At 71.6% G+C, this 56153-nt stretch carries 54 protein-coding genes and 2 riboswitches; of the genes, 37 read left to right on the top strand and 17 right to left on the bottom strand.

The features are described 5' to 3' along the window. Positions 1-54: 54 nt before the first annotated feature. Positions 55-273 carry a hypothetical protein gene (locus ACFWVV_RS29990; protein ID WP_384344803.1) on the bottom strand — a complete coding sequence of 73 codons (219 nt, stop codon included), beginning with the start codon at positions 271-273 and terminating at the stop codon, positions 55-57. 201 nt (positions 274-474) lie between these two features. Here ACFWVV_RS29990 and ACFWVV_RS29985 point away from each other — a divergent pair, with 201 nt between their 5' ends. After that, on the top strand, positions 475-1449 hold the full coding sequence (locus tag ACFWVV_RS29985) for a carbohydrate kinase family protein (protein ID WP_384344800.1): 975 nt from the start codon (positions 475-477) through the stop codon (positions 1447-1449). 80 nt (positions 1450-1529) lie between these two features. On the opposite strand, the gene ACFWVV_RS29980 is transcribed toward ACFWVV_RS29985, so the two are convergent. Then, positions 1530-2915: a cysteine desulfurase/sulfurtransferase TusA family protein gene (locus ACFWVV_RS29980; protein WP_384344797.1), complete on the bottom strand. Its 1386-nt coding sequence runs from the start codon at positions 2913-2915 to the stop codon at positions 1530-1532. Between the two features lie 289 nt (positions 2916-3204). On the opposite strand from ACFWVV_RS29980, the gene ACFWVV_RS29975 reads away from it, so the two are divergent. The 4 genes from ACFWVV_RS29975 to ACFWVV_RS29960 all read left to right on the top strand — a co-directional run bounded on the left by ACFWVV_RS29975 (position 3205) and on the right by ACFWVV_RS29960 (position 7745). After that, positions 3205-4203, top strand: a complete 999-nt coding sequence (locus ACFWVV_RS29975) for a cytochrome c oxidase subunit II (RefSeq protein WP_384344795.1) — start codon at positions 3205-3207, stop codon at positions 4201-4203. Beyond that, a complete protein-coding gene (gene ctaD / locus ACFWVV_RS29970; protein WP_384344792.1) occupies positions 4200-5942 on the top strand; it encodes a cytochrome c oxidase subunit I in 1743 nt (580 codons plus the stop codon). Before ACFWVV_RS29975 ends, ctaD begins: the two co-directional genes overlap by 4 nt. Continuing rightward, a complete protein-coding gene (locus ACFWVV_RS29965; protein WP_384344789.1) occupies positions 5939-6337 on the top strand; it encodes a cytochrome c oxidase subunit 4 in 399 nt (132 codons plus the stop codon). The genes ctaD and ACFWVV_RS29965 overlap by 4 nt, the downstream gene beginning before the upstream one ends. A gap of 154 nt (positions 6338-6491) precedes the next feature. Continuing rightward, on the top strand, positions 6492-7745 hold the full coding sequence (locus ACFWVV_RS29960; RefSeq protein WP_384344786.1) for an Ig-like domain-containing protein: 1254 nt from the start codon (positions 6492-6494) through the stop codon (positions 7743-7745). A 39-nt stretch (positions 7746-7784) separates the two neighbouring features. Here the strand turns inward: ACFWVV_RS29960 and ACFWVV_RS29955 are convergent, their stop codons facing one another. Then, positions 7785-8204: a hypothetical protein gene (locus ACFWVV_RS29955; RefSeq protein ID WP_384344783.1), complete on the bottom strand. Its 420-nt coding sequence runs from the start codon at positions 8202-8204 to the stop codon at positions 7785-7787. A 217-nt stretch (positions 8205-8421) separates the two neighbouring features. Between ACFWVV_RS29955 and ACFWVV_RS29950 the strand changes: the two genes are divergently transcribed. The 6 genes from ACFWVV_RS29950 to ACFWVV_RS29925 all read left to right on the top strand — a co-directional run bounded on the left by ACFWVV_RS29950 (position 8422) and on the right by ACFWVV_RS29925 (position 15659). Further along, positions 8422-9042, top strand: a complete 621-nt coding sequence (locus ACFWVV_RS29950; protein WP_384344781.1) for a heme-copper oxidase subunit III — start codon at positions 8422-8424, stop codon at positions 9040-9042. A gap of 77 nt (positions 9043-9119) precedes the next feature. Further along, on the top strand, positions 9120-9929 hold the full coding sequence (locus ACFWVV_RS29945; RefSeq protein ID WP_384344778.1) for a c-type cytochrome: 810 nt from the start codon (positions 9120-9122) through the stop codon (positions 9927-9929). Then, positions 9926-10978, top strand: coding sequence for a Rieske 2Fe-2S domain-containing protein (locus ACFWVV_RS29940; RefSeq protein WP_384344775.1), 1053 nt, complete (start codon positions 9926-9928; stop codon positions 10976-10978). The genes ACFWVV_RS29945 and ACFWVV_RS29940 overlap by 4 nt, the downstream gene beginning before the upstream one ends. Continuing rightward, positions 10975-12612, top strand: a complete 1638-nt coding sequence (locus tag ACFWVV_RS29935; protein WP_384344773.1) for a cytochrome bc complex cytochrome b subunit — start codon at positions 10975-10977, stop codon at positions 12610-12612. The genes ACFWVV_RS29940 and ACFWVV_RS29935 overlap by 4 nt, the downstream gene beginning before the upstream one ends. Positions 12613-12749: 137 nt before the next feature. After that, positions 12750-13814 (top strand): anthranilate phosphoribosyltransferase, encoded by a 1065-nt coding sequence (trpD, locus tag ACFWVV_RS29930; RefSeq protein ID WP_384344771.1) that lies wholly within the window; start codon positions 12750-12752, stop codon positions 13812-13814. A gap of 96 nt (positions 13815-13910) precedes the next feature. After that, positions 13911-14028: riboswitch (SAM riboswitch) on the top strand. Between the two features lie 236 nt (positions 14029-14264). Next, positions 14265-15659, top strand: a complete 1395-nt coding sequence (locus ACFWVV_RS29925; protein ID WP_384344768.1) for an aminotransferase class V-fold PLP-dependent enzyme — start codon at positions 14265-14267, stop codon at positions 15657-15659. A gap of 58 nt (positions 15660-15717) precedes the next feature. Here the strand turns inward: ACFWVV_RS29925 and ACFWVV_RS29920 are convergent, their stop codons facing one another. Together ACFWVV_RS29920 and ACFWVV_RS29915 are read right to left on the bottom strand one after the other, a co-directional pair. Next, positions 15718-15999, bottom strand: a complete 282-nt coding sequence (locus tag ACFWVV_RS29920) for an Lrp/AsnC family transcriptional regulator (RefSeq protein ID WP_384344765.1) — start codon at positions 15997-15999, stop codon at positions 15718-15720. Then, complete coding sequence (locus ACFWVV_RS29915; RefSeq protein ID WP_384344762.1) at positions 15996-16739, bottom strand: rhomboid family intramembrane serine protease; 744 nt, start codon at positions 16737-16739, stop codon at positions 15996-15998. The genes ACFWVV_RS29920 and ACFWVV_RS29915 overlap by 4 nt, the downstream gene beginning before the upstream one ends. A 192-nt stretch (positions 16740-16931) precedes the next feature. Here ACFWVV_RS29915 and ACFWVV_RS29910 point away from each other — a divergent pair, with 192 nt between their 5' ends. The 5 genes from ACFWVV_RS29910 (at position 16932) to ACFWVV_RS29890 (ending at position 22591) form a co-directional block, all read left to right on the top strand. Then, positions 16932-17177 carry a hypothetical protein gene (locus tag ACFWVV_RS29910; protein ID WP_362422100.1) on the top strand — a complete coding sequence of 82 codons (246 nt, stop codon included), beginning with the start codon at positions 16932-16934 and terminating at the stop codon, positions 17175-17177. Between the two features lie 75 nt (positions 17178-17252). Continuing rightward, a complete protein-coding gene (locus ACFWVV_RS29905; RefSeq protein ID WP_384344759.1) occupies positions 17253-18614 on the top strand; it encodes an NYN domain-containing protein in 1362 nt (453 codons plus the stop codon). A 279-nt stretch (positions 18615-18893) separates the two neighbouring features. Next, on the top strand, positions 18894-19928 hold the full coding sequence (locus tag ACFWVV_RS29900) for an NlpC/P60 family protein (RefSeq protein ID WP_384345107.1): 1035 nt from the start codon (positions 18894-18896) through the stop codon (positions 19926-19928). A gap of 301 nt (positions 19929-20229) precedes the next feature. Then, positions 20230-21258 (top strand): NlpC/P60 family protein, encoded by a 1029-nt coding sequence (locus tag ACFWVV_RS29895; protein ID WP_384344756.1) that lies wholly within the window; start codon positions 20230-20232, stop codon positions 21256-21258. Positions 21259-21346: 88 nt separating this feature from the next. Continuing rightward, positions 21347-22591, top strand: coding sequence for a hypothetical protein (locus ACFWVV_RS29890; protein WP_384344754.1), 1245 nt, complete (start codon positions 21347-21349; stop codon positions 22589-22591). Here the strand turns inward: ACFWVV_RS29890 and ACFWVV_RS29885 are convergent. Then, positions 22567-23940, bottom strand: a complete 1374-nt coding sequence (locus ACFWVV_RS29885) for a glycosyltransferase 87 family protein (protein WP_384422853.1) — start codon at positions 23938-23940, stop codon at positions 22567-22569. The genes ACFWVV_RS29890 and ACFWVV_RS29885 overlap by 25 nt on opposite strands. 301 nt (positions 23941-24241) lie before the next feature. Between ACFWVV_RS29885 and ACFWVV_RS29880 the strand changes: the two genes are divergently transcribed. Next, the gene (locus ACFWVV_RS29880; protein ID WP_384344749.1) at positions 24242-25384 is read left to right on the top strand and encodes a glycosyltransferase family 4 protein; all 1143 of its coding nucleotides are present in this window, start codon (positions 24242-24244) and stop codon (positions 25382-25384) included. Positions 25385-25445: 61 nt separating this feature from the next. Here the strand turns inward: ACFWVV_RS29880 and ACFWVV_RS29875 are convergent, their stop codons facing one another. Then, on the bottom strand, positions 25446-27242 hold the full coding sequence (locus ACFWVV_RS29875) for an AMP-dependent synthetase/ligase (protein ID WP_384344746.1): 1797 nt from the start codon (positions 27240-27242) through the stop codon (positions 25446-25448). A gap of 293 nt (positions 27243-27535) precedes the next feature. On the opposite strand from ACFWVV_RS29875, the gene ACFWVV_RS29870 reads away from it, so the two are divergent. The 6 genes from ACFWVV_RS29870 (at position 27536) to ACFWVV_RS29845 (ending at position 32658) form a co-directional block, all read left to right on the top strand. Further along, a complete protein-coding gene (locus tag ACFWVV_RS29870; protein WP_384345104.1) occupies positions 27536-28300 on the top strand; it encodes a metallophosphoesterase in 765 nt (254 codons plus the stop codon). 146 nt (positions 28301-28446) lie between these two features. Next, the gene (locus tag ACFWVV_RS29865; RefSeq protein ID WP_384344744.1) at positions 28447-28893 is read left to right on the top strand and encodes an SRPBCC family protein; all 447 of its coding nucleotides are present in this window, start codon (positions 28447-28449) and stop codon (positions 28891-28893) included. 32 nt (positions 28894-28925) lie between these two features. Continuing rightward, positions 28926-30173: an ArsA family ATPase gene (locus ACFWVV_RS29860; RefSeq protein WP_384345101.1), complete on the top strand. Its 1248-nt coding sequence runs from the start codon at positions 28926-28928 to the stop codon at positions 30171-30173. Between the two features lie 96 nt (positions 30174-30269). Then, complete coding sequence (locus tag ACFWVV_RS29855) at positions 30270-30788, top strand: DUF5304 domain-containing protein (protein ID WP_384344742.1); 519 nt, start codon at positions 30270-30272, stop codon at positions 30786-30788. Between the two features lie 77 nt (positions 30789-30865). Continuing rightward, entirely contained in the window at positions 30866-31807 is a 942-nt protein-coding gene (locus ACFWVV_RS29850; protein ID WP_384344739.1) for an ROK family glucokinase, read from the top strand. Positions 31808-31881: 74 nt separating this feature from the next. Next, on the top strand, positions 31882-32658 hold the full coding sequence (locus ACFWVV_RS29845; protein WP_384344736.1) for an endonuclease/exonuclease/phosphatase family protein: 777 nt from the start codon (positions 31882-31884) through the stop codon (positions 32656-32658). A gap of 353 nt (positions 32659-33011) precedes the next feature. Here ACFWVV_RS29845 and ACFWVV_RS29840 read toward each other — a convergent pair whose 3' ends face one another. Both ACFWVV_RS29840 and ACFWVV_RS29835 read right to left on the bottom strand, forming a co-directional pair. Continuing rightward, positions 33012-33680 (bottom strand): hypothetical protein, encoded by a 669-nt coding sequence (locus ACFWVV_RS29840; RefSeq protein WP_384344733.1) that lies wholly within the window; start codon positions 33678-33680, stop codon positions 33012-33014. Next, positions 33673-34452, bottom strand: a complete 780-nt coding sequence (locus ACFWVV_RS29835; RefSeq protein WP_384344730.1) for an alpha/beta hydrolase — start codon at positions 34450-34452, stop codon at positions 33673-33675. Before ACFWVV_RS29835 ends, ACFWVV_RS29840 begins: the two co-directional genes overlap by 8 nt. 252 nt (positions 34453-34704) lie before the next feature. Here ACFWVV_RS29835 and ACFWVV_RS29830 point away from each other — a divergent pair, with 252 nt between their 5' ends. The 5 genes from ACFWVV_RS29830 (at position 34705) to ACFWVV_RS29810 (ending at position 39891) form a co-directional block, all read left to right on the top strand. After that, positions 34705-35508, top strand: coding sequence for a lysophospholipid acyltransferase family protein (locus ACFWVV_RS29830; protein ID WP_384345098.1), 804 nt, complete (start codon positions 34705-34707; stop codon positions 35506-35508). A 70-nt stretch (positions 35509-35578) separates the two neighbouring features. Continuing rightward, on the top strand, positions 35579-36799 hold the full coding sequence (gene macS, locus ACFWVV_RS29825; RefSeq protein ID WP_384344728.1) for a MacS family sensor histidine kinase: 1221 nt from the start codon (positions 35579-35581) through the stop codon (positions 36797-36799). Positions 36800-36915: 116 nt separating this feature from the next. Beyond that, a complete protein-coding gene (locus tag ACFWVV_RS29820; RefSeq protein WP_384345095.1) occupies positions 36916-37596 on the top strand; it encodes a response regulator in 681 nt (226 codons plus the stop codon). Positions 37597-37720: 124 nt separating this feature from the next. Continuing rightward, positions 37721-38755 (top strand): 6-phosphofructokinase, encoded by a 1035-nt coding sequence (locus tag ACFWVV_RS29815; RefSeq protein ID WP_384344725.1) that lies wholly within the window; start codon positions 37721-37723, stop codon positions 38753-38755. A gap of 131 nt (positions 38756-38886) precedes the next feature. Next, complete coding sequence (locus ACFWVV_RS29810; RefSeq protein ID WP_384344722.1) at positions 38887-39891, top strand: 2-hydroxyacid dehydrogenase; 1005 nt, start codon at positions 38887-38889, stop codon at positions 39889-39891. A 91-nt stretch (positions 39892-39982) separates the two neighbouring features. Here ACFWVV_RS29810 and ACFWVV_RS29805 read toward each other — a convergent pair whose 3' ends face one another. Both ACFWVV_RS29805 and ACFWVV_RS29800 read right to left on the bottom strand, forming a co-directional pair. After that, positions 39983-41875, bottom strand: coding sequence for an anthranilate synthase family protein (locus tag ACFWVV_RS29805; RefSeq protein ID WP_384344719.1), 1893 nt, complete (start codon positions 41873-41875; stop codon positions 39983-39985). Between the two features lie 109 nt (positions 41876-41984). Beyond that, on the bottom strand, positions 41985-42053 hold the full coding sequence (locus tag ACFWVV_RS29800) for a trp operon leader peptide (protein WP_384345092.1): 69 nt from the start codon (positions 42051-42053) through the stop codon (positions 41985-41987). Between the two features lie 137 nt (positions 42054-42190). Here ACFWVV_RS29800 and ACFWVV_RS29795 point away from each other — a divergent pair, with 137 nt between their 5' ends. Beyond that, complete coding sequence (locus ACFWVV_RS29795; protein ID WP_384344716.1) at positions 42191-43543, top strand: class II 3-deoxy-7-phosphoheptulonate synthase; 1353 nt, start codon at positions 42191-42193, stop codon at positions 43541-43543. Positions 43544-43717: 174 nt separating this feature from the next. Beyond that, entirely contained in the window at positions 43718-43954 is a 237-nt protein-coding gene (locus tag ACFWVV_RS29790; protein WP_384344713.1) for a bacterioferritin-associated ferredoxin, read from the top strand. Positions 43955-43999: 45 nt separating this feature from the next. Here the strand turns inward: ACFWVV_RS29790 and bfr are convergent, their stop codons facing one another. Next, positions 44000-44482 (bottom strand): bacterioferritin, encoded by a 483-nt coding sequence (bfr, locus tag ACFWVV_RS29785; protein WP_384344710.1) that lies wholly within the window; start codon positions 44480-44482, stop codon positions 44000-44002. 154 nt (positions 44483-44636) lie between these two features. Here bfr and ACFWVV_RS29780 point away from each other — a divergent pair, with 154 nt between their 5' ends. Then, complete coding sequence (locus ACFWVV_RS29780) at positions 44637-45269, top strand: sulfite oxidase-like oxidoreductase (protein ID WP_384344707.1); 633 nt, start codon at positions 44637-44639, stop codon at positions 45267-45269. Between the two features lie 29 nt (positions 45270-45298). On the opposite strand, the gene ACFWVV_RS29775 is transcribed toward ACFWVV_RS29780, so the two are convergent. The 5 genes from ACFWVV_RS29775 to thiO all read right to left on the bottom strand — a co-directional run bounded on the left by ACFWVV_RS29775 (position 45299) and on the right by thiO (position 50761). After that, positions 45299-46216, bottom strand: coding sequence for a deoxyribonuclease IV (locus ACFWVV_RS29775; protein WP_384344705.1), 918 nt, complete (start codon positions 46214-46216; stop codon positions 45299-45301). A gap of 159 nt (positions 46217-46375) precedes the next feature. After that, a complete protein-coding gene (gene pknB / locus ACFWVV_RS29770) occupies positions 46376-48292 on the bottom strand; it encodes a Stk1 family PASTA domain-containing Ser/Thr kinase (RefSeq protein ID WP_384344701.1) in 1917 nt (638 codons plus the stop codon). A 241-nt stretch (positions 48293-48533) separates the two neighbouring features. Then, entirely contained in the window at positions 48534-49328 is a 795-nt protein-coding gene (locus ACFWVV_RS29765) for a thiazole synthase (RefSeq protein WP_384344698.1), read from the bottom strand. A 6-nt stretch (positions 49329-49334) separates the two neighbouring features. Continuing rightward, positions 49335-49553, bottom strand: a complete 219-nt coding sequence (gene thiS, locus ACFWVV_RS29760) for a sulfur carrier protein ThiS (RefSeq protein ID WP_384344695.1) — start codon at positions 49551-49553, stop codon at positions 49335-49337. Beyond that, positions 49550-50761 (bottom strand): glycine oxidase ThiO, encoded by a 1212-nt coding sequence (gene thiO / locus ACFWVV_RS29755; RefSeq protein ID WP_384344691.1) that lies wholly within the window; start codon positions 50759-50761, stop codon positions 49550-49552. The genes thiS and thiO overlap by 4 nt, the downstream gene beginning before the upstream one ends. Next, positions 50759-50871: riboswitch (TPP riboswitch) on the bottom strand. Its footprint overlaps the gene before it by 3 nt. 52 nt (positions 50872-50923) lie before the next feature. On the opposite strand from thiO, the gene ACFWVV_RS29750 reads away from it, so the two are divergent. From ACFWVV_RS29750 to ACFWVV_RS29725, 6 genes are all read left to right on the top strand, one after another. After that, complete coding sequence (locus ACFWVV_RS29750) at positions 50924-51328, top strand: hypothetical protein (RefSeq protein ID WP_384344688.1); 405 nt, start codon at positions 50924-50926, stop codon at positions 51326-51328. Between the two features lie 48 nt (positions 51329-51376). Further along, a complete protein-coding gene (locus ACFWVV_RS29745; protein ID WP_384345089.1) occupies positions 51377-52546 on the top strand; it encodes an NAD(P)/FAD-dependent oxidoreductase in 1170 nt (389 codons plus the stop codon). Positions 52547-52751: 205 nt separating this feature from the next. After that, positions 52752-53117 (top strand): Rv2175c family DNA-binding protein, encoded by a 366-nt coding sequence (locus ACFWVV_RS29740; RefSeq protein WP_384344686.1) that lies wholly within the window; start codon positions 52752-52754, stop codon positions 53115-53117. 371 nt (positions 53118-53488) lie between these two features. Further along, on the top strand, positions 53489-54175 hold the full coding sequence (thiE, locus tag ACFWVV_RS29735; RefSeq protein WP_384344683.1) for a thiamine phosphate synthase: 687 nt from the start codon (positions 53489-53491) through the stop codon (positions 54173-54175). 90 nt (positions 54176-54265) lie between these two features. Then, positions 54266-55201, top strand: a complete 936-nt coding sequence (metF, locus tag ACFWVV_RS29730) for a methylenetetrahydrofolate reductase [NAD(P)H] (RefSeq protein ID WP_384344680.1) — start codon at positions 54266-54268, stop codon at positions 55199-55201. A 66-nt stretch (positions 55202-55267) separates the two neighbouring features. Continuing rightward, positions 55268-56149, top strand: coding sequence for a hypothetical protein (locus ACFWVV_RS29725; protein ID WP_384344677.1), 882 nt, complete (start codon positions 55268-55270; stop codon positions 56147-56149). Positions 56150-56153 lie beyond the last annotated feature (4 nt).

Genomic DNA, 56153 nt, shown 5'->3' with positions numbered 1-56153 from the left:
CGGCGCCGGGCCCAGGATCCGCGGCCCCGGGCTCCGGCCCGTACGGCGCCGGGCTCAGGCCCCGTACTCGGGCATCGTGCCCACCAGCCGGGCCGAGGCGGACGGCACCACCACACCGTGGATCAGCGAGGCCGGTACGCGTTCGGCGACGGCTGCGGGCACCGCCCAGTGCGGGACCATGCGCGCGCAGTCCCCCTGCATCCGCGCCCAGTCGCCTTCGGCGTCGGATCCTGCGGAAGCGAGAGGTCCGATCGTGATGCTGTGCTTGGGCATACGTGGAGCTCCTGTGCTCAAGGGGCCGCTGACGACGCGAAACCCCGGTCTCCTCGCACCGTATGCACCTGCGACCTCACGGAAAAAGCCCTACTATCGGGTAGTTTTGCCGCTTCGGCCGTTCGAGCGGGACCCGGTAGCTTGAGCTGTCGCATTGTTCTCGTCAGTCTTCCCACCGTCCCCACAGGGAGCAGCCCCGCCGTGCGTATCGCAGTCACCGGCTCCATCGCCACCGACCACCTCATGACCTTCCCCGGCCGTTTCGCCGACCAGCTGGTCGCGGAACAGCTGCACACGGTCTCCCTCTCCTTCCTGGTCGACAACCTCGACGTACGCAGGGGAGGAGTCGGCGCGAACATCTGCTTCGGCATGGGGCAGCTCGGCACCCGCCCCATCCTGGTCGGCGCAGCCGGCTCCGACTTCGACGAGTACCGCGCCTGGCTCGACCGGCACGGCGTGGACACCGACTCGGTCCGCATCTCCGAGGTGCTGCACACCGCGCGCTTCGTGTGCACCACCGACTCCGACCACAACCAGATCGGCTCCTTCTACACGGGCGCGATGAGCGAGGCCCGTCAGATCGAGCTGAAGGCCGTCGCCGACCGCGTCGGCGGCCTGGACCTGGTCCTGATCGGTGCGGACGACCCGGAGGCGATGCTCCGTCACACGGAGGAGTGCCGCTCCCGCTCCATCCCCTTCGCGGCGGACTTCTCGCAGCAGATCGCCCGGATGTCCGGCGACGACATCCGCACGCTGCTCGAAGGCGCGACCTACCTCTTCTCCAACGAGTACGAGAAGGGCCTCATCGAGTCGAAGACCGGCTGGACGGACGCAGAGATCCTCGCCAAGGTCGGCCACCGCGTCACCACGCTCGGCTCGCGCGGCGTACGGATCGAGAAGGTCGGCCTGGAGCCGATCGAGGTCGGCTGCCCGGAGGAGGACGCCAAGGTCGACCCGACCGGTGTCGGTGACGCGTTCCGGGCCGGGTTCCTGTCCGGCCTGGCGTGGGGCGTCAACCACGAGCGGGCGGCGCAGATCGGCTGCATGCTGGCGACGCTGGTGATCGAGACGCTCGGTACCCAGGAGTACACGCTGAGCCGGGCCCGCTTCATGGACCGGTTCACCAAGGCGTACGGGCACGAGGCGGCGGCGGAGGTCAGGGCGCACCTGAGCTGAGGCCGTGGGGTGGGCGGGGGCGGAGGGTTTCGGCCCCGCCGCCCCCGGGAGCGGGGGTTTGCCGCCCAAGGGGGCGGGGGCTATTGCGTTCTGCGGACCGTGTAGGCGGTGCCGGAGGCGTGGGGCTTCTCGCCCACGTACTCCTGGCCCCGCATTTCGCACCAGGCCGGGATGTCCAGGCGGGCGGCGACGTCGTCGGCCAGCACGGTCACCGTGCCGCCGAGCGGGACGTCGCCGATGACCTTCGCGAGCTCGATGACCGGGATCGGGCACCGCTTGCCGAGCGCGTCGACAGTCAGCGACGCGGCCCCGCCAGGACTGCCGGGGCCGGCCGCGCGCGGCGCCCCCAGCCGCTCCCGTACCTCCGCGACCGTCGCCGGCAGGACCGCAAGGAAGCGCTCCACGTCCTCCTCCTGCGTCCCCGGCGGCAGCGACACCCGTACGTTCCCCTCCGAGAGCACCCCCATCGCCCGCAGCACATGGCTCGGCGTCAGGGTGCTGCTCGTGCACGAGGAACCCGAGGACACCGAGAACCCGGCCCCGTCCAGGGCGTGCAGCAGGCTCTCCCCGTCCACGTAGAGACAGGAGAAGGTCACCAGGTGCGGCAGCCGCCGTTCCGGGTCCCCGACCACCTCCACGTCCGGCACCTGGGCCGCCACCCGCACCCGGATCCGCTCCACCCACTCCCGCATCCGCACCGCCAGGCCGTCCGCCTCCGCCCGCACCGCCCGCAGCGACGCCGCCGCCGCGACCACCGCCGGGAGGTTCACGAAACCGGGGGCGCGCCCCGCCTCCCGCTCGTCCACGGGACCCCGCGGCGCGAACCGCACTCCCTTCCTGACGGCGAGCAGGCCGACCCCGGGCGGCCCGCCCCATTTGTGTGCGCTCGCGGTCAGCAGCGACCAGTCGCCCGCGACCGGCCCCCAGCCCAGCGACTGCGCCGCGTCCACCAGCAGGGGCACACCCACCTCCCGGCACTGCTGTGCGACTTCCGCCACCGGCTGGAGGGTGCCGACCTCGTGGTTGGCGGACTGCAGGCACGCCAGAGCGGTGTCCGCGCGCAGGGCCCCGGCGAAGTCCGGAACCCCGACCGCCCCGGTCCGCCCCACCGGCACCTCGGTCACCGACCCGCCCTCGGCCTCGTGGACGGCGGCCGAATGGAGTACCGAGGAGTGCTCGACGGCGGAAAGCACCAGGTGGCGGCCGACACGCCGACGCGCCGCGAGGGCCCCGGCAATTCCGGTGTGCACCGAATGCGTTCCCGAAGGGGTGAAAACCAGCTCGTCGGGGCGGCAGCCCACGGCCTCTGCGGCTGCCTCCCTCGCCGCGTCCAGGAGCATCCTGGCCCGCCGCCCCTCCCGGTGGAGCCTGGCAGGATCGGCCCACCCCTCGTCCAGCGAGGCAAGCAGCGCCTGGCGGGCCACGGGGTGCAGGGGGGCGGCGGAAGCGGCGTCGAAGTAGGGCACCGGGCCACGCTAGCCGCCCGGCCCGCCGCGCTCCGTACCGCCATCGGGGGAGGCATCGTCAGAAGCCGGGCGGAGCCAGGGGTTCCGCCCGCGGCCGGCGGGGACACCACCCCTTCGGGGAGCACTGCGGCGCGTTGGGCACCCTCCCCGCGCGACCCCAAATAGCGTCCAGTAGGGTTTGGTCCGCATAAACATCCAAACCCCTGCCCGCGTCAGGGCCGGCGACCGACCGAGTTAACACGGCCGCAGCCAACTACACGCGCGGGCGAGACTCTCGGGAAGGCGCTACGTGAGTCCCAACGGCTCCGACCGCTCGTCGCGGCGCCCGATGCGGCGGAAGCTGCTCCAGGTGCTGACCGCGGGCGTGGTCCTGGCGACCGCCTCTGGTTGCTCGTACACATGGGAGGACTTCCCGCGACTGGGAATGCCCACCCCGGTGACGGAAGAGGCGCCGCGAATCCTCTCCCTCTGGCAGGGCTCGTGGGCGGCAGCGCTCGTCACGGGCGTGCTGGTGTGGGGCCTGATCCTGTGGAGCGTCATCTTCCACCGGCGCAGCCGCACCAAGGTCGAGGTACCTCCGCAGACCCGGTACAACATGCCCATCGAGGCCCTGTACACGGTCGCCCCGCTCATCATCGTCTCGGTGCTGTTCTACTTCACCGCCCGTGACGAGTCGAAGCTCCTGCATCTGGACGAAAAGCCGAAGCACACGATCAACGTGGTCGGCTACCAGTGGAGCTGGGGCTACAACTACGTCGAGGACGTGGACGGCAACGCCGCCACCGGTCCGAAGACGGACCCCAAGACCGGGCTGAAGGCCGGGGTTCCCAAGGAACTCGGCGTGATTCCGGACAAGTTCACCAAGCAGTTCCCGGACGGCGCCGAAGGCGTCTACGACTACGGCATCCCCGGCACCCGGAACCCGGAGAACGGGAACCCCGGCCCCACGCTGGTGCTGCCGAAGGGCGAGAAGGTCCGGTTCGTGCTGACGTCGCGCGACGTCATCCACTCCTTCTGGGTGGTGCCGTTCCTGATGAAGCAGGACGTCCTCCCGCAGCACACCAACGCCTTCGAGGTGACCCCCACCAAGGAGGGCATCTTCATGGGCAAGTGCGCCGAGCTCTGCGGAGTCGACCACTCCCGGATGCTCTTCAACGTCAAGGTGGTGTCCCCGGAGGCGTACCAGCAGCACCTCAAGGACCTGGCGAAGAAGGGCCAGACCGGATACATCCCCGCCGGTATTGAGCTGACCGAGGCGTCCAGGAATGCGGAGACGAACAAACTGTGAGCATCCTCAACGAACCCAAGGGTGCCGCGGCAGCTGTCGACTCGTACGAGAACGAGCTGCCCGTGCGGCGCAAGGAGCCGGGAAACATTGTGATCAAGTGGCTCACCACCACTGACCACAAGACCATCGGCTCGATGTACCTCATCACGTCGTTCGTGTTCTTCATCATCGGCGGACTGATGGCGCTCTTCATGCGCGCCGAGCTCGCTCGTCCCGGCACGCAGATCATGTCGAACGAGCAGTTCAACCAGGCCTTCACGATGCACGGCACGATCATGCTGCTGATGTTCGCGACGCCGCTGTTCGCCGGATTCGCGAACTGGATCATGCCGCTGCAGATCGGTGCGCCCGACGTGGCGTTCCCGCGGCTGAACATGTTCGCGTACTGGCTGTACCTCTTCGGCTCGATCATCGCGGTGGCCGGCTTCCTCACCCCGCAGGGTGCGGCCGACTTCGGCTGGTTCGCCTACTCCCCGCTGTCGGACGCGGTCCGCTCGCCGGGTGTCGGCGCCGACATGTGGATCATGGGTCTGGCCTTCTCCGGCTTCGGCACGATCCTCGGCTCGGTCAACTTCATCACCACGATCATCTGCATGCGCGCGCCCGGCATGACGATGTTCCGCATGCCGATCTTCACCTGGAACGTGCTGCTGACCGGTGTGCTGGTCCTGCTCGCCTTCCCGGTGCTGGCGGCCGCGCTGTTCGCCCTGGAGGCGGACCGGAAGTTCGGTGCCCACATCTTCGACGCGGCCAACGGCGGCGCGCTGCTGTGGCAACACCTCTTCTGGTTCTTCGGCCATCCAGAGGTGTACATCATCGCGTTGCCGTTCTTCGGAATCATTTCCGAAGTGATCCCGGTCTTCAGCCGCAAGCCGATGTTCGGCTACATCGGTCTGATCGCCGCGACCATCGCGATCGCCGGCCTCTCGGTCACCGTCTGGGCCCACCACATGTACGTGACGGGCGGCGTGCTGTTGCCGTTCTTCTCGTTCATGACATTCCTCATCGCGGTGCCCACCGGTGTGAAGTTCTTCAACTGGATCGGCACGATGTGGAAGGGCTCACTGTCCTTCGAGACACCGATGCTCTGGGCCGTCGGCTTCCTGATCACCTTCACCTTCGGTGGTCTGACCGGCGTCATCCTGGCCTCGCCCCCGATGGACTTCCACGTCTCCGACTCGTACTTCGTCGTCGCGCACTTCCACTACGTCATCTTCGGCACCGTGGTCTTCGCGATGTTCTCCGGCTTCCACTTCTGGTGGCCGAAGTTCACCGGCAAGATGCTGGACGAGCGGCTCGGCAAGATCACCTTCTGGACGCTGTTCGTGGGCTTCCACGGCACGTTCCTGGTGCAGCACTGGCTCGGTGCCGAGGGCATGGCGCGTCGTTACGCGGACTACCTCGACGCCGACGGCTTCACCGCGCTGAACACGATCTCGACCATCAGCTCCTTCCTGCTGGGTCTGTCGATGCTCCCGTTCTTCTACAACGTGTGGAAGACCGCGAAGTACGGCAAGAAGATCGAGGTCGACGACCCGTGGGGCTACGGCCGCTCCCTGGAGTGGGCCACGTCCTGCCCGCCGCCGCGGCACAACTTCCTCACGCTGCCGCGCATCCGGTCCGAATCCCCGGCGTTCGACCTGCACCACCCGGAGATCTCGGCCATCGACCAGCTCGAGAACCACCGTGACAACGGCATCGAGCAGCTCGCCCTCAGCGCGAAGGAGACGGGCAAGTGAAGATCCAAGGCTGGCTGTTCATCTGGCTGAGCGTTTTCATCCTGATCATGGCCGGCGTCTACGGCGTCTGGTCCAAGGAGCCCGCGGGCACCACGGCGCTGGTCCTGGCCTTCGGACTGAGCCTGATGATCGGCTTCTACCTGGCCTTCACGGCCAAGCGGGTCGACTCGATGGCCCAGGACAACAAGCAGGCCGACGTCGCGGACGAGGCCGGCGAGCTGGGCTTCTTCGCCCCGCACAGCTGGCAGCCGCTCTCGCTGGCCATCGGCGGTGCCTTCGCCTTCCTCGCGGTCGCGATGGGCTGGTGGCTGCTGTTCTTCTCGCTGCCGCTGATCCTGGTCGGCCTGTTCGGCTGGGTCTTCGAGTTCTACCGCGGTGAGAACCGCACCCAGTAGGACCGCAGCACCCCCGGGAACCAGCCGTACGGCGGTAATCCGACGAGGGGCCCCCTCACCTGACGTCGCTCAGGTGGCGGGGCCCCTCATTCGTTTGCAGTCACTTGCCGGCGTCCAGCGCGCTCGAACTGACGATGCTTCATATCGTGTGATCATGAGCTACGCACCCCGAAGTTGGACGGTCCTGAGCTGCGCCCTGCTGGTCGCCTCCCTCGGGGCGGGGCTGACCGCCTGCGGCGGACCCGAGGGCAACCCGCTCTCCGCCAAGCCGTACGACGCGGCGCGGCAGATCACCTTCAACGGCCGGCCGGGCAGCACCGACGCCGACCCGGAGAAGCCCCTCGAAGTGCGGATCTCCGGCGAGGAGGCCCGGATCACCGACGTCATCGCCGCGGACGCCGCAGGGCGCCAGGTGGCGGGCGAACTCTCCGCCGACGGGTCCCGCTGGCACTCCACCGCTCCGCTGGCCGCAGGAGCCGACTACGCGGTCCGGGTCGCCACCGAGGACAGGGAGGGCGCCCCGGGAGTGCGCAGGCTCCACTTCCGCACCGCGGTCGGCAAGAAGAAGCTGAAGGTCACCTTCGGCCCCGGGGCGGGCACCTACGGCGTCGGCCAGCCCCTCACCGCCGAACTGAGCCAGAAGGTCAAGGACCCGCGCGCCAGGGCCGTCGTGGAGCGCGCACTCAAGGTCGAGTCCAAGCCCGCGGTGGAGGGCTCCTGGTACTGGGTGGACGACAACTTCCTGCACTTCAGGCCGCGCGAGTACTGGCCCGCACACGCCACGATCAAGGCCCACAGCACCCTGGAGGGCATCAAGGTCGCCAAGGACCTGTACGGGGCCGCATCGACGCCCCTGAAGCTGCGTACGGGCGACCGGGTCGAGGCCGTCACCGACGCCTCGTCGCACTACATGACGGTCAAGCGCAACGGAGAAGTGATCAACACCATTCCGGTGACCACGGGCAAGCCCGGCTACTCCACCCGCAACGGCGTCAAGGTCGTGCTGGGCAAGGAGTACTTCGTACGGATGCGCGGCACCAGCATCGGAATCCCGCGCGGCACCAGCGACTCGTACGACCTGCCCGTGTACTACGCGACCCGGGTCACCTGGAGCGGCGAGTACGTGCACGCGGCCCCCTGGTCCGTCGGCTCACAGGGGTACGCCAACGTCAGCCACGGCTGCACGGGCATGTCCACCGGCAACGCCAGCTGGTTCTTCGAGACCGTCCGCCAGGGCGACATCGTCAAGGTCGTCGGCAGCTGGGGGGACACCATGGACCCCTTCGGCAACGGCTTCGGCGACTGGAACATGCCCTGGGAGAAGTGGCGCAAGGGCAGCGCCCTGCTCGCCTCGACCGAGCAGCAGCGCGACCGCGTCCACACCCCCCGCCTGCGCCCCCAGGTCTGAGCGGCGGACGCGGGGGAGCGGGGGCGGCGGCGGGTGGCGTCAGGCCCGTACGGACGCGGAGCCGTCGCCGAGCCGGGCGCGCAGCAGCGCGGCCAGCGAGGCGGCGAACTCCACCGGGTCGACGGGCAGCGTCACCGCCGCCTCCGCGCGGCTCCAGGTGGCCAGCCAGGCGTCCTGCGGACGCCCCATCAGGAGCAGCACGGGCGGGCAGTCGAAGATCTCGTCCTTGATCTGCCGGCAGACGCCCATGCCGCCGGCCGGGACGCTCTCGCCGTCCAGCACGCACACGTCGATGCCGCCGGCGTCCAGCGCCTTCAGGACGGCGGGCAGGGTGGCGCACTCCAGGAACTCGACCGGCGGTACGTCGGCGGCCGGCCTGCGTCCGGAGGCCAGGCGCACCTGCTCACGCGTGTGGGCGTTGTCGCTGTAGACCAGCACCGTTGCGGTCGGCTGCTGCATTGTTCCTCCGTGACGTCCGGTTGCGCGGTGTTCTCGGGGTTCTCAGGGCTCTGCAGCGGGCTCCACTGGCTCGCTCCGATGCGCGGATGCTACTCCGTCCCACACCCCGTCAACACCGGTTCGCACGGTCCTTCGATGGGCTGTTCGGGCAGGACACACCCCCTTGACACTCCGAACGGCACCCCCCGGGGTGAGGGCGGGATAAGCGACCGACATAATGTCGGTCGTGGCGACAGCAACGACAGTAGATACCGGGCACGCGCACCCGTCGGTCAATCGGCCGAACCTCACCAGCGTCGGAACCATCATCTGGCTGAGTTCCGAGCTGATGTTCTTCGCGGCCCTCTTCGCGATGTACTTCACCCTGCGATCGGTGACGGGTCCCGAGTTCTGGGCGGAAAAGGCTTCGGCCTTGGACTTCCCGTTCTCGTTGACCAATACCTCGATCCTGGTGCTCTCCTCCCTCACCTGTCAGCTCGGCGTATTCGCCGCCGAGCGGGGCGATGTGAAGAAGCTCAGGACGTGGTTCATCATCACGTTCGTGATGGGTGCGATCTTCATCGGCGGTCAGGTGTACGAGTACACCGCACTGGTCAAGCACGAGGGCCTCTCGCTCTCGTCCGACCCGTACGGTTCGGTGTTCTACCTGACGACCGGCTTCCACGGACTGCATGTGACGGGCGGACTCATCGCCTTCCTGCTGGTCCTGGGCCGGACGTACGCCGCCAAGAGGTTCACCCACGAGCAGGCGACAGCCGCCATCGTCGTGTCCTATTACTGGCACTTCGTCGATGTCGTCTGGATCGGCCTGTTCGCCACGATCTACATGATCAAGTAATCCGGGCCCGCCAGAACAGGGCCCGAGCCCGCAACCGTCCCGCATCGACGCAGAAGATCCTGACACCGGGGTAATCCGTGAAAAAGCTCTCCGCACGACGACGCCATCCGCTGGCGGCGGTCGTCGTCCTACTCTTCGCGCTGGCGGCCACTGGGGGGCTGTACGCCGCGTTTGCGCCTGCGGGCAAGGCGCAGGCCGACGAGACCGCCCAGTCCCTCGCCATCGAGGAGGGCAAAAAGCTCTACGCCGTTGGCTGCGCAAGCTGCCACGGAACCGGCGGTCAGGGCACCACTGACGGCCCCTCCCTCGTGGGAGTGGGCTCCGCCGCAGTGGACTTCCAGGTCGGCACCGGCCGTATGCCGGCGCAGCAGCCCGGCGCCCAGGTGCCGAAGAAGAAGGTCATCTACACGCAGGCGCAGACCGATCAGCTCGCCGCGTACGTGGCCTCTCTCGGCGCCGGCCCGATCACGCCGACCGACAGCCAGACCAACCCCGAAGGCGCCGACATCGGCAAGGGTGGCGAACTGTTCCGCACCAACTGCGCGCAGTGCCACAACTTCACCGGTGAAGGTGGCGCCCTGACCCACGGCAAGTACGCCCCCAGCCTTGAGGGCGTCACGCCGAAGCACATCTACGAGGCCATGCAGACCGGCCCGCAGAACATGCCCTCCTTCCCGGACAGCACCATGCCGGAGAAGCAGAAGAAGGAAATCATCGCGTACGTCAAGGCCGTGAACGGCGAAGAGACCCCGAGCCCCGGTGGCTTCGGACTGGGCAATCTCGGCCCCGTCAGTGAGGGTCTGTTCGCCTGGATCTTCGGTCTGGGCGCGCTCATCGCAGTTGCCGTCTGGGTCGCGGCCCACACCGCTAAGGCCAAGAAGTCATGAGTAGCCAACAGAATCCAGAAGAGGCCCTGCCTGCTGAGCAGGGCGACGCGCACGGCGAGGTGGCGCACAGGGACGATCCGTTCGCGGACCCGGGCCTGCCGCCGCACAAGCCGCGTATCCAGGACATCGACGAGCGCGCCGCCAAGCGGTCCGAGCGCGTGGTCGCCTTCCTGTTCACGCTGTCCATGCTGGCCACGGTCGGCTTCATCGCCTCCTTCGTGGCGTTCCCGATCGACAAGATCGTGTACGTCTGGCCGCTCGGCCACGTGAGTGCGCTGAACCTCTCCCTCGGTCTGACGCTCGGCATCGCCCTCTTCTGCATCGGCGCGGGCGCGGTCCACTGGGCCCGCACCCTGATGTCCGACGTGGAGGTCGCCGACGAGCGCCACCCGATCTCGGCGGAGCCCGAGGTCAAGGCCAAGGTCATGGCCGACTTCAAGGCCGGCGCCCAGGAGTCCGCGATCGGCCGTCGCAAGCTGATCCGCACCACGATGTTCGGCGCACTGGCCCTGGTGCCGCTGTCCGGCGTCGTGCTGCTGCGCGACCTCGGTCCGCTGCCGGAAAAGCGGCTGCGGACGACGTCCTGGTCGAAGGGCAAGCTGCTCATCAACCAGAACACGATGGAGCCGCTGCGCGCCGAGGACGTCGTCGTGGGGTCGCTCACCTTCGCCATGCCGGAAGGCCTGAAGGAGGACGACCACGAGTTCAACACGAAGATCGCCAAGGATGCCCTGATGATCGTCCGCATCCAGCCGGACGAGATCAAGGACAAGCAGCAGCGCGAGTGGGCGCACGAGGGCATCGTCGCGTACTCGAAGATCTGTACCCATGTCGGCTGCCCGATCAGCCTGTACGAGCAGCAGACGCACCACGTGCTCTGCCCGTGCCACCAGTCCACCTTCGACCTCTCCGACGGCGCCCGTGTCATCTTCGGCCCGGCCGGCCACGCGCTGCCGCAGCTGCGGATCGGCGTGAATGACGAGGGTTACCTCGAAGCGCTCGGCGACTTCGCAGAGCCCGTCGGCCCGTCCTTCTGGGAGCGCGGATGAGTACTGCGACGACTACCGAATCCAAGCCGCAGCAGAAGGCGCCCGCCGGTGAGCGGGTGGCCGACTGGGCGGACGGACGGCTGGGGATCTACTCCCTCGCCAAGTCCAACATGCGCAAGATCTTCCCGGACCACTGGTCCTTCATGCTCGGCGAGATCTGCATGTACAGCTTCATCATCATCATCCTCACGGGTGTGTATCTGACGCTGTTCTTCCACCCGTCGATGAACGAGATCGTTTATCACGGCAGTTACGCGCCGATGCACGGCATCCGCATGACGGAGGCCTACGCGTCGACGCTGGACATCAGCTTCGACGTCCGCGGTGGTCTGCTGATCCGGCAGATCCACCACTGGGGTGCGCTGATCTTCCTCGCGGCGATGTTCGTGCACATGATGCGCGTCTTCTTCACGGGTGCCTTCCGCAAGCCGCGTGAGGTCAACTGGCTGTTCGGCTTCCTGCTGTTCGTCCTGGGCATGTTCACCGGCTTCACCGGTTACTCGCTCCCGGACGACCTGCTGTCGGGCACCGGTGTCCGCTTCACCCAGGGCGCGATCCTGTCCGTGCCGGTCGTCGGCACGTACATCTCGATGTTCCTGTTCGGCGGGGAGTTCCCCGGTCACGACATGGTCGCCAGGTTCTACTCGATCCACATCCTGCTGCTGCCGGGCATCATGCTCGGCCTGATGGTGGCTCACCTGATCCTGGTCTTCTACCACAAGCACACCCAGTTCGCGGGCCCCGGCCGGACGAACAACAACGTCGTGGGCATGCCGCTGCTGCCGGTCTACATGGCCAAGGCCGGAGGCTTCTTCTTCCTGGTCTTCGGTGTCATCGCGGTCATCTCGGCGGCGTTCACGATCAACCCGGTCTGGGCGCTCGGCCCCTACCGTCCCGACCAGGTGTCCACCGGCGCCCAGCCCGACTGGTACATGGGCTTCGCCGAGGGCCTGGTGCGTGTCATGCCGGGCTGGGAGATCAACCTCTGGGGCCACACGCTGGTCCTGGGCGTGTTCATCCCGCTGACCCTGTTCGGTCTGATCCTCGCCGTCATCGCGGTGTGGCCGTTCCTGGAGTCCTGGGTCACCGGGGACAAGCGCGAGCACCACATCGCGCAGCGTCCGCGCAACCACCCGACGCGCACCGGCTTCGGTGTCGCCTGGATCACGGTCTACTTCATCGGCCTCGTCGGCGGTGGCAACGACCTCTGGGCCACGCACTTCCACCTGTCGCTCAACTCGATCAGCTGGTTCGTGCGCATCGGATTCTTCGTCGGTCCGGTCCTGGCGTTCATCATCACCAAGCGGATCTGCCTGGGCCTCCAGCGCAGGGACGCCGAGAAGGTGCTGCACGGACGCGAGTCCGGCATCATCAAGCGGCTGCCGCACGGCGAGTTCGTCGAGGTCCACGAGCCGCTCGGCCAGGACCAGCTGCACACGCTCACGGCGCACGAGCAGTACGCACCGGCCGAGCTCGGACCCCAGGTGGACGAGAACGGCGTCGAGCGCAAGGCGGGTGCCGCCGAGAAGCTGCGCGTCAAGCTCAGCAAGGGCATGTACGGCGAGGGCAACCAGATCGCCAAGCCCACCGCCGAGGAGTACAAGGAGATCACCAGCGGCCACGGCCACCACTGATCCCCGCCCGGGTCGATGACCCGGAACTGTCCGCCACAGCGAGAGCCCCGTCCGACGTACGGACGGGGCTCTTCGCCGTCCCGGCGCCTGGATAGGGTGAGGACATCCCTTACCGGCTGTGGACCCTGGAGCGGACCATGAACGTTGTGACCCCAGTTGGCGGCGACAGCGTGGCGGCCCGTAGCTGGCCGGGCATCCTCAACCCCCTGCTGCGCGGAGAGCACCTCGGCGCGGACGACACCGCCTGGGCGATGGACCGCATCATGTCCGGCGAGGCCACCGACGCCCAGATCGCCGGGTTCGCGGTCGCCCTGCGCGCCAAGGGCGAGACGGTGGAGGAAGTGACCGGTCTGGTACGGGCGATGTACGCGCACGCCCGCACCATCGACGTCCCCGGCCCCAGCGTCGACATCGTCGGCACCGGCGGCGACCTCGCAAAGACCGTCAACATCTCCACCATGTCCGCGATCGTCATCGCCGGCACCGGTGCGAAGGTCGTCAAGCACGGCAACCGCGCCGCGTCCTCCGCCAGCGGCTCCTCGGACGTCCTGGAGAAGCTCGGCGTCAATCTCGACCTGACGCCGCAGCGCGTGGTGGAGGTCGCCGAGGAGGCCGGCATCACCTTCTGCTTCGCGGTGAAGTTCCACCCGGCGCTGCGCTACGCCGCCAAGGCCCGCAGGGAGCTCGGCGCGCAGACCACGTTCAACATCCTGGGTCCGCTCACCAACCCGGCACAGGTGCGCGCCCAGGCGGTCGGCGTCGCCGACCTGCGGATGGCGCCCATCGTAGCCGGAGTGCTGGCCGAACGGGGCAACTCCGCCCTGGTCTTCCGCGGCGACGACGGCCTCGACGAGCTGACCACCACGGCGACCTCGCGGGTGTGGATCGTGCGGGACGGCGCCGTGCGCGAGGAGGCCTTCGACCCGCGCGACGTGGGCCTGGACATCGTCCCCGTGGAGGCGCTGCGGGGCGCCGACGCCTCGTACAACGCGGAGGTCGCCCGCCGGCTGCTGGCAGGCGAGCAGGGCCCCGTACGGGACGCCGTCCTCCTCAACACCGCCGCGGCCCTCGTCGCACTGAACCCCGGGGCGGGAGCGCTGCACGAGGAGATCGCCGCCGGGATCGAGCGGGCGCGCGAATCCCTCGACTCCGGCAGCGCCCAGCGTGCGCTGGAGCGCTGGGTGGCGGCCAGCAACGCCTGAAGCCAGACGGTGGTGTGACGCGAAGCGCAGTCCGGGTGTCTCGAAACGCGGACTGCGCTCTTGCGTGACGTAGATCGTGTGGCAGGATGCTGTACAGGTCATGAGTGACAGCGACTACGGCCCCGGCCCGCTGTCCGGCAACCCTCCGTCCGTGGCGGGGTGCCCCGGGTGAAGACCAGGTCGTAGGCAGCGAGGTCTACGGCAAGCGCGGACCCCTGCGCACTCCCTTTGGAGTGGCGCGCCCCTGGGGTCCTGGTCCTCAAGGGAGAAGTCTCGTGAGCAAGCGAATGCGATAGGGCCCCTCGGCCCCGTTCCACCTTCACCTCCGTGCCGCCCCCCCCTGTGGCGTCGCGTCGAGGCAACTCCCGTACCGCCCACGGCAACTGAGCCTCTCTCAGGCGTACGGGAACTTCTGAAGCCATTCCGCCTTGTCCCGCCAGGAGTTTCGCCATGCCCGCATCCCCCGTTGCCGTCGCCACCGCTTCCCCGTCCGCCGCCGAGAGTGCCGACCCCTGCTGCGGGGCGCCGCTGCCCGTCCTCGGACGGGACGTGGCCGTGCCGCTGGTGACCGGCGGAGAGGTCACGTACGCGGCCCTCGACTACGCAGCGAGCGCTCCGGCGTTGCAGCGGGTCTGGGACGACGTCGCGGCGTACGCCCCGTACTACGGCAGCGTGCACCGCGGGGCCGGGTACCTCTCGCAGCTCTCCACGGACCTCTTCGAGAACAGCCGCCGGACCGTCCACGAGTTCCTGGACTGCCGCGACGACGACCAGGTCGTCTTCACCCGCTCCACCACCGACTCGCTGAACCTGCTCGCGGCCGTACTGCCCGCCGGCTGCCAGGTGTTCGTCTTCGAGACCGAGCACCACGCGTCGCTGCTGCCCTGGCAGGACGCCGAGGTCACCTACCTCGACGCCCCGCGCACCCCGGCCCAGGCCGTCGAGACCCTGGAGCGCGCGCTGGCCGCCCGCGATCCCCACGGTCCCGCCCTGGTCTGCGTGACCGGTGCCTCGAACGTCACCGGGGAGATCTGGCCGGTGCGCGAGCTCGCGGCCGCGGCGCACGCCCACGGTGCGCGGATCGTGCTGGACGCCGCGCAGCTCGCGCCCCACCACCCGGTCTCCGTCCAGGAGCTGGACGTGGACTGGGTCGCCTTCTCCGGGCACAAGCTGTACGCGCCGTTCGGCTCCGGGGTGCTGGCAGGCCGGGCCGACTGGCTGCAGGCGGCGGACCCCTACCTGGCCGGCGGCGGCGCGTCGAAGAAGGTCGCCCGGCGCACCGACGGCGGCGTGGACGTCGAGTGGCACACCACCGCCGCCCGTCACGAGGCCGGCTCGCCCAACGTCATCGGCGTCTACTCCATCGCCTCCGCCTGCAAGGCGCTCACCGAGGCGGGCTTCGACGGCCTGGTCGCGCGTGAGCAGTCGCTGGTGCGCAGGGTGCGTGAGGGGCTCGCGGAGGTGCCCGCCGTCAAGGTGCTCTCGCTGTTCGGGGACGACGCGCCCCGGGTCGGCGTCATCTCCTTCGTGGTGGAGGGCTGGAACAGCTCCCACTTCGCCGCCGCCCTCTCCGCCGAGTACGGGATCGGGGTCCGCGACGGCCTCTTCTGCGCCCACCCGCTGGTGCGCACCCTGCTGGGCAGCGACCCGCAGGACCCGGGCGAGTGCGGTGCCCCGGAGGCGGAGCCTGGCGAGAGGTCGCTCAACGCGATCCGGGTGAGCTTCGGCGCGGGTACGCCGGACGAGCACGTGGAGCGGTTCCTCTCGGCGGTGAAGGAACTCGTCGCCGACGGCGCGCAGTGGAACTACCGGACCGAGGACGGGCGCTGCGTCCCGGCGGTCTGAGCACATCGGGGCGGGGCCTCCTGCGTGCGGCAGGGGGCCCTCGCGCGTACCGGCCGGGTCAGCCGTCGAGGCCGATCGAGAAGGCCGCTTCCAGGTCGTGCTGGGAGTAGGTGCGGAACGCGACGTGCGTGTCCGTGCCCTCGACGCCGGGGATCTTGCTGATGGAACCCGGGATGATGTCCGCGAGGTCGTCGTGCCGCCCGACACGCACCATGGCGATCAAGTCGTACGTACCGGTCACCGAGAACACCTCGCTGACGCTGTCGAGCGCGGCGATCGACTCGGCGATCTCGGGGATCCGGTCCACGCTGGTCCTGATGAGCACGATCGCGGTGATCACGGCTGGCTTTCTCCCTCGGTGGCCGGTGGCGCTGCTGCGGCCTTCACTCTAGTCCCACGCGGGAAGCGCACCCACGTGTAGAGGAACCCCGCGGCGAAGCCCACCACGTGCGCCAGGTAGGCCACCCCGGCGCCGGTGCCGAAACCCTGCGCGGCCAGCCACTGGAGCACGAACCAGAAGACCAGGACGATCCAGGCGGGAAAGCGCAGCGGCAGGAACAGCAGGAAGGGGAAGAGGCTGGTCACGCGCACCCGGGGGAAGAGCCGCAGGAACGCGCCGAGCACCGCCGAGATCGCCCCCGAAGCCCCCACCAGCGTCTCCTCGGACGAGGAGTGCGCCACCGCGTACACCACGAGCGCGACATAGCCGGTCACCACGTAGAAGAGCAGGAAGTGGAACCGGCCCAGGTACGCCTCGGTCATCGCCCCGAAGACGTACAGGAAGAGCATGTTGCCGAGCAGGTGCAGCCAGTTGCCGTGCACGAACAGGGCGGTGAGCGGGGTCAGGGCGGCGGGCGGGGACAGCCGCACCAGCTCCGCGGGGACCACTCCCCAGCGCTCGAAGTAGGCGCTCTGCGCGGCGAGCAGGGTGTCGCCGGTGCCGTAGGCGGGACTGAAGCCGGAGGCCGGGCCCAGCAGGAAGACGACGCAGCAGACGGCGATGAGGGCGTACGTCACGACCGGGGCGCGCGCGAGGGCCCGCCACCGGGCCGGCAGGTCCTTCACCGTGACCTTGATCATGGGTGCGAGCATGACGCACCCGGCGCGGCCGGACCGGCTGCCCCGCCGGTCTCAAGGGTCGGCCGTACCCCGCGCGGGGTACGGGGAAGGCCGTAGGGTTGCGCGCAGGGTATCCGCAGTTCGACGGCGCACCGCGGCAACGACGTACGACATTTGTGTGAAAACGCAGATACGAGGAAGAGGACGGTACGTATGACGACGACGGTTCCCCTGCCCACCGCCGGTACCCGGTGGCGCTGCACGCTCTGTGGCAACCTCACGCGGTTCGACGTGACCCGCTCCTCGAAGGTCGTGGAGTACGTCCACCTCGACCTGGCCGGGGAGTCGAAGGTCGAGGAACGCGAGGTGGTCAGTGAGACCATCGAGTCGGTGCGTTGCCGCTGGTGCAACGCGGTGGATCAGATCGAACTGGTGGACAGGCCGGACGCCGTCTCCTGAGGGCCTTGGCAGGTCTGCGGGAGAGCGGCCCGGCAGGGCAGTGCCCATGAGGGCACGAAGGTAGTGGGGTGACGGATGGTGGAGCCTGCGAGCGGCGCGGAACCGGCCGGCTCGGCCGACGACGCCGCGGAGGCGCTCGACCGCCCGTTGCCCGACGGGGTGCGGCGCCGGGTCGTGACGCTGGTCTCGGACGCGTTCGGCGGCCTCACCGTCGTGGAACTTCCCGCCCAGCTGAGGCAGTACGCCCGGTTCACCCCGACCAGGCGCGCCAAGTTCGCGGGCAACGCGATGGCGGCGGCACTGGAGAGCGACCCGGTCTTCCGGCGGCGCATCGGCGCACGGCTGCGCGAGGCACAGCCCGAGCTGACGGGCGCGCTGGAGGCCGGGTCGCCGCCCGCTGCCGCCGACCCCCTCGACGTGGCGGCAGCGGCCTATGTGCTGCGGCCGGCCGGCTGGGTGAAGCTGGTGACGTCGGCGGGCGAGGAGGCCGAGCGGGCGGACGCCGAGCGCGCCCAGGAGGCCGCTCTGCGCGAACTCGAGCAGCTGCGCGCCGAGTTGGCCGAAGCCAGGGGCCGTACGAGGGCGGAGACCGAGCGGCTGCGCAGCGAGCTCGAGGGCGCCCGCAAGGAGTCCGACGCCGCCCAGCGCAAGCTGCGCGGCGCGCTGAGCGACGTCAAGCGCGGTGAGGCCGCGCTGCGCAGGACGCAGGCGGAGATCGACGGGATCAGGGCGGAGGCGGCCGCCCAGGTGGCGTCCGCCGAGGCCGAGTCGCGGCGGCTGCGGGCCAGGCTCGGCGAGGCGGAGGCGTCCGCCGAGGCGGGACGCCGAGCGGTGCGCGAGGGGCGCAGCGTCGAGGACATGCGCCTGCGGCTGCTGCTGGACACGGTGCTCGAAGCGGCTCAGGGACTGCGCAGGGAACTGGCGCTGCCGCCGTCCGCGGGGCGTCCCGCCGACACCGTGGACGCGGTCGAGCCGGGGCGGATGTCGCCCAAGGACATCGCGACCCGGGCCCTGTCCGACACCGACCCGGCCGTGCTGGACCAGCTTCTCGCGCTGCCCCAGGCGCACTTGGTGGTCGACGGCTACAACGTGACCAAGACCGGCTATCCGACGATGCCGCTGGAGAAGCAGCGGCTGCGGCTGCTCGGCGGGCTCTCCATGCTCGCCGCCGCCTCGGGCGCCGAGGTGACCTGTGTGTTCGACGGTGCGGAGCTGGCCGCTCCGGTGCTGCTCGCGCCGCCGCGCGGGGTGCGGGTGCTGTTCAGCAAGGCGGGCGTGACGGCCGACGAGCTGATCCGGCAGCTGGTGCGGGCCGAACCGGCCGGGCGGCCGGTGGTCGTGGTTTCGACGGACCGCGAGGTCGCGGACGGGGTCGCGAAGTCCGGCGCCAGGCCGGTCGCTTCGGCGATGCTGCTGAAGCGGCTTTCGCGCGCTTGACGGAGATTCCGGGCCGATGCCCAACTAATGCGGATAATGCCCGAATTGAGGCCGATTCGGAATGGCATTCCGTCAACACCCCGTGACGCGCTGTGTGACGCGTGGAAATTATGTGTCTCGTGGGCGAGATTTTTCCTGTGAGGATTTGAACTGATCACAAGAAGGTCACTAGGGTCTGGGCTCGAACCTTCGCGCGGTTGATCACTCATCCGGAGTATCAGCGAGGTCGCCGCCAACCGCTGACCGGTAGGTGGTTCGAGGATGAAGGAGCTCGCCTCCGTGGCGTCCCACCGTCGACCCAAGAACCCGAGCCGCACGCGTGTGACCGTGCTCTCCCTTGCCGCCACCGCAGCCGTGGCGCTCACCTCGCAGTCGGCGAACGCCGTACCCAAGCCGGACAAGAAGGAAGTCAAGGCGAAGGTCGACGCGCTCCACGAGGAGGCGGAGGGCGCCACGGAGAAGTTCAACGCGGCGAAGGAGAAGCAGACCACCCTGGAAAAGCAGGTCAAGGGCCTCCAGGACAAGTCCGCACGGGGTCAGGGCGAGCTCAACCAGATGCGCAAGGGTCTCGGTTCGCTGGCCACCGCCCAGTACCGCACCGGCGCCGTCGACCCCTCGCTCCAGCTCTTCCTCTCCTCCGAGCCGGACCAGTTCCTGGACCGCGCCGCCGCCATGAACCAGCTGACCGCCAAGCAGGCCGAGTCGCTGCGCAAGATCCAGGCCAAGCAGCGCACCCTCACCCAGCAGCGCGCGGAGGCCTCCGGCAAGCTCGCCAACCTGGCCGCCGTACGCAAGGAACTCGGCGAGAAGAAGAAGTTCGTCCAGGGCAAGCTCGCCGAGGCGCAGACCCTGCTCAACACGCTGACCAAGGCCGAGCGCGACGCCATGGCAGCCGAGGAGAACCGGGCCAGCAGGGACGCCGGCGACCGCGCCGAACTCGGCAACGAGGCGCCCGCCTCCGGCATCGGCGCCGCCGCCATGGCCCAGGCCAGGACGAAGATAGGCGCGCCCTACGACTGGGGCAACAAGGGTCCCAACGCCTTCGACTGCTCCGGACTGGTCTACTGGGCCTTCAAGCAGGTCAACGTGACCGTGGGCGGCAGCACGTACACCCAGGAGAGCGCGGGCCGGAAGATCTACAACCGGAGCGAACTGCGCCCCGGCGACCTGGTGTTCTTCAACAACCTCCAGCACGTGGGCTTCTACGCCGGCAACGGCATGTCGCTGCACGCCCCCAAGCCGGGCACCAACGTGCGCATCGAGGACATGAAGTACCTCGGCCCGTTCCAGTTCGGCGTGCGCGTCGGCGGCTGAGACCGGCCCGACCGTGGCCTGCCGCCGGGAGGGCGGCACGCCCGCGATACCCGGCGACCGGCCCTGAACACACCGCCCGTTCGAGCGAATTGCGCCACCCCCGCACTGACTCCCCGCCCCGCCGGTGACCCTGGTCACCGGCGGGGCGTCGTGCTGTTCGCCCCTCGTTCGAACGCGCCGGGGCCTTTGGCCACCGCGTGACCGTCCCGCTACTGTCTGCTCGCGCAGCTCCCGTCCGGCAGTCCGCCCGCCCCGGGCGGCAGGGCGCTGCCACCCAGCAGTGGAAGGAGTGCGGCTTCCCGTGGCGTCACACCGTCGTCCCTCGCAGTCCGGGCTCACACAGAGCACCCGGGTCACCGTCCTGTCCGCCGCCGCGGCCACCGCGGCAGCGGCCCTCGGGGCCACCCCGGCAAGCGCCGACCCGGGGGGCACGTCCACGGCCACCAAGGCGACCGTCGACCGGCTCTTCGAGCAGGCCGAGCAGGCCACCGAGCAGTTCAACCGGGCCGACGAGCGCGCCGACACGCTGCGCAAGGAGGTCGGCCGGGCCCGCGACCGCACGGCCAGGGGACAGGAGCGGATCAACCGGATGCGCGGCGTCCTGGGACAGCTGGCGGGCGCGCAGTACCGCTCGGGCGGCATGGACCCCTCGGTGTCCCTGCTGCTCTCGGAGGATCCCGACAGCTACCTCGACAAGGCCGCCGCCCTCGGCCGGGTCGGCGCGCTGCACACCGGGCGGCTGCGCGAACTCAACCAGGCCCAGCGGCGGCTGAGCCAGGAGCGCACCGAGGCGAGCCGCAAGCTGGCCGAACTGGACCGCAGCCGGGCCGACGTCGCGCGCCACAAGCGCACGGTCGAGGGCAAGCTGGCCGAGGCCCGCCGCATGCTGAACGCGCTCTCCGCCCGCGACCGCGCCGAGTTCGACCGCGCCTCGCGCGGCGGGCGCACCCCGATGCCCGAGATGTCCGGGGCGATGCCCGCCTCCTCGCGCGCCGCCGCCGCCGTCCTGGCAGCCAGGAACGCCGTCGGCAAACCGTACATCTGGGGCGCCAACGGGCCCTCCGGCTTCGACTGTTCCGGTCTCATGCAGTGGAGCTACAGCCAGGCGGGCGTCTCCCTGCCGCGCACCTCGCAGGCACAGCGGTACGCGGGCCGGCAGGTGGCACTGGAGCAGGCCCAGCCCGGCGACCTGGTCGCCTACCGGGACGACGCCAGTCACATCGGTATGTACATGGGCAACGGACAGGTCGTGCACGCGCCCTATCCCGGGGCGCCGGTGCGCTACGACCCGGTCGGGATGATGCCCATCTCGTCGGTCACCCGGGTCTGAACCCGGGCGACGCCCCCTGTCGGACCGCCCGCGGGCCGGGCGCACGGCGGCGGGTGTGCGGCCTCTCCCGCCGCCGTACGATCGCCGGATGGAAGGACACGGCGGCGGTGCGCGGTACGGGCGGCGGGCGGTGCTCGCCCTCGGCCTGGGGCTCGGGCTCGGCGCGCTGCCCGGCCTGTCCTGCACCGTCCCGCCCGAGCCGTCCGACACCGCGGCCCGCGACGTGCGGCGGCTGCTGGAGCAGCGGGCCGCCGCCCTGCTGAACCGCGACCGGGAGGCGTTCCTGGCGGTGCTCGAACCGGGGGCACAGGGCCTGCGGGCCTCCCAGGAGCAGGAGTTCGGCAACCTCACCGGCCTGCCGCTGGAGTCATGGGAGTACCGGCTGACCGGGCTCGACAGGACCGGGGAGAGCGCCGCCACCGCACGCGTGGAGCTGGCGCTGCGGGCCCGGGGGTACGACACGGTGCCCGCCGTCACCTCCCGCCGCATCGACCTGCTGAGGAGCCGGGGCCGCTGGTACGTCGCCGGGGACCGGCCCGCCAGGACCGGCGCGCAGGAGATCTGGCAGCAGGGCCCGGTCACCGCGGTGCGCGGACCCCGCGCCCTGGTACTGGGCGCTGGGCAGGGCCGGGAGCGGCTGCGGGGCATCGCGGATGTCGCGAGCAGCGCGGTGGCCGCCGCCACGCGCGCGTGGCCCGGGGAACCCGGTCTGCGGGTGGTGGTCCTGGTGCCGCCGTCGCTGAGCGGGATGGGGGCGCTGCTCGGCGAGCCCGCCGCCGGATACCGGGGCATCGCCGCCGTCACCACCGGCGCGAGCCGCGCGGGCCGGCGGACCTCGGCGGACCGGGTGATCGTCAACCCCGAGGCGTACGACGTGCTCGGCGCGGTCGGACAACAGGTGGTGCTCACCCACGAGACGGCCCACGTGGCGACCCGCACCGCCACCGGCGCGGCCACCCCCATGTGGCTCTCCGAAGGCTTCGCCGACTGGGTGGCGTACCGGGAGAGCGACCGCACGCCCGTGCAGATCGCCCCCGAACTGCGCGCCACCGTCACCAAGGAGGGCGTGCCCGCCGCGCTGCCGGACGACGGGGACTTCCGCTTCACCGGGGACGCGGACCGGCTGGCCGGGGCGTACGAGGGCGGCTGGCTGGCCTGCCGGATGATCGTGGAGCGCTGGGACGAGCCGGCGCTGCTGGCGTTCTACCGCGCGGTCGGCGCCCATCCGCAGCGCGAGGGGGCGGTGGAGAACGCGCTGAGCGGTGCGCTCGGCACCACCCCCGCGGAGTTCACCGCCCAGTGGCGCGGCTACGTGCGCGAGGTGCTGGACTGACGGGAGGACGGGGTGGGCGGGGTGCCCGCCCCGCCGGCGCCGTCCGCCGTGGAGGCCCGGGTGCCCGGCGGCCCGGCTGCGTCCGCCGCCGGGCCGCCGGGGGACGGCAGGTGGCGCTGGGCGGGCAGCGGGCCCGGTGCGCCCGCGGGGGTGCGCACCGTGTGCCGCCACAGGGTGCGGCAGGCCACCACGGTCGCGGCCACCAGCAGTGCGTTGCGGACGAACAGCGGCACCAGCCCCAGGGCGTCGCCGGCGACCACGTGTGCGAACCACACCGGGAATTCGAGGCAGGTGAAGAGCGTCGCGGCCAGCACCAGGTACGCGGCCCGGTCCATCCGGCTGCCCCGGAACACCAGGCAGGCGGCCGCGAGAGCGACCAGCCAGAGCATGTACTGCGGGCTGATCACCCGGCTCGTCACGGTGAACAGCAGCACCGCCGTGAACGCCGCGTCGCACACCGTGGAGGCGGTGAACACCCGGGCCCGCAGCCGCCACACCAGCAGCCATCCGAAGGCCAGCGCGGTGAGCACCATCGCCAGCGTGCTCACCAGCGGGACGTACGGGCCCAGGAACTCCAGCGAGCCGTAGTTCAGCAGCACTTCGCCCTCCCAGCCGAAGTGCCGGGCCACGTGGAAGACCGTCGCCCCCAGCGACTCCACCTCGGTGCCCCGGTCCCGCTGGAACGTCAGGAAGGCGAACGCCCCGGGCATGGAGGCGGCGAACAGCAGCGCCAGCCCGGCGGCCGTGCACACGAAAGCCGTCCAGGAGGAACGCGTCGTACGCCCCCGTGCCGTCCCCGCGAGCAGCAGGGCGGGCCAGACCTTCAGCATCGCCCCCAGGGCCGCCAGTGCCCCCATCAGGCGCGGCCTGCGGGCCCCCGCGAGCAGCGCGGCGACCGCGACGCCGGCCACCATCACGTCGTAGCGGGCGTACGACGTGGGGCCGAGCAGCGCCAGACCGGCGATCCACACCCAGGCGCCGGCCTGCCGCTTGCCGGGACGCCGTCCGGCGTACAGCAGCAGGCCCGTGACGAGCGCGTCGGCGAGGAGGACCAGCACGAAGAACGCGGCCGGATAGTCCAGGAACGGCAGCAGGCCCGGGGAGAGCACCGCCAGGGCGGCGGCGGGCGGGTACTGCCAGGTGATGTCGTCGAGCGGGAAGGTGCCGGTCCGCAGGACCTCGTACCAGCCCCGGTAGATGACCGAGACGTCGCTGGTGACGTCAGGACCCGGGAACGTCAGCACCCGGAAGACGCACAGCAGCAGGAGGGTGCGGGTCAGGGCCCACACCGCGACGGGCAGGGCCGGGAGGCGGGCCGGCGCGTCGCCGGTGCCGCTCGCTCGTGTCATGGCCATCCTCGTTCGGTCCCCGCAGTCCTGTTCGCGTCCTCATGATGCGGCCCCCGCGGCCGGACGGACATGATCCGAAAGGACATGATGCCGCCCGGACGCGGCACGGCGGTGACACGGGCCCGCCGGACGCGGCACGGCGAGGGCCTGTGGGCTCCCGGACGCGGCACGGTGAGACTGCGTGGGCCCCGGATGCCCGCGGTGAGGGCGCGGGGGGCCGGATGCCCCGCGGTGAGGGCGCGGGGTTCCCGGACGCGGCAGCGCGGTGACGGCGCGGGGCCGCCCGGTACTGTCGGCGACGATGGACAAGACCTTGATCGTGACCAACGACTTCCCGCCCCGCCCCGGCGGCATCCAGGCGTTCCTGCACAACATGGCGCTGCGGCTGGATCCCGAGAGGATCGTCGTCTACGCCTCCACCTGGAAGCGCGGACGGGAAGGGGCCGAAGCCACCGCCGCGTTCGACGCCGAGCAGCCCTATCCGGTGGTGCGCGACCGCGCGACGATGCTGCTGCCCACCCCCCGGGTCACCGCCCGCGCCGCCGGACTGCTGCGCGAGCACGGCTGCACCTCGGTGTGGTTCGGGGCCGCGGCCCCGCTCGGGCTGATGGCACCGGCGCTGCGCCGTGCGGGGGCGCGCCGGCTGGTGGCCACCACGCACGGCCACGAGGCGGGCTGGGCCCAGCTCCCGGCGGCCAGGCAGCTGCTGGGCCGGATCGGCGAGGGCACCGACACGCTCACCTACCTGGGCGAGTACACGCGCTCGCGGATCGCCGCCGCTCTCACCCCCGAGGCCGCGGGCCGGATGGTCCAGCTGCCGCCCGGCGTCGACGAGAAGACCTTCCACTCCGGTTCCGGCGGCGAAGCGGTGCGGGCCCGGCTCGGGCTGAGCGAGCGGCCCGTGGTGGTGTGCGTGTCCCGGCTGGTGCCGCGCAAGGGGCAGGACACCCTCATCGAGGCGATGCCGCTGATCCTGCGCGAGGTGCCGGACGCGGTGCTGCTGATCGTGGGCGGCGGGCCGTACGAGAAGGACCTCCACCGGCTGGCGGAGAACTCCGGCGTCGCGGACTCGGTGCGCTTCACCGGGGCGGTGCCCTGGGCGGAGCTGCCCGCGCACTACGGGGCGGGCGACGTCTTCGCGATGCCGTGCCGCACCCGGCGCGGGGGACTGGACGTCGAGGGGCTCGGCATCGTCTACCTGGAGGCGTCCGCGACCGGACTGCCCGTGGTGGCCGGGGACTCCGGGGGCGCGCCCGACGCCGTGCTCGACGGGGAGACGGGGTGGGTGGTGCGCGGCGGTGAGCCCGCGGAGTCCGCCGAGCGGATCGTCGCCCTGCTCCAGGACGCGGACCTGCGCCGCCGGATGGGGGAGCGGGGACGGGAGTGGGTCGAGGAGAAGTGGCGCTGGGACCTGCTCGCGGAGAAGCTGAAGACGCTGCTGTAGTACGGATACGGGTAAGGGGCGCCCTCCAGGAGGCCGCCCCTTACCCGTCCGAAGTCACCGCTCACGCGCGGTAGATCGCCTCGATCTCGTCCGCGAAGTCCTTCGCGACCACATTGCGCTTCAGCTTCAGCGACGGCGTGATGTGCCCCGCCTCCTCGGTGAACTGGGCCGGCAGGATGCGGAACTTGCGCACCGACTCGGCCTTGGAGACCGCCGCGTTCCCGTCGTCCACCGCGCTCTGCACGGTGGCGATCAGGTCGGCGTCGTCCCGCAGCGTCACCGCCGTGGAGTCGGCGGGCTTGCCGTGCTCGACCGCCCAGCGGCCAAGGAACTCCTCGTCCAGGGTGACCAGCGCGCCCACGAACGGGCGCCCGTCGCCGACCACCATGCACTCCGCGACCAGCGCGTGCGCCCGGATGCGGTCCTCGATGACGGCCGGGGCGACGTTCTTGCCGCCCGCCGTCACGATGATCTCCTTCTTGCGGCCGGTGATCGCGAGATAGCCGTCCTCGTCCAGGGTGCCGATGTCACCGGTGTGGAACCAGCCGTCGGTCAGCGCCTCGGCGGTCGCGATCGGGTTGTTCCAGTACCCCTGGAAGATGTGCTCGCCGTGCAGCAGCACCTCGCCGTCGTCGGCGATGCGCACCACGGAGCCGGGCAGCGGCTGGCCGACCGTGCCGATCTTCGGCCGGTCGTACGGGTTGAACGCGGTCGCCGCACAGGACTCGGTCAGCCCGTAGCCCTCCAGCACCGTGAATCCGATGCCGCTGAAGAAGTGGCCGAGGCGCTCGCCCAGCGGGGCACCGCCGGAGATCGCGAACTCGCACCGCCCGCCGAGCACCGCGCGCAGCTTGCCGTACACCAGCTTGTCGAAGACCTTGTGCTTCAGCTTGAGGCCCAGCGACGGCCCCTCGGGGGTGCCCAGCGCGCGGCTGTAGGCGATCGCGGTGTCTGCGGCCTTGTCGAAGATCTTGCCCTTGCCGTCCGCCTGCGCCTTGGCGCGGGCGGAGTTGTACACCTTCTCGAAGACCCTGGGCACACCGAGGATCAGCGTCGGCTTGAAGGACGCCAGCTCATCGGTGAGGTTCTTGATGTCCGGTACGCAGCCGAGCTTGATCGGCGCCATCACGGAGGCCACCTCGACCAGCCGTCCGAAGACGTGAGCGGCCGGCAGGAACAGCAGTACCGAGCACTCGCCGGTACGGAACAGCGGCTTGAGGCGCTCCACCACGTTGCCGCACTCCGCGAAGAAGCTGCGGTGCGTCAGCACACAGCCCTTGGGGCGTCCCGTGGTGCCCGAGGTGTAGACGATGGTGGCCGGGTCGTCGGCGTTGGCACAGGACATCCGCTCGTCGAGGAGCGCGTCGGAGATGTCCTCGCCCTCCGCGGCCAGCTGTGCGACGGCGTCGGCGTCGATCTGCCTCACGCCCTTGAGCTCCGGCAGGTCGCCCTGCACCGAGGCGACGGCGGCCCGGTGGGCCTCGGACTCGACCAGGGCCAGCCTGGCGCCCGAATCGCCGAGGATCCACCGCACCTGCTCGGCCGAGCTGGTCTCGTACACCGGGACGGTCACCGCGCCGGCGCTCCAGATCGCGAAGTCGAGGAGCACCCATTCGTAACGGGTGCGCGACATCAGGGCGACCCGGTCGCCCGGCTCGATGCCGGCGGCGATCAGGCCCTTGGCGGCGGCGCGCACTTCGGCCAGGAAGCGGGTGGCGGTGACGTCCGCCCACGCTCCCGCGACCTTGCGGCCCATCACCGGTGTGTCTGGATGCTGAGCGGCATTGCGGCGGATCAGATCCGTCAGATTACCGTCCGAAGGGACCTCGTACAGAGCCGGAAGGCTGAACTCGCGCAAGACTGCTGCTCCTCATCAGGCACCGGACGCCACGTCAGCGTGAGCGCCGGCTGCGGTCCAAGGTCGGGCAGGTGCTCAGTGGGGGATGAGCACGACTGGACTGCCCGGACGTTACCCACCAGTACTCGGTTCCCGATAGGGGGTCCCGGGCAGATGTACGCTGCGTCACACTGTTCGAGCGGTGCATGCCGCACAGTAGTCGACCCTCCGGGCGACTCGGAAGTAACCGCAGGTCCGGCCGCCCCTACTCACCGATCCGGCGTGGTTCTACGCTGATCACCATGCGAGTTCATGTGGTGAGTGACGTGCACGGGAACGCGGCGGACCTCGCCCGCGCGGGCGACGGCGCCGACGCGCTGATCTGCCTCGGGGACCTCGTTCTCTTCCTCGACTACGCGGACCACTCGCGCGGCATCTTCCCCGACCTCTTCGGCACCGCCAACGCCGACCTCATCGTCGAGCTGCGCACCGCGCGCCGCTTCGAGGAGGCCCGCGACCTCAGCCGCGGCCTCTGGGCAGGCCTGGACCGCGGGGCCGCCGTCGACGCCGCCGTGCGCAAGCAGTACGCCGAGATGTTCGCGGCCTTCCCCGCGCCGACGTACGCCACCTTCGGCAACGTCGACATGCCCGCCCTGTGGCCCGAATTCGCGGGGCCCGGCACGGTCAGCCCCGGCACCCGGGTGCTGGACGGCGAGCGCGTGGAGATCGGCGGGCTGGTCTTCGGCTTCGTCGGCGGCGGCCTGCGCACCCCGATGAACACGCCCTTCGAGATCGGCGACGAGGAGTACGCCGCCAAGGTCGAGGCGCTCGGCGAGGTCGACGTCCTGTGCTCGCACATCCCGCCGGAGGTCCCGGAACTGGTGTACGACACGGTGGCGCGCCGCTTCGAGCGCGGCAGCAGGGCCCTCCTGGACGCCATCCACCGCACCCGCCCCCGCTACTCCCTCTTCGGCCACGTCCACCAGCCGCTGGCCCGCCGGATGCGCGTCGGGTCCACCGAGTGCGTGAACGTCGGCCACTTCGCCTCCACCGGCCGCCCCTGGGCCCTGGAGTGGTGAGCCGGCCGGTCACGATAGCCTTCACGCGGCGCGCACCTGCCCGCACCGCCCCGGCCCACCGGACCCCAGCCGGTCCCTGCGCCGCTCCGTGCACCGGCCCGCAAGCCAGTCAGCCAGCCCCAGTCCGGACGTGAGGAGCCATCGCGATGGCGGAACACACCAGCTCTAGCATTTCCATCCAGGCGGCACCGGCCGACGTCATGGCCGTCATCGCGGACTTCGCCCGCTACCCGGACTGGACCGGCGAGGTGAAGGAGGCCGAGGTCCTGGCCACCGACGACCGGGGCCGCGCCGAGAAGGTCCGCCTGGTGCTCGACGCCGGCGCGATCAAGGACGACCACACCCTCGCCTACACCTGGACCGGCGACAACGAGGTCGGCTGGACCCTGGTCAAGTCCCAGATGCTGCGCGCCCTGGACGGCTCCTACGTGCTGGCCGACGCCCCCGGCGGGGCCACCGAGGTCACCTACCGGCTCACCGTCGACGTCAAGATCCCGATGCTCGGCATGATCAAGCGCAAGGCCGAGAAGGTCATCATCGACCGCGCGCTGGCCGGCCTGAAGAAGCGCGTCGAGTCCGGCGCCAAGGGCTGAGGACGGACACGGGGGAGCCGGGTGTGAGCGCGGTGCGTACGGTCCTGGTCACCGGCCCCGGAGGCGCGGGCCGCAGCACCGTCGCCGCGGCGACCGCACTCGCCGCCTCCCGCGCGGGCGCGCGCGTGCTGCTCCTGGGCACCGACCGGGACGGCACCCTGGGCGCGGTGCTGGGCGCCACCGAAGACCCGCTGCCCGCCGCTACGGCACCCCTGGAGGCGGCGCCCGGCCTGTGGGCCGCGCGCGTCGACTCCGCCGCCGGTTTCCGCGCCGAACTGATCGCCCTGCAGGACCGCGCCGCCACCGCCCTCGACCTCCTGGGCGCGAACGCCCTGGACGCCGAGGAGCTCACCGAACTCCCCGGCAGCGAGCCGCTCGCCCTGCTGCGCACCCTGCGGACCGCGTGCACCGCCGGCTCCGGCCCGGCCGGCACGTCCGCGGCCCCGGCCGGCGGCCCGGGTGCGTACGACCTGGTCGTCGTCGACATGCCGCCGACGCACACCGCGCTCGCCACCCTCGCGCTGCCCGGCCAGCTGCGCCGCTATCTGCGCCGGCTGCTGCCGCCCGAGCGGCAGGCCGCCCGGTCGCTGCGCCCGATGCTGGCGCAGCTGGCCGGGGTGCCGATGCCCGCGCAGTGGCTGTACGAGACGACCGCGCGCTGGGAGGGCGAGCTGGCCGCCACCCAGGCCGTGGTGGAGAGCCCCGCCCTGTCGGTGCGCCTGGTCGTCGAGCCGGGCCCGGCCGCCGCCGACGCCCTGCGCACCGCCAGGACCGGCCTCGCCCTGCACGGCCTCGCCCTGGACACGGTCGTCGCCAACCGGGTGCTGCCGACCGCCACCCAGGACCCCTGGCTGGCCGCGTTCTCCGCCCGGCAGCAGACGCACCTCAAGGAGGTGCACGAAGGGTCCGGCGCGGTGCGGGAGCTGCCGCACCTGGGGTACGAGCCGCGCGGCACCGAGGAGCTGGCACCGCTCGCGCAGGCGCTCCGGCACGGTGACCGCGATGGCGCCCCCGCGCCCGTGCCGGAGCGGACCGTCGAGGACCGGCTGGCCGACGACGGCGTACTGGTGTGGCACCTGCCGCTGCCCGGGGCCCGCAGGAGCGAGCTGCAGCTGGTGCGGCGCGGGGACGAACTCGTCCTGACCGTGGGGGAGTTCCGGCGGCTGCTGCCGCTGCCCTCCGCGCTGCGCAGATGCACCGTCTCCGGGGCCGCTCTCACCGACGGCGTCCTGCGGGTGCGCTTCACCCCCGACCCGGGGCTGTGGCCCAGGGGCCGGTGACGCGGGGTGCCGGGGTCGTGAACGGGGTACCGCTGTTCGGGTAACGTCGAGGGAGTACAGGCCCCGTTGCCCCGCCCCGCGTCGTAGGAGTGCGCCATGAGCGAAGCCACCGACCGCCCCCACGAGTCCGAGGCCCGCGACTCGCAGGCGTACGACGCCGACGCCTGGGCAGCCGCGTGCGAGGAGGACCTCGCCGCCGAGCGGGCCCGCCGCCGGGCCCAGTACGGCCCGCAGACCGGATCCGCCGCGGAGGAACTGCGCCGGCTGATGGACGCGGTCTCCGAGAAGGTGTCCTCGCTGCAGTCGCCGCTGTTCGGCATGGCAGCTCAGGGCATGGCCCAGCAGTTCGTTCAGCAGGCGAAGGCAGCCGTCGAGCCCGTCGTCGCACGCAACCCCGAGGTCTTCGACCATCTGGCGGCAGCGGGCAACGAGCTGCTCGCCGCCTACCGGTCCGCGGTGGCCGGGCACGAGCAGCGCTGGACCCAGGACTCCGCCGCCTCCGCCGACTCCGCGAAAAGTGCCCCCGACCGTACGGAGAAAACGCCCAAGTCATCCGAAGAGGGCCCAGAAGACCCGGATGACCGTTCAAAAGGTGAACACATCGACCTCGACTGAGAGGCCTCCTCGGGTACGGTGGCCCACGGAGCCTGTCTCCGGCTCCGAGCGGGGCTCGACCTAAAACTGAGGGACTCATGGGACTCACCATCGGCGTCGACATCGGCGGCACGAAGATCGCGGCCGGAGTGGTCGACGAAGAGGGACAGATCCTCGAAACGTACAAGGTGAAGACACCGCAGACCCCCGAGGACATGGTCGACGCGATCTCCGCGGCGGTCTCCGAGGTCAGCAGTGGCCACCAGGTCGAGGCCGTCGGCATCGGCGCCGCCGGATACGTGGACGACAAGCGCGCCACCGTCCTCTTCGCCCCGAACATCGCCTGGCGCCACGAGCCGCTCAAGGACAAGGTCGAACAGCGCGTCGGCCTGCCCGTCATCGTCGAGAACGACGCCAACGCGGCCGCCTGGGGCGAGTACAAGTTCGGGGCCGGCAAGGGCCACGAGGACGTCATCTGCATCACGCTCGGCACGGGCCTGGGCGGCGGCATCATCATCGGCAACAAGCTGCGCCGCGGCCGCTTCGGCGTGGCCGCCGAGTTCGGCCACATCCGCGTCGTCCCGGACGGCCTGCTGTGCGGCTGCGGCAGCCAGGGCTGCTGGGAGCAGTACGCCTCGGGGCGCGCCCTGGTCCGCTACGCCAAGCAGCGCGCCAACGCCACCCCCGAGAACGCCGAGATCCTGCTCGGCCTGGGTGACGGCACCATCGAGGGCATCGAGGGCAAGCACGTCAGCGCCGCGGCCCGGCAGGGCGACCCGGTGGCGGTCGACTCCTTCAGGGAGCTGGCCCGCTGGGCGGGCTCGGGCCTGGCCGACCTCGCCTCGCTCTTCGACCCGTCCGCGTTCATCGTCGGCGGCGGCGTCTCCGACGAGGGCGACCTGGTGCTCGACCCGATCCGCAAATCCTTCCGGCGCTGGCTGATCGGCGGCCAGTGGCGGCCGCACGCGCAGGTGCTGGCCGCGCAGCTGGGCAACAAGGCCGGACTGGTGGGCGCGGCCGACCTGGCACGCCAGGGCTGACCCGCCTCCCACCGCGCCCCGTGCCCGCCGCGTCCCTCCGGGGAGGCGGCGGGCACCGGTCTATGTTGGGCCGTATGGTCACTGGCAACGGCACGGGCACCGGCCCCGGCGCGCTTCCCGCATCCCGTACGGAGCCGGACGGCAGCGCCGTCGTCCGGGTCCTCTCGTACAACATCCGCTCCATGCGCGACGACCGCGCGGCGCTCGCCCGGGTGATCCGGGCCTGCGCGCCCGATCTGGTGCTCGTGCAGGAGGCGCCGCGGTTCTTCCGCTGGCGCAAGAAAGCCGCCTGGCTGGCGGCACACAGCGACCTGGTGGTGCTCGGCGGCGGAGCGACCGCGGCCGGGCCGCTGCTGCTGTGCGCGCTGCGGGCGACGGTGGAGCGGACCGAGGACGTACTCCTGCCGCGCACCCCGGGACTGCACCAGCGGGGGTTCGCGACGGCGGTGGTGCGCATCGGAGGTGCGCGACTCGGCGTGCTCAGCTGCCACTTGAGCCTCCAGGAGGCCGAACGCTACGAGCAGGCCGGGCTGCTGCTGGAGCAGGTGGCGGCGATGCGGGAGGCGGGCGTGGAGCACGTGATCGCCGGAGGCGACCTGAACGACCGGCCCGAAGGACGGGCGTTCCGCCGGCTGGCCGGGGAGCTCCAGGACTGCTGGGCGGTGCGGCCCTGGGGCGGGGAGTACACGTCCGTGCCCGCCGACCCGTTCCAGCGGATCGACGCGGTCTTCGCCACGGGGGGTGTGGAGGTGCTGGGGTGCGGGGTGCCGGTGGGGCTGGCGGAGGGGGACTTGCGGGGGGCGACGGATCACTTGCCGGTGCTGGCGGTGGTGCGGGTGCCGGCCGGGTAGTTATCCGGCCTTTCCGCTGCGCGGGGCTTTGCGGGGGTTCCCCGGGGCGGTGGGGTCGTGGTGCGGCGCGCCGGGGTTCCCCGGGGTCGTGGGGTCGTGGTGCGGCGCACCGGGCGGGTTCGTGGTGCGGCGCACCGGGCGGGTTCGTGGTGCGGCGGGGCGGGTTCGTGGTGCGGCGCGCCGGGTGGGGCAAGGGCGTCGCGCCTGCGGCGGGCGTGTGCCCCCCGTCCCTTCCCCGCTGTGTCCATGTGCGGCTGCCGCCGCGCGGCGCTCGCCGCGGGGCTGGCCGGTTCCCGCAGGGGCGTCGTGGTTGCTCGCGCAGTTCCCCGCGCCCCTGACGGGGCGCGGGGATGTCAGACCACGGCTCCCCGGCCCGGGTCCTCGTCCTCGTCGTCCGAGCCCTGGGTCATGCGGCTCACCAGGGTGCCGAAGCCGCCCAGGAAGCCGCCGATGCCCAGGACCTGGAGCCACCAGGTCATGTCCCAGCCGAGGACGACCGCCAGGAGCAGCAGCACCGGGCCGCCGATCACCGCGAGCCAGGCGAACTTGGACGTGACGTCGGCTTCCGGAAGCTCCGGGTCCGGGGGGACGAAGTGGCCCTCGTCGGATTCGTCGAGGTCGTCCTCCTTGGACTCGGCGAGCTGGTGGTCGCGCGGGCCCGCCGTACCGACACCCGGCGCGAAGACCACCGAACTGCCCAGCGGGCGGTCCTGCGGGGCGGTGGAGTCCGACGGGTCGGTGGGGGCGTCGGCGGGCGGCTTGGCCGGGCCGTCGCCGTTGACCTCGCCCTCGAGGCGCGCCAGATCGTCCACCGACTTGAACGGCTTGGCCCCCGGCGGGTCCGGCGGCTCCTGCCCGTACCCCGCCACGATCGCCTCCCAGACGGCTGCCTCGTCCAACGGCGTACCGCCGTCCTTTGGGGAGGCGCTACCGGAGGGCCCGGACGCCCCGGGAGCTCCGGGGGTGGTCTCCGGCTCCCGCTCCTCCTCGCGGTCAGCGCGCTCCGCGTTGTGCTCAGCCACCGGCAGTGCTCCCCTTCTTCCCGACGCTCGGAGCGAGGCGGCCGACGAACGCGTAGCTCTCGTCGAAAATCCGCTTCGCGTCATGGTCCAACGTCGCCACGTGGTAGCTCTGTTCCAGCAGGATCTCGGTGACGTCCGTCGACGAGACCCGGCTGAGGATGCGGGCCGAGTCGGCCGGCGGGACCACGTGGTCCTGCGGGCTGTGGAGCAGCAGCACCGGCTGCGTCACCTGCGGCAGTTCGCGGTCGACGAGCCGGAAGAACCGGCGCAGCGAGTGCGCGGCGTGCAGCGGGACCCGGGTGTAGCCCACCTCGTGGGAGCCCTCCAGCGCGATGTCGTCCGCCACCCCCTTGGTCGTACGCACCAGATGGCGGGCGACGGGCAGCGCGTACGCGGCCAGGCCGTGCACCTTGTTGCCCGGGTTCACCAGCACGACGCCGCTGACGGCTTCGCCGTGCTTGGCCGCCAGCCGCAGGGTGAGCGCACCGCCCATGGACAGGCCGAACACGAAGACCTGGGTGCAGCGGGCCAGCAGCGCGCGCAGTTCCCGGTCCACCTCCGCGTACCAGTCCTGCCAGCCGGTGACCTGCATGTCCTCCCAGCGGGTGCCGTGGCCGGGCAGCAGCGGCAGGGATACCGTCAGCCCGCGCTCGGCCAGGTATTCGGCCCAGGGGCGCAGCGACTGCGGGGAACCGGTGAAACCGTGGCAGAGGAGGACGCCTACCTCTCCGCCCTCGTGGCGGAACGGCTCGGCTCCAGGGAGGACCGGCACCGGGGTCTCCTGTTCGTCAAGGACGGGTCGCGACGGACGCGTCGTCAGGATGTGTCGTCAGGGTGAGGAGGAGCCCCGCGGGGGGCGCCGAGGATGCCTTCACCGTACGCGACCGTGCCGACACCGACCAGGTCCGCAGGGCCCCTGGGACGCGGCCGGCGGAGCGCGTGGAGCGTGCGCGGGAGCGGGGGCCGCCCACGGGTTAAGGTCTTTTCGACAGACAAGGAAAGGCACACGTTGATCTACGGCGCAATGAAGTTCTCCATCGGCGGGTCCCTGAAGGTCGCCTTCAGGCCCTGGGTGGAGGGCCTCGAGAACATTCCCGCGGACGGGCCGGCGATCCTCGCGAGCAACCATCTGTCGTTCTCCGACTCCTTCTTCCTGCCGGCCGTACTGGACCGGAAGGTCACCTTCATCGCCAAGGCGGAGTACTTCACCTCGCCCGGCGTGAAGGGCAGGCTCACCGCCGCCTTCTTCAAGGGCGTCGGCCAGCTCCCGGTCGACCGCTCCGGTGCGCGCGGGGCCGGTGAGGCGGCGATCAAGGCGGGCATCGAGGTCGTCGAGAAGGGCGGCCTCTTCGGCATCTACCCGGAGGGCACCCGCTCCCCGGACGGCCGGCTCTACCGCGGCAAGCCCGGCGGCCTCGCGCGCGTGGCACTGGCGACCGGCGCCCCGGTGATTCCCGTCGCGATGATCGACACCGAGAAGATCCAGCCGCCCGGCAAGGTCGTCCCCAAGCTGATGCGGCCGGGCATCCGGATCGGCAAGCCCCTCGACTTCAGCCGCTACCACGGCATGGACGGCGACCGCTTCATCCTGCGCTCGGTGACCGACGAGGTCATGTACGAGATCATGAAGCTCTCCGGCCAGGAGTACGTGGACATCTACGCCACCGCCGCCAAACGGCAGATCGCGGACGCCGAGAAGGCGGCCAAGGCGGAGAAGGCCGAGCTGGAGAAGGCGGAGAAGGCCGCAGTCGCCGAGGCGGCCAGGGAGCTGAAGGCGCAGGCGGAAGCGGCCGCGGCCGCGAAGGCGGAGCGGGCCGAAAAGGAGTAGGGCGGAACCGTCCGGGGGCGGGCGGCGTCGTCCGTCCCCGGGGCGTCGTTCCGTCCGGGGGGTGGGGGACATGGCCAAGGCCCAGCGCGAGCGGGTCGTACGGATGTCGGTCGAGCAGCCGCTGTGGCGTGCGCTGACCGGCTACCGCGTACTCACCATGCTGTACGCGGTGGGGCTGTTCATGGCCACCCGGGAGGAGTTCGAGCGCTCCTGGGTTGCCATCGCCTATCTGGCGGTGATGGCCGTGTGGACGCTGGCCACGCTGCCCAAGGTGGCCAACGCGGCACAATGCACCAAGCCTTTCCTCGTCGCCGACCTCACGGTGGCCCTCGTCGGCATCCTGCTGACCCCGCTCGCCAACTTCCAGGCGCAGGAGATCGACGGGCCGACCCTGCCGACCATCTGGACCGCCGGTTCCGTGCTCGCGTTCGCCATCAAGGGCGGCTGGCGCTGGGCTGCCTTCGCCTCCTCGCTGGTCGCCGCGGCCAACCTGGTCGAGCGCGGCTCCCCCACCCGCGACACCCTGCACAACGTGCTGCTGGTCTGGGTCGCCTCGATAGCCATCGGTTACGTCGTCGAAGTCGCCCGCGCCTCGGAGCGCACCCTCGCCCGGGCCCTGGAGATCGAGGCCGCCACCCGCGAGCGCGAGCGCCTCGCCCGCGACATCCACGACAGCGTCCTGCAGGTGCTCGCCATGGTGCAGCGCCGCGGCAGCGCGATGGGCGGCGAGGCGGCGGAACTCGGCCGGATGGCGGGGGAGCAGGAGGTCGCCCTGCGCACCCTGGTCTCCAGCGGTCTTGTGCCCACCACCAGGGCCTCCGAGGACGCCGCCCTGGGCGCGGTGGTCCGCAGCGTCGAGGTCGACGAGCCCGACCACGGCGCGGACACCGGCCCCGTGGACCTGCGTTCCCTGCTCGCGCCGCACGCCGGGGCCCGGGTCTCGTTCGCGGAACCGGGCACTCCGGTGCTGCTCGAACCGGCGGCGGCCAGGGAGCTGGCAGCCGCGGTCAGTGCCGCACTGGACAATGTCCGCAAGCATGCGGGCGGGGACGCCCAGGCCTGGATCCTGGTCGAGGACGCGCCGGACGAAGTGATCGTGACGGTACGGGACGACGGCCCAGGCATCCCCGACGGCAGGCTCGCGCAGGCCGAGGGGGAGGGACGCATGGGCGTCGCCCTCTCGATCCGCGGGCGGCTGCGGGACCTGGGCGGAAGCGCCGAACTGCTCTCGGTCCCGGGTCAGGGCACCGAGGTCGAACTGAAGGTTCCACGGGGCGCGGCGAAGCGGTGAGGGTGCTGCGCGCGGCAGAGCGAAGCGAGCGGCGCCACGCGGCGGAGCGCAGCGATGAAGGTTTCACGGGGGAGGACACAGCGATGAGTGAAGTGGGTACAGAGGTGGCCGCAGAGATGACGCCGGAGCAGCGCGACGGCTCGACCAGGGTGATGGTGGTCGACGACCACCCGATGTGGCGGGACGCGGTCGCCCGCGATCTGGCCGCGGCCGGGTTCGACGTGGTCGCCACGGCGGGCGACGGGCCGCAGGCGGTGCGGCGCGCCCAGGTCGTCGTACCCGACGTCCTGGTCCTCGATCTGAACCTGCCGGGCATGCCGGGCGTCCAGGTCTGCAAGGAGCTCGTCGGCGCGGACCCCACGCTGCGGGTGCTCGTGCTGTCGGCGAGCGGCGAGCACGCGGACGTGCTGGAGGCGGTGAAGTCCGGGGCGACCGGTTACCTGCTGAAGTCGGCTTCCACCGAGGAGCTGTGCGACGCGGTGCGGCGCACCGCCGTCGGCGACCCCGTCTTCACCCCGGGCCTGGCGGGCCTGGTCCTCGGCGAGTACCGCAGGCTCGCCTCCGACCCGGCGCCCGCCGCCCCCGACGAGCCGCGCGCGCCGCAGCTCACCGACCGCGAGACCGAGGTGCTGCGGCTGGTCGCCAAGGGACTCTCGTACAAGCAGATCGCCGAGCGGCTGGTCATCTCGCACCGCACCGTGCAGAACCACGTGCAGAACACACTCGGCAAGCTCCAGCTGCACAACCGGGTCGAGCTCGTGCGGTACGCGATAGAGCGGGGCCTCGACGACGCCTGAGCGAAGGGCGGTCCCCTGCGGCCCGTACGCATTCCCCCGGGGGGCGGTGTACGCGGTCTCGACGGTGCCCGGGGCGCGCCCTAGCGTGGTGGTCCCTGCTGGGCACGGCGAAGGGACCACTGCCATGCGCGTCGGAGTACTGACCGGGGGCGGCGACTGCCCCGGGCTCAACGCGGTCATCCGCGCCGTCGTCCGCAAGGGCGTCCAGTCCTACGGACACGAGTTCGCCGGCTTCCGGGACGGCTGGCGCGGCGTCCTGGAGGACGGGCCCACCGTCGCACTGGGCATCGAGGCGGTCCGCGGCATCCTGCCCCGCGGCGGCACCATCCTCGGCTCCTCGCGCACCAACCCGCTCGCCGAGGGCGCGGACGGGGCCCGCCGCATCCAGGAGAACATGGCCCGCCACGGCGTCGAAGCGCTCATCGTGATCGGCGGCGAGGACACCCTGGGCGTCGCCGCCCGGCTGTCCGGGGAGTACGGGATCGACTGTGTCGGCGTGCCCAAGACCATCGACAACGACCTCTCCGCCACCGACTACACCTTCGGCTTCGACACCGCCGTCTCCATCGCCACCGAGGCCATCGACCGGCTGCACACCACCGCCGAGTCCCACATGCGGGTGCTGGTCGTGGAGGTGATGGGCCGCCACTCCGGCTGGATCGCCCTGCACTCGGGCCTCGCGGGGGGCGCCAACGTGATCCTCGTACCGGAGCGGCGGTTCGACATCGAGCAGGTCTGCGGCTGGATCACCTCGCGCTTCCGCTCCTCGTACGCGCCGATCGTCGTGGTCGCCGAGGGGGCGGTGCCGAGGGACGGCGACATGGTCCTCAAGGACGGCACGCTGGATTCGTACGGCCACGTGCGGCTGTCGGGCGTGGGGGAGTGGCTGGCCAAGGAGATCGAGAAGCGGACCGGCAAGGAGGCCAGGACCACCGTCCTCGGGCACGTCCAGCGCGGCGGTACCCCCAGCGCCTTCGACCGCTGGCTGGCCACCCGCTTCGGGCTGCACGCCGTGGACGCCGTCCATGAGAGGGACTTCGGCACCATGGTGGCGCTGCGCGGCACGGACATCGTGCGGGTGCCGATCGGGGAGGCGACGGCGACGCTCAAAACGGTGCCGGCTCAGCTGTACGAGGAGGCGGAGGTCTTCTTCGGCTGAGGCGGTCGGTGCGGCCGGTGCGGCTGGAGCAACCGGGGCGGCCGGGGGTGTGCGGACGGGCGGGGCTGCGGGGGCGCCCGTATATTGCGAGCCACCGAGCCACCCGAAGTCTTCCCTGCGAGGTGAACCCCGTGGACGTCCTGGCATTCGGAGTGCAGGCCGACGAGCAGCCGCTGATCGAGAAGGCCTTCGCAGAGGAGGGCTCGCACGGCGTCCGCTGCCTGAAGGTCTTCCTCGGCGAGGACACCGCGCCCATCGCGGCGGGCCACGAGATCATCAGCACCAGCGTCAACGCCGACCTCGGCGAGCGGGTGCTGCGCGCGCTCGCCGCCGGCGGCACCCGGATGATCGCCCAGCGCTCCACCGGCTTCAACAACATCGACCTGGACGTGGCCCGGGAACTCGGTCTCACCGTGGCCCGCGTCTCGTACTACTCCCCGTACTCGGTCGCCGAATTCGCCTGGACGCTGGCGATGGCGGTCAACCGCAGGATCGTCCGCGCCGCCGGGCGTACCCGCGACTTCGACTTCCGGCTGGACGGGCTGCTCGGGCGCGACCTGCGCGGCCGTACGGCGGGTGTGCTCGGCACCGGGAAGATCGGCGAGGCGTTCACCCGGATCGCCCACGGCTTCGGCATGAACCTGCTCGGCTGGGACGTCGCCGAGAACCCCGCGTGCACGGCGCTGGGCATGCGGTACCTCGACAAGGCCGAGCTCCTCGCCCGGTCCGACGTGATCAGCCTGCACCTGCCCCTGCTGCCGTCGACCCACCACCTCATCGACGCGGCGGCGCTGCGGCTGATGAAGGACGACGCGATCCTGGTCAACTCGAGCAGGGGCGGACTCGTCGACACCGACGCCCTGGTCGACGAGCTGCGGGCCGGACGCTTCGCAGGCGTGGGCCTGGACGTGTACGAGGCGGAGGCCGGGCTCTTCTTCCTGGACAAGTCCCTGGAGGTCGTCGAGGACGACACCCTGGCACGGCTGGTGACGTTCCCGAACGTCCTGGTCACCTCGCACCAGGCGTACTACACGGTGGACGCCCTGCAACAGATCATCGCCGCGACGGTCCGCAACGTGGCGGACTACGGGGCGGGCCGGCAGGGCGAGAACGTGCTGGTGCCGGCCAGACCCTGAACGACCGGGGCGCGGCGGCCGAGGCCGGAAGTCCCGAGACTCGCGCGGCCCGGTGCCCCCTCCGGCCCCCAGAGCCCCCGCCGCCCCCCGCTCAGCCCCGTACCCGCTCCTGGAGCTCCGTCAGAAGGGTCCGGACCACCTCCACCCCTCCCGGGCTCAGCACCGACTCCGGGTGGAACTGCACCGAGGCGAACCCCGGCCCGCGCAGCCCGTGCACCTCACCCGTCACCCCGTCGCGGGCGACCTCGATGCCGCGGGCGGCCAGCTCCGCCGCCTCCGCCTCCCCGCACACGGCCGTGAAGCTGTTGTAGAAGCCGACCGTCCTCGGCGTGCCGAACAGGTCGACGCGCTCCTGCGTCCCCTGGTGGGGGACCGCCTTGCGGGCGATGCGCAGGCCCAGTTCCGCCGCGATCAGCTCGTGCCCCAGGCACACCCCGAGCACCCCGTGCCGGTGCCCCCTCAACAACTCCTCGGTCAGCGCGCGCAGTGCCGCCATCTTCGGGTCGGACGCGTCGCCCGGATCGCCGGGGCCCGGCCCCAGCACCACCGGACCGGGATGGGCGAGCACCCGCTCCCGCGTCCCGGGAGCGTCGTAGCGCCGCACCGTCACCTCAAGCCCCGACGCCCGCAGCACATGCGCCAGCATCGCCGTGAAGGTGTCCTCCGCGTCCACCACGAACGCATGGCCCGACAGCACCCCCGACCGCTCCTGCATCCGCAGCCAGAACGGTGCCAGCGCCGCACGCCGCCCGTCGAGCGCCGCCCGCACCCGTGCGTCGTCCGCCAGCGGCGCCCCGGCCCGCTCCCGCGGCGGGCGGCCCGGGCGCACCCCCAGCGCGGCGAGCACACCCGCCGCCTTCGCGTGCGTCTCGGCCACCTCCGCGGCAGGGTCGGAGTGCCGTACCAGCGTGGCGCCCACCGGCACCCGCAGCCGCCCGCCCGCGGAGATGTCGGCGGTACGGATCAGGATCGGCGAGTCCAGCGTCTGCCCGCCGGACGCGTCCCGGGCGAGCAGCGCCAATGCCCCCGCGTAGTAGCCGCGCCCGCCCACCTCGTGGCGCCCGATGACCCGGCAGGCGTTCTGCACGGGCGAGCCCGTCACCGTCGCCGCGAACATCGTCTCGCGCAGCACGTCCCGCACGTCCAGCGAGCTGCGCCCCCGCAACTCGTACTCGGTGTGCGCCAGATGGGCCATCTCCTTGAGCCGGGGACCGACCACCACCCCGCCCATGTCCCCGACGGTGCACATCATCTTGAGCTCCTCGTCGACCACCATCGACAGCTCCTCGGTCTCCTTCGGATCGTCGAGGAAGGCGAGCAGACCCTCCGGGGCGGGGCCCCCGTCCGGGTAGCGGTACGTGCCGCTGATCGGGTTCATGACGACCGTCCCGCCGGACATCCGCACGTGCACCTCGGGGCTCGCGCCCACCAGCGTCCGGTCCCCGGTGTGCACCACGTACGTCCAGTACGCCCCCCGCTCCCCGGCCAGCAGCCGCCGGAACAGCGCCAGCGCGTCCGCCCGCCCGAAGCCCGGGATCTCGCCCGTGTACGTCCGCCGGACCACGAAGTTCGCGCCCTCGCCCCGGCCGATCTCCGTCCCGACGACCTCGCGGACGATTTCCGCGTACTCCTCGTCGCCGACGTCGAAACGGCCGCCCGTCACCCGCACGTCGTGCGCGGGCAGCGCGGCCAGCACACCGGCCAGCGGCAGTTCGTGCACCTCGTCGGCGACCAGCACGCTCAGCGGCGTACCGTCGTCGCGCACCTCGAAGCCGCGCTCCCTGATCTGCCGGAACGGTACGAGGGCCAGGACCGGCCGCCCGTCCCCGCCGTCGGGCAGCTCCGCCAGCAACTGTGCCTCGTGCACCGCCCCGATCAGCACCTCCACCGTGTCGTGGTCACGGCCGGGCGTGCGGCGGCGCAGCAGGGCGAAGGGCGGGCAGCGGTCGTCGAGCAGTCTGCTCATCAGCGTGGCGGCAAGCATGGAGCGGGTTCCTTCCGGGAGGGGTGCGGGATCCGGTGGAGGAACGGCCCAGACATGCGAAAAGGCCGCCCTCCAGGGGCGGCCTCGGCGTCAGTGGACGTACGCGCGATCAGTGGGCCGCCGGATGAGCGGTCCACCACCAGTTCTGAAGCTGGTTCTGCTGGGTCTGCGCGAACATGAGGCGGACCCTACCGGAAGACGCGGCCCCGGGCGGGCACTTCGCGGGTCCGCGGCGCCGGACACGCGCGGTGGACGGGACGTCTCACCCTGTGAGCGCTGCACGGAGCACCCTGGAGCACCCCGTAGGCTGACCGCGTGACCGTGAACGCGAAGACCACCCTCAACGGTGGCAACACCTGGCGCGACCTTCCTGCGGCGCAGCAGCCCGAGTACCCGGATGCCGAGGCGCTGCGCGATGTTGTCGCGGACCTCGAATCGTATCCGCCGCTCGTCTTCGCGGGCGAGTGCGACCAGCTGCGCGCCCGGCTGGGAGCCGTCGCCAAGGGCGAGGCGTTCCTGCTCCAGGGCGGTGACTGCGCCGAGGCATTCGACGCCGTGTCGGCCGACCACATCCGCAACAAGCTGAAGACCCTCCTGCAGATGGGCGCGGTGCTGACGTACGCCGCTTCGGTTCCCGTCGTCAAGGTGGGCCGCATCGCAGGGCAGTACAGCAAGCCGCGCTCCAAGGGGACCGAGACCCGCGACGGCGTGACCCTGCCCACCTACCGGGGCGACTCGGTGAACGGCTTCGCCTTCACCGAGAAGGCCCGCGTTCCCGACCCCGAGCGCCTCAAGCGGATGTACAACGCCTCCGCCTCGACGCTCAACCTCGTGCGCGCCTTCACCACCGGCGGCTACGCGGACCTGCGCCAGGTGCACGCCTGGAACCAGGACTTCGTGAAGTCCTCGCCGTCCGGCCAGCGCTACGAGCAGCTCGCCCGCGAGATCGACAACGCGCTGAACTTCATGAAGGCGGCCGGGACCGACCCGGCCGAGTTCCGCACGGTCGAGTTCTACGCCTCCCACGAGGCGCTGCTGCTGGACTACGAGGCCGCGCTGACCCGCGTGGACTCCCGTACCGGCAACCTGTACGACACCTCGGGCCACATGGTGTGGATCGGTGAGCGCACCCGGCAGATGGACGGCGCGCACATCGAGTTCGCCTCCCGGATCCGCAACCCCATCGGCATCAAGCTCGGTCCCACGACCTCGGTCGACGAGGCGCTCGGCTACATCGACAAGCTGGACCCGGACCGCGAGCCCGGCCGGCTGACCTTCATCGTCCGCATGGGCGCCGACAAGGTCCGCGACAAGCTGCCCGAGCTGGTCGAGAAGGTCACCGCGTCCGGCGCGACCGTCGCCTGGATCACCGACCCGATGCACGGCAACACCTACGAGGCGGCCTCCGGTCACAAGACCCGCCGCTTCGACGACGTGCTCGACGAGGTCAAGGGCTTCTTCGAGGTCCACAAGGGTCTGGGCACCCACCCGGGCGGCATCCACGTGGAGCTCACCGGCGACGACGTCACCGAGTGCGTGGGCGGCGGCGACGAGATCTTCGTCGATGACCTGCACCAGCGCTACGAGACGGCCTGCGACCCGCGCCTCAACCGCAGCCAGTCCCTCGACCTGGCGTTCCTGGTGGCGGAGATGTACCGCGACCAGTAGCCGGGCCGAAAGGCACCGCCCGTCCGCATGACTGTGGGGCACGGATCCCTGTGATCCGTGCCCCACAGGCGTACCGGGGGTTTCCCGTGCGCAGCGGCATGGGTAAGGTTAGGTTTACCTGACCGAGGGCTTCCTGTTGCGGGTGCCCCCAGCTGCTGGGATCGAGGTGTCCGCGTGTTCGTCTGCTCCTGCTTCGGCGTGACCGACCAGCAGATCAAGGCGCACGCCGCCGAGGGAGCATGCACCCCGCGCCAGATAGCCTCCGTGACCAAGGCCGGCACGGACTGCGGGAACTGCGTCCGTACGATCCAGGGTCTGCTCGGCCGCGGTGCCTGCCCGCGCCGTGAGCTCATCGCCCAGCGCGACATCGTCGCGGTCCCCGCGGAAGCGGCACTCGGCGAAGCGGCCTGACCCGCAGACGTCCCACCGGAGCCCGGCGGACGGTGTACCCGGTGCCTACGCCTCGCTCGGCTGCTCGATCAGCTGGGCGATGTACAGCGGCTCACCGAGCTTCTCGACCAGCTCCAGCTGGGTGTCGAGGTAGTCGATGTGGTGCTCCTCGTCGGCCAGGATGTCCTCGAAGAGCTTGGCCGAGGTGATGTCGCCCTTGGCCCGCATGACCTCCGCGCCGCGCTTGAGGCGGTCGATCGCCTCGACCTCGATCTGCCGGTCCGCCTGGAACATCTCGGTCACCGTCTGACCGATCCGCACGTGGAAGAGCCGCTGGTAGTTGGGCAGGCCCTCCAGGAAGAGGATCCGGTCGGTCAGGACCTCCGCGTGCTTCATCTCGTCGAAGGACTCGGCGCGCGTGTACTTGGCCAGCTTCGTCCAGCCGAAGTTGTCCTGCATCTTGGCGTGCAGGAAGTACTGGTTGATCGCCGTCAGTTCGGCGGTCAGCTGCTCGTTGAGGAATTCGATGACCTCGGGGTCGCCCTGCATGGCGGGGCTCCTTCCAGGGGTGTGGCGGGCAGATTGCGCGCATCCTTGCACCGCTTCTCCAAGGGCGTCCAGTAAGTGCATGCTTAGTAGGAGTTGCCCGAATCGGCCCAGACCCGGTCATGACCACCCCTCGCCGTCTGTCACCATGGAAGACATGGGTCAGCCGGAAAGCCGGGATTACCGCGAAAACGAGCACTCCGAGCTTCCGCCGGGACAGCGGCTGCAGCGTGGCTGGCCGGTCACCCATTACGGGCCCGTTCCCAAGTTCAAGCCCGACCGCTGGGAGTTCCGCGTCTTCGGCGCGACCGCGGACGGCGAGAAACACTGCTGGAACCACGAGGAATTCTCCGCACTGCCCTTCGACACGGTCGTCGCAGATCTGCACTGCGTGACGAAATTCAGCATGCTCGGGGCCGAATGGGGTGGTGTCCGCGCCCGTACGGTCCTGGAACTGGCCCCGCCCGCCCCCGCCGTCACCCACGTGATGGTCTGGGCGGAGTACGGCTACAGCGCCAACGTCCGCATCGAGGACTTCACTTCCGAGCGGACCATCTTCGCCACGCACAAGGGCGACGACCTGCTCACCGCCGAACACGGCTTCCCGCTGCGCCTGGTGGTGCCGCACCTGTACGCCTGGAAGGGACCCAAGTGGGTCCGGGGCATCGAGTACATGACGGCGGACCGCCGCGGTTTCTGGGAGGAGCGCGGCTACCACAACATCGGCGACCCGTGGCGGGAGCAGCGCTACTCCTACCAGGAGGAGCCCGGGGAGGGCCCCGAGCTCTAGTGCCTGGGCCCCCGGAGCGCACCAAGCGGTCAGGGGCCCTCGCGCAGCGCCTTCAGCCGGGCCACGTCCGCCGCGTGCCCCTCCTTGCCGCCCGGCGTCTCGATGACCAGCGGCACCCCCTCGGTCGCCGGGTGCGTGAACAGCTCGCGGAACGGCTCGCTGCCGATGTGACCCGAGCCGATGTTCTCGTGGCGGTCCTTGTGCGCGCCGGTGACGTCCTTGGAGTCATTGGCGTGGATCAGCTTCAGCCGCCCCTCGCCCACGGTGTCCACCAGCAGGTCGAGGGTCTGCTTCGTCCCGCCGGGCGCCGCCAGGTCGTGTCCCGCGGCGAAGATGTGGCAGGTGTCCAGACAGATGCCCAGCTTCGGGTGGGAGTCCAGCGCCTCGAAGTACGGGCCGAAGTCCCAAGTGCGCGAGCAGAGCGAGAAGCCCTGACCGGCCGTCGACTCCAGCAGGAGGTACGGGTCGTCCTCGTGGTCGAGCTCGTCGAGCAGCGGCAGCATGTGCTCCCTGACCTGCGCGTACGCCTCGGAACGAGGGCGTCCGCCGGTCGCCGAGCCGGTGTGCACGACAACCCCGAGGGCGCCGATGGCACGGGCCCTGCGCAGCGAGTGACGCAGCGACTCCACGGACTTCTCGACGGTGGCCTCGGTGTGCGAACCGAAGTTGATCAGGTACGGGGCGTGGACGTACGCCGGAATGCGCTCGGCGGCGCAGGCGGCCCGGAACGCCGCGTCCTGGGCCGGGTTCCCGGCCGGGGTGGCCCAGCCGCGCGGATTGGCGACGAAGACCTGGACGGCCTCGGCGCCCATCCCGCGGGCGTACGGCAGCCCGGTGGTGGCGAGCCCGCCGGCCACCGGGACGTGACCGCCGACGGGGTTGCGGGAGGCGGGGAGGGCGGCGGGGAACCGGGCGGCGAACTCTGCGGAAGTCTCTGTGGTGCTCATCGCCTCCCAGGATGCCGCACGGCCCCCGGCACCTGCCCCGGCCCCCCGGCACCTGCCCCGGCCCCCCGGCACCTGCCCCGGCCCCCCGGCACCTGTCCCGGGCCCCCGCAGCTGCCCCGGGCCCCGTACCTTTGGGGCCCGTCGCGCCTCTCGGGCCCGTTACAGGATCTTCGTCGTGACGGTGATCGTGCTGCCCTCGGCGGCCTGCCCGCCGCCCTCCACCGACTGCTTCTCGATCACCTTGCTGAAGGAGAGCAACGGCCGGTCCACCTGGACCGCGAAGCCCGCCGCCGTGAGGATGCGGGTCGCCTCGTCCGCGTGCTTGCCGACCACATCGGGCACCGCGACCATCCTCGGGCCCTTGGAAACGGTGAGCGTGACGCGTTCGTCCTCGCCGAGCCGGGTGCCCGGGGGTACCGACTGGCGTCCCACCGTGCCCGCAGGCGCGGGAGAGTTGACCTGTCCGGGAGCCACGTCGGCCTTCAGGCCGAGGTCTTCGAGGACCCGGGTGGCCTCCTCCACGGACCGGCCCGTCACCTCGGGGACGTCCACCGGGGAACCCTTGCTGACCACGAGCGCGACCGCGGTGTCCGGGGAGCGTCCGGTGCCGGCCCGCGGGTCCGTGCTGATGACGGTGCCCAGCGGGACGTCCTCGCTGAACGCCTTCGTCACGACACCGGGCGCCAGCCCCGCGTCCTTCAGCGAGACCCGGGCCCGCTGCAGCGGCATCCGCCTGAGGTCGGGCACCTTGACGATCTCGGGGCCGCGGGACAGGACAAGGGTCACCGAACCGTTGTTGCGGATGCGTGCGCCCGGTGCCGGTTCGCTGTCCATGACGGTGCCGCGCGTGACGGTGTCGCTGAACTTCCGCCGCACCTCCCTCACGTCGAGACCGGCCGCCTCCAGCTTCTGGCGGGCCCCGCTCTCCGACTGGCTGAGCAGCGCCGGGACCTGGGTGAACTGGCCCGAGTTGATGTACCAGACACCGGTTCCCGCGCCCAGGAGCAGCAGCACGCCCGTGACCAGGGCGACCAGCCGGCGTCTGGTGGTCGCGGGCCGCCAGGTGCGCCGCCGGGGCGGCTCGGGCTCGGCGGGCAGCGGCACCCGCAGCCGGCTGGTGTGCTGCTCGGTGGGCAGTGCGCGCGGGAGCACGCTCGTCCGCTCCTCGGGACCGGCCGCACCCGCACCGCCGTCCGGCTTCGCCTGCGGAGGAACCAGGTCCAGCTGCTCGTCGGAGAGCGCGGCCCGCGCCTCCTGGGCCTGCCCGAGCAGGGCGACCGCGTCGTACGGGCGGGCCTCGGGGTTGCGGACGGTGGCACCGGCCACCAGCTCGTCCAGTTCCAGGGCCAGTCCTGGGACGGCGGCCGACGGCGGCGGGACGTCCTCGTTGAGGTGCTGGTAGAGGACCTGGGCAGGAGTGCCGCCGGAGTGCGGCTTGGCGCCGGTCAGCATCTCGTACAGGACCACACCGCAGGCGTACACGTCGGCGCGGGTGTCGGCGCTGCCGTGCTCGATCTGCTCCGGCGCGAGGTAGGAGACCGTGCCGAGGACCGATCCCGTGGTGCTGGTGACCGTGTCCACGGCGCGTACGAGACCGAAGTCGGCGACCTTGACCCGGCCGTCGTCCCCGATCAGGACGTTCTCCGGCTTCATGTCGCGGTGGACGAAACCGGCCCGGTGGGCGGCGCCGAGGGCGGCCAGCACGGGCTCCAGGATGTCGAGCGCGGCCCGCGGCCGCAGCGCTCCGCGCTCGCGCAGCACGTCGCGCAGGGTGCAGCCGGCGACGTACTCCATCGCCAGGTAGACGTACGACCCGTCGGTGCCCTGGTCGAAGACCCCGACCACGTTCGGGTGGGCGAGGCGGGCGACGGACTTCGCCTCGCGGATGAAGCGGTCGACGAAGGAGGAGTCCGCGGCGAGGGCGGGGTGCATCACCTTGAGGGCGAGCTCGCGGTCGAGGCGGGTGTCGACGGCCCGGTAGACCGTGGCCATCCCGCCGACGGCGATGCGTGCCTCGACGCGATAGCGGCTGTCGAGCAGGTGCCCGACGAGGGGGTCCTGAAGGGTCGTGTCCACGGAGGGAGTCTACGAGGGGCGGGTGCGGCCCGGACGGGGTGCGGGGGCCGGGACCCGGACTGAAGCCGACCTGTAACAGGCCGGTGGCACCCCTGCCGCGCCGCAGATGAGGACGCGGCAGGGGTGCCGGGGCGGGCTCCCGCAGCCCGGGGTGCCCGTGCACGGGGCTCCCGCGCACGGGGCTCCCGCGCACGGGGGCCCGGGGGCGGGCTCCCGCGGCGCGGGCTGCCCGCCAGCGGGCTCAGAACGCCGGGCGCTCCGGGTCGAAGTCCGCGACGCCGGACTCCGGCGAGGAGGCCAGGGCGAACCGGCGGCGCGGGATGCGCCCGGCCCGGTGCGCGAGCCGGCCCGCCTCCACCCCGTGGCGCATCGCCTCCGCCATCAGCACCGGCTCCTGCGCCCGCGTCACCGCGGAGGCCAGCATCACCCCGGCGCACCCCAGCTCCATCGCCAGCGTCGCGTCGGAAGCCGTGCCCGCACCGGCGTCGAGGATCACCGGCACCCCCGCCCGCTCCACGATCAGTTCGAAGTTGTGCGGGTTGCGGATGCCGAGCCCGGAGCCGATGGGGGAGCCCAGCGGCATGACCGCCGCGCACCCCACGTCCTCCAGCTTCCGCGCCAGCACCGGGTCGTCGTTGGTGTACGGCAGAACGGTGAAGCCGTCGTCGACCAGCGTCTCCGCCGCGTCCAGCAGCTCCACCGGGTCCGGCAGCAGGGTCCGCTCGTCGGCGATGACCTCCAGCTTCACCCAGTCCGTACCGAGGGCCTCCCTGGCCAGGCGGGCGGTCAGCACCGCCTCGCCCGCCGTGAAGCACCCCGCGGTGTTGGGCAGCACCCGGATGCCGAGCCGGTCGAGCACGGACAGCACGGAGCCCTGCACGGACGGGTCGAGCCGCCGCATCGCCACCGTGGTCAGCTCGGTGCCCGAGGCGATCAGCGACCGCTCCAGCACCTCCAGGCTGGGCGCCCCGCCGGTGCCCATGATCAGCCGGGACGAGAAGGAGAGGCCGCCCAGTGCGAAGAGATCGTCTGCCATGGAACGTCAGCCTCCCTGGACCGCGGTGAGTACTTCGACGCGGTCGCCGTCGGCCAGGGCGGTGGCCGCCCACCGCCCGCGCGGGACCACTGTTTCGTTGAGCGCCGCGGCCACGCCCGCGCGGGCGCGCGTGAGCGAGGCGACGACGGCGTCGAGGGTCGTGCCGGCGGCCACTTCGTGCCGTTCGCCGTTCACGGACACGGCCAGGGCTGTCGTACGGCTCATGCGGGCTGCTCCTCACGTACGGCCGACGGGGCCTGCGGGGTCGGCGGGGTGCTCGCGGGCGCGGGGGTGAAGCGGCGCGGGGAGAAGGGGCGCAGCGCGTCGGGCAGTGCGCCCGTGGTGAGCACCTCCGCCATGGCGTCCCCGGTGACCGGGGTCAGCAGCACCCCGTTGCGGTAGTGCCCGGTGGCGAGCAGCAGACCGGGCAGGGCGGTCGGTCCGAGCAGCGGGGCGTTGTCCGGGGAGCCGGGGCGCAGGCCCGCCAGGGTCTCGGTGAGCGGCAGTTCGGTGATGCCGGGCACCAGCTCGTGCGCGTCGCGCAGCAGCTCGTAGACGCCGCCCGCCGTGACGGTGGTGTCCCAGCCGAGCTCCTCGGTGGTGGCGCCCACGACGAGCTCACCGTTCTCGCGCGGCACCAGGTAGACCTGGCTGCCGCGCACCACGGCCCGCACCGTACGGCTCAGGAACGGCGCGTACCCGGGCGGCACCGTCAGCCGCAGCACCTGTCCCTTCACCGGGCGCACCGGCGGCAGCACCTCCTCAGGAACTCCGGCGAGCCGCCCGCTGAGCGACCCCGCGGCCAGTACCACCTGGCCGGCGACGGCCTCGGTGCCGTCGGCCAGCAGTGCGCCCGTGGCCCGCCGGCCCGTGACCGAGAGGCGTTCGGCCGTGGTCCGGTGCAGGACCACTCCGGCGCGCTCGCAGGCCGCCAGCAGGGCCGCCGCCAGCAGCCGCGGATCGATCTGGTGGTCACCGTCCACCCGCAGCCCGCCGCGCACGCCCGGCGCGAGCATCGGCTCGAGCCGGCGGCACTCGCGCCCGCTCAGCCACTCCGACTCCAGACCGGACCGCCGTTGCAGGGCGTGCAGTTCCCGCAGGTGCGTCCGGTCGTCGGCGTCCAGGGCGACGGCGAGTGTGCCGCACGCGCGGTAGCCGGTGCGCAGGCCGCTCGCCTCCTCCAGTTCGGCGACGAAGTCCGGATAGCGGCGTGCGGAGGCCAGGTTGAGGGCGAGCAGGGTCTGCTCGCCGTAGTGGAGTTCGGTGACGGCGGCCAGCATCCCGGCCGCCACCCGGGCGGCGCCGCCGCCGGGGGCGGGGTCGGCGAGCGCGGTGCGCAGCCCGCGCTGGGCGGCCCGCCAGGCCGTGACCAGGCCGATGATGCCGCCTCCGACGACCAGGACGTCGTAAGGCCTTCTCACAGAGGTGTGCATGGGCGTCCAGCCCCTCCCTTCGCCGGCATGACCCGGATCAGGTTCGTACGGTCGGAGGCCGGTGCAGCCTCCCTCTCAGCCCGGTCCGCCGGGCTCCCGTGAGTGCTTGTACGGTGGCCACCCTAATCCTTGGTTCAACAAGATGTGAGGGGAGCTGTCCCCGTGCCCCGTTCGCTCGACGGACTCGTTCTCGCCCCGGTCGCCGACCAGGCGCCGGGGCAGGTCGGTACCCGCACCCGGTTCACGTACCACGAGCGGGACGGCCGGATCTGGGCCGAGTACGCGGGCGGCGACGTCGTCCGGGGACACCTGGTGGGCACGCGCGCGGGGGACCGGCTCGACTTCCGGTACGTACAGCTCAAACGGGACGGCACCACCTCCTGCGGGCACTGCCTGTCCACGGTGGTGCTCCTTGCCGACGGCCGCGTTCGGCTGGAGGAGAGCTGGGCATGGGAGTCCCAGGAGGGCAGTGGCACGAGCACGGTCGAGGAGCTCCCGGCCATGGGGCCCGGACCGGGAACGGTCCTGCCGGAGGGCCGCTTTCCTGACGGGAAGTCAGATACGTAAGGTGGTCGGGTGAGCGAGCAGAAGCGCATCGTCGTGGTCGGCGCGGGCATGGCAGGGGTGCAGACCGCTGTCGCCCTGCGCGAGCAGGGTTTCGGCGGCCCCGTCGTACTGATCGGCGCCGAGCCGCACCGGCCCTACGACCGGCCGCCGCTGTCCAAGGCGGTGCTGCTCGGCAAGGCGGAGGGCTCCGCCTTCGAGGTCGACTTCGAGGCGCTCGGCGTCGAGCTGCGGCTGGGCACCGAAGTCACCGGCGTGCGCCCGGCGGACCACGAGATCGACACCACGGCAGGCCCCGTCCCGTACGACGCCCTGGTCCTGGCCACCGGCGCGGACCCCGTCACGCTGCCGGGCACCGTCGGCGTCCCCGGCGTGCACCTGCTGCGCACCCTGGACGACGCGCGGCAGCTGCGGCCCGTGCTGGACGCCCAGCAGGACGTGGTCGTCGTCGGGGCGGGCTGGATCGGCGCGGAGTTCACCACGGCCGCCCGCGAGGCCGGCTGCCGAGTGACCGTTGTGGAGGCCGCCGACCGGCCGCTCGCCGGAACGATGCCCGCCCCGGTCGCCGCCCCGATGGCCGCCTGGTACGCCGAGTCGGGGGCCGATCTCCTCACCCACGCGCGCGTGGCCGCGGTCGAGCCGGGTGCGGTGCTGCTCACCGACGGCCGCCGCATCCCGGCCGGCGCCGTGGTCGTCGGCATCGGCGCCCGGCCCACGACCGCCTGGCTGGCGGGCTCCGGCATCGAGCTGGGCCCGGAAGGCTCGGTGACCGCCGACGAACACCTGCGCACCAGTGCCCCCGACGTGTACGCGGTCGGGGACTGCGCCTCCTTCCCGTCCCGCCGCTACGACGCCCGGCTGCTCGTCCACCACTGGGACAACGCGCTCCAGGGCCCCCGGACGGTGGCCGCGAACCTCCTCGGCGGCGCTCCCCTGGCCTACGATCCGGTGCCGTACTTCTGGTCCGAGCAGTTCGGCCGCTTCGTGCAGTACGCGGGCCACCACGCGGGGGCCGACGAGACGGTGTGGCGCGGCGACCCCGCCACCCCCTCCTGGTCCGTGTGCTGGCTGCGCGAAGGGGTACTGGTGGCGCTGCTCGCGGTGGGCCGCCCCCGCGACCTGGCGCAGGGGCGCAAGCTGACCGAGGCGGGCGCGGTACTCGATCCGGAGTCGGCGGCCGACCCTTCCGTACCGCTGAAATCGGCCGTGCGGCAGGCGTAGGGCCCGTCCGGCGGAAGCTCCGGGGCCGGGTTCGCGGGGCGGCCGGGGCGCGGGGGCGGACCCGCCGGGGTCCTCGGGGCGGGTCGGTCGGGGACCTTGTGGCGGCCGGTCGGGGTTTTCGGGAAGGGTCGGTCGGGGTCCTTGTGGCGGCCGGTCGGGGAGGGCCCGGTTACCGACTGTCAGTCCTGGATGGCACGCTTGTCCTGTGACCGAGATTGACGCAAAGATCGATGCCCTCGTCCCCGCCTGGCTCTACCTCCCCGACATCGCGGAGATGCTCGACGTGGAGGTGACGAAGGTGCGCCAGCTGGTGAAGGAAGGCCAGCTGATCGCCGTACGGCGCGGTGAGAACCGTGCCCTTCAGGTGCCCGCCGCCTTCCTCGACGGCGACAAGATCGTCAAGGGCCTGCCCGGCCTGCTGACGGTCCTGAAGGACGACGGCTTCTCCGACCTGGAGATGCTGGAGTGGCTCTTCACCGCCGACCCGACCCTGCCCGGCACCCCCGCGCAGGCCCTGACCGAGAACCGCGGAACGGAGGTGAAGCGCCGCGCCCAGGCGCTCGCCCTCTGACGCGACCGCACCGCAGCACGAGGGAGGGCACGGGCCCGGCCCCTGTGGGCGGCACCCGGTGAGGGTGCGGCCCCGCACGGCCCGTGCCCGCGCCCGTTGCCCCTGCCCGCCGCCCCTCATGACGTGCGGGGAGCCGTCCCGCGACCAGCGGGGCGGCCGCCGCGGCGTACACGTCGCGGGGGGCGATGTCGTGCATTCGTCACGGGGGCTGCCTCGTGGATCCTTGGCGGGGGCTGCCTCGTGGATCCGTCACGGGGCGGCACTGCGGGCACCCGCCATGAGGTAGCTTCCCGTGCATCCACCACGGGGCAGCACCCCGTGCACTCGCCACGGGGACCAGCCCCGTGCACATCACGGGGGGACTCCGCACCATGCCCAGGCCCACGCCTCGCGAGCAGCTCGCCGACGCCCGGCTCTACCTCTGCACAGACGCCCGCAGGGCGCAGGGGGACCTGCCCCGGTTCCTCGACGCTGTGCTCTCCTCCGGCGTCGACATCGTCCAGCTCCGCGACAAGGGCATGGAGGCGGGGGAGGAGCTGGAGCACCTCGCGGTCCTCGCCGACGCGTGCCGCCGGCACGGCAAGCTGCTCGCCGTCAACGACCGCGCCGACGTGGCCCACGCCATCGGCAGCGACGTGCTCCACCTCGGCCAGGGCGATCTGCCGGTGCCCGCCGCCCGCGCGATCCTCGGGCCCGCCCCCGACGACGTCCTGATCGGCCGCTCCACACACGCCGAGTCCGAGGTGGACGCCGCGGTGGCCGAGGACGGCATCGACTACTTCTGCACCGGACCCTGCTGGCCCACCCCCACCAAGCCCGGCCGGTACGCCCCGGGCCTCGACCTCGTGCGGTACGCGGCCTCGCTCCGCCAGGACCGCCCCTGGTTCGCCATCGGCGGCATCGGCGCCGGCAACCTCGACGAAGTGCTCGCGGCGGGCGCCCGCCGCATCGTGGTGGTCCGGGCGATCACCGAGGCCGCCGACCCGGCTGCCGCCACCGCCGCACTGGCCGCGCGGATCAGGTCCTGCGTCGACAACGAGCCGCAGGTGGCCGAATAACTGTCCGAGGGATGGACAAGATCCCGGCATAACGGACCTTTGACGTCGCCTCGGTTGGGGGTCCGCCACCCCCCTGGCTAACCTCTCCGCATGGCCCATGGCACACCTTCCACCAGAACAGATCGCGCTCTTACGGTGCGTGAGCTGCTGGAGACCGGAAAGACGTCGTTCTCCTTCGAATTTTCGGCGCGCAGAACCCCGAAGGGCGAACAGAACCTCTGGAACGCGCTGCGCCGCGTCGAGGCGGTGGCCCCCAGCTTCGTCTCCGTGACCTACGGGGCGGGCGGGTCCACCCGCGAAGGCACCGTCAAGGCCACCCAGAAGATCGCCTCCGACTCCACGCTCACGCCCGTCGCGCACCTCACCGCCGTCGACCACTCGGTGGCGCAGCTGCGCAACATGGTCGGCCAGTACGCGGACGCCGGGATCAGGAACATCCTCGCGGTGCGCGGCGACCCGCCCGGCGACCCGATGGGCGAGTGGATCCGGCACCCCCAAGGCGTCACCTACGCCTCCGAACTCGTCGAACTCATCAAGGAGTCCGGCGACTTCTGCGTCGGTGTCGCGGCATTTCCCGAGATGCACCCCCGCTCGGAGAGCTGGGATTCCGACATCCGCCACTTTGTGGAGAAGTGCCGGGCCGGTGCCGATTACGCCATCACGCAGATGTTCTTCGACCCGGCCAGCTATCTGCGGATGCGCGACCGCGTCGAGGCGGCGGGCTGCGACACCCCCATCATTCCCGAAGTGATGCCTGTCACGCTGGTCAAGCAGCTGGACCGGCTGCCGCAGCTCAGCAACGCGCATTTCCCGGACGCCGTGAAAGAGCGGATCCTCGCGGTCAAGGACGATCCGGCCGCTGTACGCTCCATTGGCATCGAGTTCGCCACCGAGTTCTGCGCGACGCTGCTTGCCGAAGGTGTACCGGGAATGCACTTCATCACGCTGAACAACTCGACGGCGACGCTCGAAATCTACGAGAATCTCGGACTGCACGACCAGACGTCATCGCTGACGCAGTCGTAGCGGTCAGAGCTGTACTCGCGCCGTTGTGCTCCCGCAGGGAGCAGCGGGCGCAGGAGAGGGGCGTACATGGGCTGGACGGTCCTCTACATCGCATTCGGCGTGGTGGCGCTGTGGCTGCTCGCCGAAGTGCTGCTGCAGTACAAGGCGCGGCTGCGCTGGCGGGTGCTGGCCTTCGCGGGCTTCGCCGTCGTCGTGGCCGGTGTGCTGATGACGTCCGTCCCGGTGATCGCGGCGGGCGCCGTCGCCTTCGCCGTCGGCCAGACGTACGTCACGCTGTCCTTCCGCCGTGGCTTCTCCACGGGCTGGGCGATCGGCGGCAACCCGGGCGGCAGCAAGCGCCGCAGGGGAGGCGGCGAGGCCGTCGCGCAGCAGCCGACGCTCCAGGTCTCGGACCTGGAGTACGGCGCCCAGGGCGAGCCGGCCGGCACCGGCTTCGACACCGTCGGTGGCTTCGCGGGGGCGGACGGCTTCGACCCGCACCCGGTCCCGGCCCCGCACACGCAGGACCACGGGCAGGCCCCGGCCTACGCGGCGCAGCCGCTGCCGGACGAGACCGCCCAGTACGCCGCCTTCGACACCTCGGCCGCCCACCAGCCGCAGGGGTACGACTCCTTCGGCAGCGGCTCCTACCCCGCCTACGGGCAGAGTGAGGGCCAGGGCCACGACACCGGTTCCTACGGCACGTACGACACCGGGCAGCAGAGTTACGCGGCGTACTCCGACCCGTACGTCGGCACCCAGTCGTACGGCACCGGCGGGGAGTACGACTCGTACGGCGGCCAACAGCAGATGTACCCGGCCCCCTACACCGAGAGCTACCCGGCCGACACGCCTCCGGGCGGAGTGTGGGTTCCCCACCAGCGCGACGGCGAACAGCCCGTCACCCCGGAACCCCCCCAACAGCCCGCCGGCTACCCACCCCCCTACAACCCCAACCCCCACTACTGACACC

The sequence above is a fragment of the Streptomyces sp. NPDC058663 genome (assembly GCF_042716745.1).
Lineage (GTDB): Bacteria > Actinomycetota > Actinomycetes > Streptomycetales > Streptomycetaceae > Streptomyces.
This window is presented reverse-complemented; position numbering and strand designations above follow the sequence as displayed.

Bases quoted from the DNA above. Each gene is read 5' to 3' on its own strand.
- ACFWVV_RS29990 (WP_384344803.1), bottom strand. From the start codon at position 273: ATGCCCAAGCACAGCATCACGATCGGACCTCTCGCTTCCGCAGGATCC.
- ACFWVV_RS29960 (WP_384344786.1), top strand. From the start codon at position 6,492: ATGAGCTACGCACCCCGAAGTTGGACGGTCCTGAGCTGCGCCCTGCTG.
- ACFWVV_RS29955 (WP_384344783.1), bottom strand. From the start codon at position 8,204: ATGCAGCAGCCGACCGCAACGGTGCTGGTCTACAGCGACAACGCCCAC.
- ACFWVV_RS29950 (WP_384344781.1), top strand. From the start codon at position 8,422: ATGTCGGTCGTGGCGACAGCAACGACAGTAGATACCGGGCACGCGCAC.
- ACFWVV_RS29940 (WP_384344775.1), top strand. From the start codon at position 9,926: ATGAGTAGCCAACAGAATCCAGAAGAGGCCCTGCCTGCTGAGCAGGGC.
- ACFWVV_RS29935 (WP_384344773.1), top strand. From the start codon at position 10,975: ATGAGTACTGCGACGACTACCGAATCCAAGCCGCAGCAGAAGGCGCCC.
- trpD (WP_384344771.1), top strand. From the start codon at position 12,750: ATGAACGTTGTGACCCCAGTTGGCGGCGACAGCGTGGCGGCCCGTAGC.
- ACFWVV_RS29925 (WP_384344768.1), top strand. From the start codon at position 14,265: ATGCCCGCATCCCCCGTTGCCGTCGCCACCGCTTCCCCGTCCGCCGCC.
- ACFWVV_RS29915 (WP_384344762.1), bottom strand. From the start codon at position 16,739: ATGATCAAGGTCACGGTGAAGGACCTGCCGGCCCGGTGGCGGGCCCTC.
- ACFWVV_RS29910 (WP_362422100.1), top strand. From the start codon at position 16,932: ATGACGACGACGGTTCCCCTGCCCACCGCCGGTACCCGGTGGCGCTGC.
- ACFWVV_RS29905 (WP_384344759.1), top strand. From the start codon at position 17,253: ATGGTGGAGCCTGCGAGCGGCGCGGAACCGGCCGGCTCGGCCGACGAC.
- ACFWVV_RS29890 (WP_384344754.1), top strand. From the start codon at position 21,347: ATGGAAGGACACGGCGGCGGTGCGCGGTACGGGCGGCGGGCGGTGCTC.
- ACFWVV_RS29885 (WP_384422853.1), bottom strand. From the start codon at position 23,940: ATGACACGAGCGAGCGGCACCGGCGACGCGCCGGCCCGCCTCCCGGCC.
- ACFWVV_RS29880 (WP_384344749.1), top strand. From the start codon at position 24,242: ATGGACAAGACCTTGATCGTGACCAACGACTTCCCGCCCCGCCCCGGC.
- ACFWVV_RS29865 (WP_384344744.1), top strand. From the start codon at position 28,447: ATGGCGGAACACACCAGCTCTAGCATTTCCATCCAGGCGGCACCGGCC.
- ACFWVV_RS29855 (WP_384344742.1), top strand. From the start codon at position 30,270: ATGAGCGAAGCCACCGACCGCCCCCACGAGTCCGAGGCCCGCGACTCG.
- ACFWVV_RS29850 (WP_384344739.1), top strand. From the start codon at position 30,866: ATGGGACTCACCATCGGCGTCGACATCGGCGGCACGAAGATCGCGGCC.
- ACFWVV_RS29845 (WP_384344736.1), top strand. From the start codon at position 31,882: ATGGTCACTGGCAACGGCACGGGCACCGGCCCCGGCGCGCTTCCCGCA.
- ACFWVV_RS29830 (WP_384345098.1), top strand. From the start codon at position 34,705: ATGAAGTTCTCCATCGGCGGGTCCCTGAAGGTCGCCTTCAGGCCCTGG.
- macS (WP_384344728.1), top strand. From the start codon at position 35,579: ATGGCCAAGGCCCAGCGCGAGCGGGTCGTACGGATGTCGGTCGAGCAG.
- ACFWVV_RS29820 (WP_384345095.1), top strand. From the start codon at position 36,916: ATGACGCCGGAGCAGCGCGACGGCTCGACCAGGGTGATGGTGGTCGAC.
- ACFWVV_RS29815 (WP_384344725.1), top strand. From the start codon at position 37,721: ATGCGCGTCGGAGTACTGACCGGGGGCGGCGACTGCCCCGGGCTCAAC.
- ACFWVV_RS29805 (WP_384344719.1), bottom strand. From the start codon at position 41,875: ATGCTTGCCGCCACGCTGATGAGCAGACTGCTCGACGACCGCTGCCCG.
- bfr (WP_384344710.1), bottom strand. From the start codon at position 44,482: ATGCAGGGCGACCCCGAGGTCATCGAATTCCTCAACGAGCAGCTGACC.
- ACFWVV_RS29780 (WP_384344707.1), top strand. From the start codon at position 44,637: ATGGGTCAGCCGGAAAGCCGGGATTACCGCGAAAACGAGCACTCCGAG.
- ACFWVV_RS29775 (WP_384344705.1), bottom strand. From the start codon at position 46,216: ATGAGCACCACAGAGACTTCCGCAGAGTTCGCCGCCCGGTTCCCCGCC.
- ACFWVV_RS29765 (WP_384344698.1), bottom strand. From the start codon at position 49,328: ATGGCAGACGATCTCTTCGCACTGGGCGGCCTCTCCTTCTCGTCCCGG.
- thiS (WP_384344695.1), bottom strand. From the start codon at position 49,553: ATGAGCCGTACGACAGCCCTGGCCGTGTCCGTGAACGGCGAACGGCAC.
- thiO (WP_384344691.1), bottom strand. From the start codon at position 50,761: ATGCACACCTCTGTGAGAAGGCCTTACGACGTCCTGGTCGTCGGAGGC.
- ACFWVV_RS29745 (WP_384345089.1), top strand. From the start codon at position 51,377: ATGGCAGGGGTGCAGACCGCTGTCGCCCTGCGCGAGCAGGGTTTCGGC.
- thiE (WP_384344683.1), top strand. From the start codon at position 53,489: ATGCCCAGGCCCACGCCTCGCGAGCAGCTCGCCGACGCCCGGCTCTAC.
- metF (WP_384344680.1), top strand. From the start codon at position 54,266: ATGGCCCATGGCACACCTTCCACCAGAACAGATCGCGCTCTTACGGTG.
- ACFWVV_RS29725 (WP_384344677.1), top strand. From the start codon at position 55,268: ATGGGCTGGACGGTCCTCTACATCGCATTCGGCGTGGTGGCGCTGTGG.